This is a genomic window from Paenibacillus sp. 1011MAR3C5, assembly GCF_003591485.1.
In the GTDB taxonomy this organism is placed as follows: Bacteria; Bacillota; Bacilli; order Paenibacillales; family Paenibacillaceae; genus Pristimantibacillus.
In genome coordinates this window covers 230686-288356 of sequence record NZ_QZCF01000004.1, presented here as the reverse complement: position 1 = coordinate 288356, position 57671 = coordinate 230686, and the positions used below count along the sequence as shown (strand labels likewise).

Below are 57671 nucleotides of genomic sequence, written 5' to 3'. Positions count from 1 at the left end.
TTCCTGCGGAACGCTGCGCACGAAGGTAGACGTCGTATCCTCATATAACACATAACGCAAGGAATCTACGTCATACGTATCCGCTTTGTCGCCGAGCAAGCTCGTTAAGGCTGTCTCCTGATCGACATCCTTCGATGCCGGCAAGCGGCCGCCTGCAGCCATCGGTGCCATGCCTCCGTCAGCGTACCACTTCAGAAACGCCCAAGCTGCATCCTGATTTTTCGACTTGGCATTGATCGAGATGAAGTCGCCGAGACCGCCGCGAGTGACGAAGTCTGCCGCCGCATCGGACAGACGCGGCACCGGTGCGAAAGCGATCTTGAAGTCACGCGGAAAGTCTGTTGTATTGTTCGAGCTGCGGATGAGCCATTCACCAATATTCAGCATCGCCGCTTCGCCGCCGAGGAATACATTCTCCACCGGCATCTTCGACGTCAGCTGCTCGCCAAGAAGCGGAGTCGACTTGTCTTCGCGCATCATGCCGTTCATCGTCTCCAGCCATTGCTTCACAGCTGGATGCTCCAGATTGGAGCTGCCGTCTTCCTTCGTATATCTGGCCTTTACCAACGCGGAATCGACCGGATCGATCAGCGGCTCAGTATGCTGGACAAGCCCGTAATTAAAGTCCGCCTTCAGCGTCTTCGCATATGCTCGCATCTCGTTCCAGGTCCAATCCTTCGGCACCGGAAGTCCCGCCTTATCGAGCGCATCCTTGTTCAGCGCAACGAAAAACACGTTTTTCTTCGTCGGGATGCCGTAGTACTTGTCATTCACCTTCCAGGCTGCGGCATCGGCCCCCATCTTCTCATCAATGTTGTAGTCGCTGAATCCGCTAAGATCAAGCGCGACATTGGATGCGATTCGCTTCTCCACCTGAGTTAGCGAATAGTTGACGTACAAATCGACATCCTGGCCTGTCAAAAGCGCCGTGTCCAGCTTCAGATTGCCGTCATCGTCATTTACGAACCGCACGTATTCCACCTGGATGTTCGGATTGTCCTTATTCCACGCATCCACCACAGCCTGCGGGCCAGACTCCGGCGGCACGCCTCCCCACATCTTCAGCTTGACAGGCTTGGCGTCGCCGCCTGCAGGCGCGCTCTCCTGCGGCGTGCTTCCTTCATTAGCCGGTGCTGTGTTGCCCCCTTTATTGCCCGCACAGCCTGCCAATAGGCTGAGCACGACCACTAGCATGACCGATACTGTAAGCCACTTCCTATTCTTCATTCGGTTAGCCCCCTTGCAAGTAATAGCAGTGTCCTGCATGAACAGAATAGCAAGCCGCGGGCCATCGTCATAAGTAACAATTCTGTTTTCTTCATGGAACATAATCACTGAATTAAGCGCTTTCTTTTTATCGCATAGCGTTTTTTTGTTCTATTGCGCCGCTTCGGCATGACGATACTGGCTTGGGGTCACGCCCGTGTCCCGCTTGAAAATTTTAATAAAGTAATTATCGTTCGCAAACCCAACCCGAAGCCCGATCTCATGAACAGGCAGCTCCGTCTCCTTGAGCAGCCGCTTCGCGTGCCCAATTCGCACCTCGTGGACATAATGAATAAGGTTACGTCCCGTCTTTTTCTTGAACAGGGCGCTTACGTAATTTTCACCCATCATGACATACTGTGATAATGACTTGACAGTAATATCCTGTGCATAGTTTTGTTCGATATAACCGAGTATTTTGTTCACCTCAGGGTGCGCGGTCTGCGGCAGCGACCTGTTATCCGGCTGCATCGACGAAGCAGCGGTTATACCCTTCAGTTGCTCCCTCGAAGACATCAGCTCCTTGTTCATCTTCGTGAGCGTATCCCGCAAATCATTGACGCTCATCGACAGCTTAAGTATATAATTGGATGCCCCATATTCCATCGCCTGCCGGATATATTCAAACTCCCCCATGCATGTCAGCATAATGAACTTGCTGCGCATTCCCGCTTCCTTCGCTTCCTTCAACAGTTGGATCCCATCCATCCGCGGCATGACAATATCGGTCAGCACCAGGTCTGGCGCATCCGCCTTCATCTTCTCCAAAGCCTCGATCCCGTCCCCCGCTTCCCCGCTCAGCGTAAAACCAAGCTCTTCCCAGCGGATCAGCTCCTTCACCGATTCCCGCACAAAAAACTCATCCTCTACCAGCAGCACCTTCCACATATGCGGCCCTCCTTCTGCTAGGCTTTAAGATTGTTGGCTTCAACCTGCAACAACGAATCATCACCAACCTTGAACGGCTTGGAGAGAAGATAAGGAATGGTCATGCGGATCAGCGTCCCCTGCTCCAGCTCCACCGTCTCCAGCGCGCCCTCATCCTTGTAGAGCAAGCGCAGCCTCTCCCTGACATTGGTCAATCCGATACCGGGCCTGGTCCGGTGGCGCTTGCTGCTCAGCGACTGCTGAATGCCGATGCCGTTGTCCTCCACTTCCAGTTCCAGCGCATGCCGATCAGGCAGCATCCGAATCCGTATCCAGATTCGTCCGCCCTCCGGCAGCGCTGATACGCCATGCTGTATCGCATTTTCCACGAGGGGCTGCAAGCTGAGCTTGGGTACCAGCGCATAATGCAGGCTCTCGTCGTATTCGTAACGGACATCGAATCGATAATTATGGCGTACCTGCTGGATATAGACAAAAGCTTCAATCAGCTCAAGCTCGTTTTTCAAATGAATCAAGTCCACTTCCGCATTCAAGCTCGTCTCCAGCAGCTTGCCGAGTGAAACACACATATCGGCGATATCCTCTTGCTCATGGCGAAGCGCAATCCACTTCATCGTATTCAGCGTATTCAGCAGGAAGTGCGGATTCATCTGCGCAAGCAGCATCTGGAACCGGACGGCGTCCTTCTGCCTTTGCTCTGATCTCAGCTCCCCGATCATCCGGTCCATATCGCCAAGCATCCCGTTGAAGGTACGCGTCAGATCAAGCACCTCGCCGGCATATTTCCGTTCCGGCAGGCGGATCTTGAAGTTTTTGGCGACAGCATCCTTCATCTTATGCTGGAGATGGGTTAGCGGACGGACGAAAGCATGGGTAATGAGAAAGGTCATCGCGATAAAGGCGGCCGTCAGCAGAAAAAACGTCATAAAATATTTATTCTTCAACGCGTCTAGCTCACCGAACAGCAACGATAACGGTATTCGGTTAATCATGTACCAGTCCACCGATTCCATATAGCTGTAGTTGATCAGGCTGTCCGTATCCGCATCGATGAAGTAACCGTCATCCCGCTGTCCCGTAATACGTTCCATAACCGAATCAGGGAGCATCGCATCACGGACGGAACGGGCTACTGTCTCGCCTTCTTGTGTCAGAATGAAATAGTCCTGATCCATGCCTGATCCCGACACGGTGGATTGGAACCAATAGGAGTAGTCGATGCTCACCCGAGCTTTGCCGTAGGGCATCCCATCCCTTTCACGCAGAATCGCATACAGCGACAGCAGATAGGGACTAGTCGAAACATCGCGAAACACATAGTTTTCTTCATTTGGCACCCAGCGGTACGGCACCGCATCCTGCTCCGCTTGTTCGAACCAGGGATTGTTGTCTAATTCCTCATAATCCAGTGCTTTCTTGGGCTGATACGACGTATAGACATGTCCGTGAAGATCCAGCAGCGAGAAGTAGACGGACGGATTATAGAGGAAAAAGCTGTTATTCAAATTTTTGAACTTCTCTTCTACCAAATCTTTATTGTCCAGGACATCCCTGGATTCGGGACGCTTCAGTACATCCTTAACCGTAGAGTCCTGCTCCAGGAAGATCAGGGTCTTGAATGCTATGCTCATCTGGTCCAGAAGCTGGCTATGCAGGTTCTCAAGCTGATCGTGGCTCTGGTCACTAATCTTCTCCTGCACCAAATCCTCAATGCGATGGTAATTGTAAAAGTTCAGCAAGCCGAAAGGCAGCAAAATGAGCAGCACAAACGTGACGAAGATTCGATGCTTCAGCTTGGTAGGCAGCAGCCATCTTCCCCAACCTCTCATGTTCGAAAGCCCCTTTGAGTCGTATTCGTAATTGGCTCCTTCATTATAGCACCCTCCGGGCCAAGTTCGGCTGCCTCCCGATAAATGCATCAATTTGTTGCCTGCCAGCCTCATTCCGATCATCTGATGTGTAGATTTGTTCTATGGCCGTTGGACCCGCAGAGCGGATTTCCCCTAAGATACCGACGTTTACCGCTGCTTCGAACATGAGCCTGCGCCTGGGCCTACCGCTGTTTATGGTTTATTTGCAGCTTTAAAGGTCTGGCAAAGCCATATCGGGAACATACTCCCACATATCCGAAAAGCTTGCAGAAAAACAAAAACCTCCAGTTCCCTCTTCTTCGAGAGTCTGGAGGTTTTCCGTTAACCTGGAATCGTGATAAAGTTCGCTGGATCAGCATTAATATCTTCTATTAGCGATTGAATGGCATCCCACGCTTGCTCAAAAGGGATGCTTCTATTTCTCACAGATGTAAATTGTTTGTCTACTTCTTGGGCAAAAAGAGATGCTTTCATGGGATCAAGAATTTCACCGCCCCTATTTGCCGGCGCTTCCGGCATTGTTGCCGATACATCCGGCATTATTGCTGAAGCATCCGGCATTAACACATCCAATGAGATATTGCCGAGCTCCACCTTGCTCAGATGCGTAGGGAATCCAACAAACTCTTGCCAATAAAAACTTTTCGTCGGACTAATATTGGTTAGATCAGGAACTGCTTTTTCACTAAGTAAGTATTCGATTAGTTCCCATGCCTGCTCTTTCTTGTCGCTGTTTTCGCTTAGCGCAATATTAGTGGTTCTAATATAAGGGTTGTAGAATGAAGGTTGAAGCGAGTGTGGAATGGACGCCAATACCCAACTCGAAGCAGTTGCAGGGTCAGCCAACAAAGTATGAATATTAGAGGCCTTACCTATGAAGAAAGCAAGCTGGCTCCAGTTTCTAGCGCTCGAATCACCTTGACGTAATATGCCGTTTGACACATCGTCAACCATCTCTTTCGCTATGGTTTTCAACTCCGGACTCCAACTGATACGGCCTTTTTCACCCCGAGTGCTTATGCCATTCAATTCAGCTATTTCCGTCAGCAATTTGTTCCAATTTGTGGTTCCTTCTATTTCATAGCCTGTCAGGGTGGAATCAGCCGTTTTCAGTTGTTGCGTCAACTCCCTCAATTCTTCCCAAGTCAAATTCCAATCATCAAGTTGAATTTGACTTTCTTCCAACAATTTTTTATTAATTAAAAGCACTATGCGGTCAAAAGTAGGAGAAATATAATACACAGGATGATTTGGCGATATCATCTCGCTTTGAATCTCATTCAACTGAAGCTCATTTTTTTTGAATATATGTATTTAGGTTAGCAAGCTGAATTTCTTTCCAATACAATTCGGGATTAAAATTAAAGTACAGATCCGCATCATGCTCCTGCATTAGCTCTGTAATACGCGCATTATAATCCTTTACGGTGTTTCCCTCTTTATTCATCAGCTCAATAATGCCTACAGTCTCATAGCTGATATGCGGAAACTCCGTTTTTAATATCGTTTCAAATTTTTCAAATTCATTTTTATATGGAGTTAACACTTTGATGGTGACTGGTTCCTCATCTTTCTTTTTTTCTGCGATTGAGCATCCGCTGATCAGACTAGTAACAAGAAGCATAATAAAAATACAACACCATATCCTCTTCATTAATCCACCCCGCTTAATCCATTATGACTCATAGATAAATAAGCAAAAATTGATATATTATATTAAATAATACTAATCATCGCTTTGTCTTATGTCAATGAGTCACGACGGTGAGACAGTGCTATTATCGACGCCAACGGAGCCGATAATAGTACATTAGCAGAACCTAAAAGCATGAAAAGAAATGTTCCTGCAGTCTTTCAGATTATGATTCTGGTAATTGATAAAGGGTATGATCGCAGAAGAAGGACCTCATGAGGAATTACTCCAATCAAACGGAATATACTCGGAAATGTTCAAGCTGCAAGGTGGGCGTACATCAGTTAACTAAATAAGTGAGACATTTCAAATGGCATATGCCACAAAATGTCTCACTCACCTGCAAGTTATTCTATTCTACATTAGTTCAGAACCGGACTCTTCGGCTGATAAAACGTACATGTCCAACGAAGATTCAGCAGTGAGAAATAGACGGACGGATTGTAGCGGATAACGCTGCTATTAAGAAATGCATCGGTTTTCTTTAAGCTCCCTCGTCAGTCGCCAAATCCGTTCCCTCCGCAGGTGTATCCGGTTGCGTCGACCCTTCAGCCGGCATATCCGTCTCTGTCGCTTGTTCAGTCGGCTTGCTTCCGTCAGCGGAAGCCTCCGTCTTGGCCAGAAGGGCCTCGCCTTTCGCTTGTAGTGCTGACAATGCTTCCTCTACGCTTTTGCTCCCATCCTGAACAGCTTGGAACTCTTCCTGCTTGGCCCAATAAAACTCATTGTGGAAGGAATCGGGCAGCCTGTTCTCCACTGCTCCTTTTCTATTGAACGATGGTTTTAGCTTATAGAAGGCCTCGAAGTGATGCCCCGCATCATCGCGGATATATTTGGTATGAATCGGAAGCCCTCTGGTATAGCCCAGCTTGGATTTCAACCTAGTATGCTCTTCATCAGCCACAAAAGAAATCAGCTTCCACGCCGCCTCCGCGTTCGTGGAATCTTTCATAATCGCAAATATTTCCGATAAAAAAACGCCAGTCGTACTGTCCCGATTTTGCTCGCCAACCGGCACGGTAACCATATTCCAATCCTTGATCAAATCATCGCTATCCCCCCCAAGCTTGCTCACTTCCTCCAATTCCCGGAGCAAATGGCTTTGATCAATGAGCATGGCAACACGGTTGGACAAAAACGGATTTTGCTTCAAGTAACTTTGGTAGGTCATAGACATTGGTTCGCGCTGCTGATCCTGATGATAGAACGCTTCCGAACTAGTCAACTTCTTCGCCAACTCCACGGCCTCTTGCCAGGCAGGAGTGTTGACCGTGATCTGTCTCGTGGCTTCATTGACGTACTTCAAGCCTTCACTGCCCTCAATCATATCCGAGATTTCATTTAACTGACCGGAGTAACCCAGCTTAATTCCGTATATTCGATCCATTGGCTCTCCGTCAGCAGGGAAACGCTCTGCCAACTGGATAACCTCGCTCCATGTCATTTGATCAGTCGGATAAGGAATGTTATGAGCATCGAATAGTCCTTTGTTATAATAGAGCACCCGCCCACTAAATGACGACGGCATACCATATAGCTGGCCTTCTCCCATCTCCTTCATCATATCGATAATGCCAGGCACCATTTCATCCGTATTGATCTTATCCTGGGCTATGTACGTATCCAAGCTTAGAAGCTCGCCTTTCTCCGTTAATGTCTCCAGGTCATACAGATCGATCAACAGCAAATCTGGCTTTTCTTTTTCAATAAGCTCTTGCTTGGCTTTAACCGGATCCGCTTCGTTGCCGTTGTATATCCGCTGCAGTGAAACTACCTCGAACTCGATCTCTGGATATAACGTGCTGAACAGCATCCCGTAGTTCCGATAGAATTCTTCTTCGGAGTAGTATACAACCTTCAATGTGACGGGATCATTCGTCTCCTGCTCCTTGCCTCCTAAGCTGCATCCGGCAAACATAACGCAAGTAACTAGCAATAAGGATAACTTCCCAAACCAATATTTCACTTTATTAACCCCTCTCTTCAAACCAATTATCTAAATTCTCTAATTAACCAATTATTATTTTACTTATATCAAATAGTTGATATATTTTTTACCATATTTATCTCAAAAAAATGAGACATTCCTCATGACTTTTTGCCATTGAAACGTCTCATTCGTTAGTTAGTTAGCAGTCTATTCTACAATAACAGTATCTACAGAACCGGACTCTCCGGCTGCTTCTTGCATTTGCTTCATTTGTTCCGCGTTGCGCTCTTCCCATAGCTTGTTGACTTCTTCATCCGTCATCGACTCCTGGGCAAGCAGTTCTTCACCCTTCGTCTGCAAGGAAGCGAGCGCGTCATCTACGGACTTGTTGCCATCCTGGATCGCTTTGAATTCCTCTTCCATATAAGAGTAGTACATCATGCTAAATTGCTTAGGAAGCTTCTCGAATTCTTTGTAGTCCATAGTCGGCTTCGAAGGCTTCAACTTGTAGAACGCCGCAAAGTTATGTCCTTCATCATCCTTGATATACTTCGTGTGGATGGAGAAGCCGTTATTATAAGTCAGCTTCGACTTCACGCGAGCATGCTCTTCACTGGAGATGTACGAGATAAACTTCCATGCTGCATCCGCATTTGGCGAATCCTTGGAAATCGCAAAGATGTTGTTATACCATGTGCTTGTGCTATGATCAGGCATTTGCGAGCTGACCGGGATCGTCACGATATCCCAATCCTTCACGATTTTGCCTTCTTCCTTGCTGTAATACTCAGCAGCTTCCTTCAAATCGCGGATATAATAACTTCCATCGATTGTCATCGCTACGCGATTGCTTGTGAACGGATTGCGCAGCAAGTAATCGTTGTAGCTGCCCGAGAAGCCCATATTATCTTGCGCTTCAAAGTATAGCGCTTCGGATTTAATAGCGTCATAAGCTGTTTGTACCGCATTTTTCCAACCAGCCGTATTAATCGTCATTGTCTTCGTTGCCGGGTTGACATAATTTAGACCTTCGGATTGAGCCATCGTTTGCGCCAGCTCGCTCAGGTTGCCGCTGTAGCCGGCCTTCAGGCCATAGATGCGGTCCTCTTTCTCTCCATCGGTCGGGAACTGTCTAGCCAATTGAATGACTTCGTTCCACGTCATATTGTCTGTCGGATATGGAATATTGAATTTGTCGAACAAACCTTTATTATAGAACAGCACTTGGCTGCTGAAGCCGGAAGGCAGACCGTACAGCTGGCCGCCGCCCAGTTCCTTCATATAGTCGATCATGCCGGGCACAAGGCCGGCTGTGTCGAACTTATCCTTCGTGATAAAAGCTTCCAGGTCGGTGAACTTGCCGTCCTGTGACATCTTCTCGTACTCTGCAATATCGAGCATTAGAATATCTGGTTTTTCCTTATCAATGAGTTCCTGTCTAGCCTTCTCGTAGTCGACCTCTTCGCCATTCTCACCCGAATTGCCGCGATAGATGCTCTGTGTCGTTACTACAGAAATCTCAATTTCCGGATATAACGTGCTGAACAGCATGCCGTACTCCTGGAAGAAGCTACCCTCATCGTAATACATCACCTTGAGCGCTTGCGGCGTATTCGAGCTCTCCTCTTTGCCGCCAAAGCTGCAGCCTGCCAGAAGCGTCGTTACTAGCAAGACGGAAGCTGCTTTTTTGAACCAATTTTTCATTTCCTTTTCCTCTCCCCGCTTTTTTTCTACTCCCTCGAAATCCAATATGTACCATAGACTATACGTTTTTACGAACAGAAAAGTTGCATGTAACATCGTTTTTCCATACTTTTTTTGATAAAAAACCGATCTTCCTTGCCCTTCTAGCCTACAGGTCCCCGTCTCCTCTTAACTATAATCGGAATTCCTGTTTTAGTTGTAAACATCTTGTAAATATGTTGTGAATATTTTCTTAAACTTTCTTAAGAAGTGCCCCCCCGCCGCATAAAAAAAAGAGCCGGTTACTTGAACCAGCCCTTCTCCTTGAATCTCGTAATCGCTTCGATCCGATTGCTCACGCCCAGCTTATCCAGAATGACAGAGATGTAATTGCGTACCGTCCCTGTCGTCAGGAAAAGCTCATTTGCGATTTCCCTCGTGTTTTTGCCGTCGGCCACCAGCTCGAGCACTTCCTTCTCCCGCTCCGTAAGCGGATTATCGGAGCCGCCGCCATAAGCTTCGTCCATCAGCTCGGAGGCGTATACCTTCCGGCCGGACATAACGCTTCGAATGGAGCTGGCCAGCTCCTCGCTGGGACTGTCCTTGAGCAGATAGCCGCTGACGCCGGCCTTGATCGCTCGCTCGAAATAACCCGCCCGGGCGAAGGTTGTCAAAATGATAACCTTGCACGCGCCTCGCATCTCTTCCGCCGCTTCCAATCCGCTCTTAAGCGGCATCTCGATATCCATGATGCAGATATCCGGCTTATGCTGCTTGACCAAAGCGATCGCTTCTTCGCCATTCGATGCCCGGCCTACCACCTTCATGTCGTCTTCCAGATCCAGAAGCGAGGCCAGCGCGCCGAGCAGCATGCGTTGATCCTCCGCTATGACGATTGTAATCATTCGCTAGTCTCCTCCTTCGTGGGGCGCTTCACGACATGCGGCACCGTAATATTCAGCTCGGTTCCTCTGTCAGATCTGATGCTCAGACTCCCGTTCACGAACTCCAGTCTCTCCTTCATCCCGCGAAGCCCGTTGCCTCGATAATACCCGGGCCTTACGGACATGCCTACGCCGTCATCCGATACGGTGATCGAGAAGTCAGTCGGGGTTGAGGTGAAGGTGACCGTGCAATGCTTGGCTTTGCTATGCTTTACGACATTCGTGACCGCTTCCTTCAGAGACATGCAAAGCACGTTTTCGGTCAACAGGTTCGTATCGTTCAGCCGATAGTCTCCTACGACGTGAAGCTCGATATCTGCGGCTCCTAATATTTGCGTAACGCGATGCAGCTCCTCGTCCAGTCTGGCCCCCCTCATCTGGGTGACCATCTCACGCACTTCCTTGAGGGCAGTGCGGGCGGTTTGCTGCACGTCGCGTATCTCGGCTTGGGCGCGAAGCGGATTTTTATGAATCAGCTTGCCCGCCAGATCGCTTTTCAGTCCGATGAGGGACAGCTTCTGACCAAGCGTGTCATGCAGGTCTCTCGCGATGCGTTGGCGCTCCTCTTGCTTCACAAGCTCCGCTATCCGCTTGTTGGCGTCTTCCAGTTGGCCTTCCAGCTGCCCTTGCTTCTTCTGGTTATACGTATTGAACGGAAGCAGAATAACGACAATCAGACTGATTAGAATAAAGGGAAACTGCGTGAAGAATAGCTGGTTCTGCGTCGCAAAGCCGTAGTTCACCGTAATGAAGGTACTTGCCAAATGGATGGCGTATAAGGTGAAGAACCCTGCCCGGTTTTGAATATTGCCGATAAAAAAAGCAAGAAAAATTGAGAAATACACATAGCTGAACAGTAGCGTCATCGCAATCGATATGAGAATCTGCACACTCGTCCAGAAATAGACAAGCCATCCTTTGGAGACAAAGGACAGCCGGTAGCATACAAAGAACAAAATGATCATGACAATGCCGGAGATGACCTCCGGCGTTGACGACGAACGGAATATAAAGTAAAACGGCAAGATGCAGAAGACGACCCAAACGTACGGGCTCAGCCCTGTATTGCGGTGAAAAATTTGATACCACTTGTTCATCAGCAACCATCCTCTGCCTTACGACTCATGCCGCCTGTGTTTGCGTTTATTGTAGCATACTCCGCATCAGCTTGCCTTGCGGGGATTGCCCGAGGCCGTTATGCGGCTGGCAGATGACGGACGACGCAGACGATCCTTAACCGCACGGAAGCTGACGAACCGCTTGCCCTCTTCATCCCACAGTCTGAAATTGAGCGACTCCAGGCTTTGGCGGATCGTAATCGTAGTTGCCTTATGCAGCGGCGGCACCGCATCATGTGCGGTCTCCAGATAGTAGTTAGGTACCTTCGGGCTTAGATGATGAACATGATGGAAGCCGATATTGCCAGTCAGCCATTGGAACAGCTTCGGAAGCTTGTAGTACGAGCTTCCATCTACAGCCGCCTTCACATAGCTCCATTCTTCCTCATGCTCGAAGTACGAATCCTCGAACTGATGCTGCACGTAGAACAGCCATACGCCAAGCACACCAGACAGATAGAAGATAGGCCCTTGCACCAGCAGGAATGCCTGCCAGCCAATCGCCCAGCACATAAGCGCATACACGGCAACGATGAGCACGTTCATCAGATACGTATTCATCCGTTCCTTGCGGCGGGCACCCTTGCGGTTAAAGCGGTATTGAAACAAGAATACATAGATAGGTCCGATACCAAACATAATGATCGGATTTCGGTAAATCCGGTAAGCGAGCTTCTGCTTCCAAGATGATGCAGCATACTCCTCTACCGTTAAGATCCACAAGTCACCTACACCGCGCTTGTCGAGATTGCTGCTTGTCGCGTGGTGAATGGCGTGTGAGTTTTTCCACTGCTGGTAAGGGACCAGCGTCAGTATTCCGGTTATGATTCCCATAATATCGTTAGCACGCTTGCTCTTGAAGAACGAGCCGTGACAGCAGTCATGAAATATAATAAAAGCTCTAATAACGAAAAAGGATGTGGCTATGCCAAATGCCAGCGTCAGCCAATAGGATATCGACAAGCTCCAGTAAGCGGCATACCATAGGACAACGAGCGGGAGCAGCGTATTGAACAATTGCCTTATGCTTACGTTAAGTTCGGAACGTTCGTAAGGGGCTACGCTTTTTTTCAATTGCATTTGTTTGGGATCAGACATGCTGACGTCCTCCTCGAATTTCCATAGAGCGGGAGGTACTACCCTTCTCCGGCTCTTGCTTACTCCATTGTAGAGTAAAGACCGTACCTGCTCCTAGTCATAAACGTCAAGTCGCCTATATGACAAATGTCATATAGGCGATCTCCGCATCATGTATGGATACAATAGAATGAGGCCAGCTATGTACAAAAATACCGCAACGAATGCAGGAAGCAGATGCATAAAATCCATATAGCCAATGCCGTAATGAACGGATAGTCCGGCATAAAATCCCGGCGCTCCTCCAATCAATAGCGTCCACCATATCCAGCGTTTGCCTTCGCCGATCCCCCAGAGGGCAATAATAAGAATCGCAATGGCATCGCATAGCAGCGCTCCCCCGAAGCCTGCCCGGTCATGAGCGATCAGGGAGACCAGCTTCGGATTGACGGCATTCAATTGGTCTGGCGTAGTGCCGAGAAAGGCCAGATCCGCCTTCACGAATACATCCGTTACGCCAACACCGGCAATCGCAAGGCCGCCAGCCGCAAGCGCAAAACCTAATGCAACAAAACACAGCTGCCCCCACATGGCCAGCCTCCACGCCCGGTCATTGCGCAGATTGACTGGTTTGCGGCTTGGCCTGTCGGCATGGCCTCTGAGGGAAAAGATGAACATGGGCAGGAGAACGGCAGCCGCGAGCGCATGGAGCGGATCGAAGTAACCGTAGCCCAGATAAAGAAAGAAGCTGGAGAAGCCGACTGCACAGGACGATACGATCGCCGTTCGCGCCCAGTGCTGTCCGTATCGCAAGCCGTATCTGGCAAGCTGATAATACAAAATGCCAATCGAGATCATCGTACCGGCTAGTGTAATCCGGTCATGCGACATGAAGTGAAGCAAATGATGGTTCACATGGTGGATCTCTTGGGTGGACATTCCAAGGAACCCGGTATCGTAGGAGAGCAGCACATCCGTCGCCCCGATCCACCAAGCCAATAGTCCGCCTATGATCATGCCGATGCCAAGCAGGCACATCCATCCCCAATTGCGCCAGAAGGGAATCGGCTCGGGCGGCGGCTCCTTGCGAACCGTCTCATAGATGATCGCCTCGTTAATCCGCTTGGGCAAGCCGGGGCCGGAATGGATAAGCCCGCTATGCAGCATGATGAGATCAGCTCCCGCTTCAAGCAGCCGCAGCGCGTCAAGCGGCTCATGGACGCCTCCGCCCGCCTTAATGATGAAGTCTTCTCCCATTCGCTCGCGAAGCATCGCCGCCTTGCCAAGCGATGCATCCAACCCTGCCTTGCCCACGACAGCCTGCCTGATCGGCATGCCGTTCTGCATTCCTTCGACAGCTGGTTGGCCAATCTCTGACTGGTTGTCCTCAACCATGAGGATATGCTCCAGCCAAGCCTCGCCAATGACAGCGCCATGCCAGCGGGCTTCCTTCGTGCAATCCAATAATTCCAGCAGCCGTTCATCGGGCAGCGATAGAGGCACATACAGAAACCATGGAAGGCCAGTAACGGCACACCGAAGCCTGGACAGGCTCTCTCCGATGTTCATCACTTGATCCCATGACTGATTCCCCGAAGCCACATCCATATAAAACCCGGCCGCTCCCGCCTCGGCTAGCGCTTCCATCATCCTGCCTAGCTGCATCAGCGCTTCATCGGGCGAGGCGTCAGGCATCGGCGCCAGCCGCACGAACTGAGGCAGCTTATGGTCTCTCCGACTCACTCTCTCGGCAAAGGCAGCAAGCCCGTCATTCTCGAAGTAGTCGGGATAACAAATCGTCTCGCTCACAAGATCGTTCCGTATCGGCTCGTCACCCCGTATTGCGCTAACCGTCACAGGACCCAGCTCTATGAAGCCCGGCCCGAACTGAGCAAGCGCCTTATGGGCGGCACCCGAGGGATCGACGCCGCCGGATATCCCGATAGGCGAAAGAAGCGCCAAGCCTGCTGCTTGGCGCTCTAGTATCGGGGATAGCTCCATATGTCCAAGCGTGCGGATGACGAAGGAACCGCCCGGCAGGCGGCTAATCGCACCCATCGCGCCCAGTGTGAACGACCGGCTGACGCGTGACGGCAGCCGGGACAAAAACGGTCGGAATATGGTTTGATAGGACCAATCCGGCATAGCGTTCAGGTCTCCCCTTCCCTAAGCTTTACACCGCAATCATCGCTGGCATGTTAGATAGCCCAAGCACCCTTGCGGAAGACAGGCACGACTGTGCCGTCGGCTGTGATGCCGTCGATATCCATCTCGGCAGAGCCAATCATGAAGTCGTTATGCGTAATGCTGGAGTTGACGCCATGAGCCTCAAGCTCATCCGGCGACATCGTCTTGCCGCCTTCCACGTTGAACGCATAACCGCTGCCGATCGCCAGGTGATTGGATGCATTCTCATCAAAGAGCGTATTGTAGAACAGAATGCCGGATTGAGAAATTGGCGACTCATGCGGCACAAGCGCAACTTCGCCCAAGTACTTCGCCCCTTCGTCCACATCAACCAGCTTCTTCAGAATTTCTTCGCCTTCCTCGGCTTCTACTTTCACTACTTGGCCGTGCTCGAATGTGAGCTTGAAGCGATCGATAATGTTGCCGCCATAGCTAAGCGGCTTCGTGCTGGACACATAGCCGTTAGTACCCGTCTTCAGCGGCACTGTGAATACTTCCTCGGTTGGCATATTCGCCATGAAGGAGAAGCCCTTCTCGTTCGTGCTGCCCGCGGCTACCCAGATATGCTTCTCGTGCAATTCTACCGTCAGGTCTGTGCCCGGCGCTGTATAATGCAGCTTCTGGAAGCGATGTGAATTCAGCGTCTCCGCCTTCTCGTGCAGCGTTTCATTGTGCTTCACCCAAGCTTGCACCGGATCGGCGTCATGCAGGCGTACGGAATCGAATATCGCCTTCCACAGCAAGTTCACCGCTTCGCTTTCGGATACATCCGGGAATACTTTTTTCGCCCACTCCGAGCCTGCAGCCGCAACGACCGTCCAGCTCACCTTATCCGATTGAATCGCTCTTCGGAACTCGCGCAGACCTTGGCCGGATGCCTTCTGGAAGGCAGAGATGCGCTCCGACGGAATGCCCTTCAGCAGATCGGGGCTGGATGCCGTGATCGAGATGAATGCAGCGCCGCGATTCACGAAGTCATTGCGCTTGGCGGTCTCCCATTCCGGGAAATGGCTGAACACGCTGTCTGCCGCCTTCTCGTATTTCAGACGGGACAGCTGGTCATCCGCCCACTCTACATGGACATTGGAAGCCCCCGCATCATAAGCTTTGGCAGCCACAAGGCGCACCAGCGGCGCGATCTCGATGGAAGCTCCGTTAATATATACCTCTTGGCCCTGCTGAATGTTAACGCCGGTACGAACGATCAGCTCGGCATATTTCTCAAAGTACTGCTCCATGTTTGTGCTCATATGTACATCTCCTCTATCTTCAAATGATGGATCAGGCATGCGCCTATCCGTAATTTATGCACGATTCCAGTATAACACTCGGAGCGCCTCGATTTCATCCATGACCATCTTCCTTAAGGCAGCAGGCTCCAGCGCCTCCATGCCCGCTCCATAGCTCAACATAATCTGGCATGCGGACTGCAGTGTTTCGAATTCCACACGGGCTGTCGTCCAGCCATCCGTGCCTTCTGCCCCCTCTTGCCGCACAGAAAGGACATACCGCTCCGACTCCAGCTGGCGAAGAAGCCTCGTCTTCATCCTGACGACAGCCGGGTAACGCGGCAGCTGCACCTTGAATTCCGCCAAGGAACGCTCCCAGTATTCCGCGAGACTGAAGCCATCCGGCGGTCGAAATCCGCCCGGAAGCAGCTCTGCCGATCTGAACCTCGATATGCGGAAGGTGCGCATCTCATCCTCTTCAGTCAAGGCTGCAACGTACCAGACATGACGTTTCGCGACAAGGCCAAGCGGTTTTATGCTTCGCTCTGTAACTACCCCGCCGCGCTCATAGGCAACGTTAAGCTCCCTCTCCTCCCACACAGCCTCCTGCACAATCGGCAATAGCGGCTGCTGCTCCTTGCCATACTTCTCCGAATGCCAGCCGGCTCCGTCGATATGAATTTTGCTGCGGACCAGCTCAGCGTTTCTCCGTGCCGCATCCGTTGTCGCCGCCAGCAGCTTCCGAAGCCCCGCTTCCAGCGACTGCCGCTGCCCCAAATCGCCGAGCGCATCGCCCTGGCTCGATAGAAGCAAAGCGGTAAGCTCATCGGCGTGAAGCCCCGTCAGGCTAGATCGATATCCTTCCGTCAGCAGCCAGCCGCCTTGCGGGCCGCGCTCCGCGTACACGGGAACTCCCGCACTGCTTAGCTCCTCCATGTCTCGCAGAACCGTGCGCTCTGTAACCTCCAAGCGCTCTGCAAGCTGCCGCGATGTCAGCTTCCCCTCGGATTGCAGCAGCAATACGATGGACATCAGCCTTCCTGCACGCACAGTCATCACCTCTACCCCAAATTGTTCATTTGCTTCCATCTTATCATGTTTATATGACAGTGGATGTCGTATATGAGCCAATTTGCATTGGCTGCCGATCCGGATTACGCTTCGAGAGCGGCTCCGCGAAGGCGAGCTGGGACTTGTCGGACTTGTACGGCATCAAGGACATAGACGGCAGCTCCCCGCATTGCGGATGCTATGCGAAGGAACATGGCTTCTATAATAGAGACATGGAACAGGAGAGGCCGGGCACCGGCCTCTCCTGTTTTCACTTAGAATGCATTGTCTTACCCGTTCACGATTTCTCCGCCGTTAATATGAAGAATCTGGCCCGTCATATAACTGGAATCGTCGCTGGCTAGATAGACGTAAGCCGCCGCCAGTTCATGCGGCTGGCCAGGCCTGCCCATCGGCGTGTCCGAACCGAAGGTGGAAACCGCCTGCGGATCGAACGACGCCGGAATAAGCGGTGTCCAGATGGGACCGGGAGCCACACCATTGACGCGAATGCCTTGTCCTGCTACATTGGCCGCCAGCGCCCTCGTGAACGACACCACTGCTCCCTTCGTGGAGGAATAGTCGATCAGCGTCGGATTGCCTTTGTAGGCTGTAATCGAGGCGGTATTAATAATCGCGGCTCCTTGCTTCAGATGAGGCATAGCCGCAATCGTGACATGGAACATGCCGAATACGTTCGTGCGGAACGTAGCCTCCAGCTGCCTCGGCGTAATATCCTCCAGCTTCTGGCGCACATGCTGCTCCGCCGCATTGTTCACCAGAATGTCCAGCTTGCCGTGTGCTTCGATTGCTGCGCGGATGAGCCCTTGCCCGAATGTCTCCGACCCGATATCGCCCGCAACCAGCTTGCATTTTGCGCCATGCTGCTCCACGATCTCCTTGGTCCGATTAGCATCATCATGCTCGTCCTTGTAGGCGATGACAAGCGATGCGCCTTCCTTCGCGAAGGCGACGGCGACTGCCCTGCCTATGCCGCTGTCACCGCCTGTAATGACCGCCACTTTCTCCTTCAGCTTGCCTGCCGCCTTATATTGATCCGTCTCGAAGATCGGCAACGGATTCATATCCGATTCTATGCCAGGCTGCCTCTCCTGATTTTGCGGAGGGAAAATCTGTTGCTTCTTATCCGAATTCGCCATTGTCATCTTCTCCTTTACTTCGTAATGTGATAAAAGATTTCGTCCATCTCGCGCCTGAGCAGCCGTTCGATCTCCGCCTGTTCGCCATCGCTTAGCGAATCCCTCGTATATCCGAACAGGTAATTGTTCAGATCGAATTGCTTCAGCCTGCATTTGGTATGGAATGTATTTTCCTGATAGATGTTCACATCAATCATGTCATAGAGCCTGCTCTGCTCCTCCGGGATATAATTCTGGATGGAGTTGATCTCATGGTCGATGAACAGCTTGTTGCCATCGATATCCCGGGTAAAGCCACGCACTCTGTAGTCGATCATCATGATGTCCGTGTCAAAGGAATGGATCAGGAAGCGCAGCGCCTTCAGAGGTGAGATCTCGCCGCAGGTCGATACATCGATATCCGCACGGAACGTGCTGATTCCTTCGCTCGGATGGTACTCGGGGTACGTATGCACCGTAATATGGCTCTTGTCCAGCGCCATGACAACGGCGGAGGGGAGCGGTCCCGGCGTCTCCTCGAAGGTGTCTACCGGCACTTCCACAACTGGCCCCTCCGACACGAGCAGAGTCACGCTTGCCCCCTGCGGCACGTAATCCTGCTTGGCCGTATTCAGCACATGGGCGCCTATGATATCCGCTACATGATTCAGAATAGATGTCAGCCGGTCCGAATTGTATTGCTCGTCAATGTAAGCAATGTACGCCTCCCGCTCCTCCTTCGTCTTCGTGTAGCAAATGTCATACATATTGAAGCTCAGCGATTTTGTCAGATTGTTAAAGCCATGCAGCTGTATCCGCTGCTCCGGCGTTAGATTCACTTGGGAGCACCTCTTTTCCATACCTACTATTTCCTTTTACCCGCCAGCTGATTCCATGAATCGGCGAATTCCCTATTAACGCTGCCATGCAAAAAAGGTATCCGCCTCGCTGCCTGCACAGGGAACAAGGGGATGCCTTTAAATTAGCTTTATTCGTTTTCTTTGACATCGACAACGATGCTCCCAATCAGCTTGCCGTTCATATAGGGCAGCAGACGCCATTTTCCCGGCTCCGGCAGCTTCATGGACGACGGCAGCTTCATGGACGGCGGCAGCCTGTAATAATCGCCTGCAGACCCGTACTGGAAAATAGACAACAGCTTATCGCTGCCTTTCTGTACGGCTTTCACTTCAAAGTTGCCTTCTTGAGCCATGGTTCTATCCAGGAAAAACCACATATATTTATTGTACCGGTTTGCGATAAACCCCGAATCAATGAAGCCAATGACATCCGGTATTCCTCTTAGCTTATACGTCTCCCCGGAGAAGGTAGGCGTAAGCGACCAGTCCGGCTCCGCTACATCCAGCACCACATCGGCATAATACTCGCCATCAAGGCTGATCTCATAACGCCACATGCCACCCAGCGGCAGCGCGAAGCTTGCGGTCCATCTATCTAGTCCCGCATAACCGGAACTAGGCTCCTCCACAATCGCCGGTTCTACTACAGTCAAGCTCTGGCCAGAAGGCAGATGCGCTGCCTCAATTGAAAGCTCCTTCCCCAACAGATCGCTGAAAGGTGCCGCAAAGTGAAAGATATATCCGAACGGCGCTCCAGCTTTAAGCCCGGGGTCAGGAAACACCTCCACAATCAACTTCCCGTTATCATAATACGCATGACGGGCCTGGGGAACCTCCCCTTCTGTCTGCCAGAGCGATAAGTGATCCGCGATAAAAAATAACGCCATTCCCATGATCGCGATGGAGGCTAACATAGCAGCCGGGAATGTCCGTTTACGTCTATTGGTTTCTCCCCTCACTCCTTGCCTCACCTTGCTCTTCAGATCATTCGTGAAATGAGTATGATAGAAAGGTGATTCCTTCAGTCCAGCCTCCCAGTTCCCATTGCGACTATCCATCATATTCGCCCCCTTCCTGTTCCTCTTTCAGCAATTCGGACATTTTCTTCTTCGCCCGGAACAGTCTGGACTTGACCGTTCCCTCCGACAAATCCAGCGTCGCTGCAATCTCATCCATCTTCATTTGATAGTGGTACGCAAGCAGCAGAACTTCCCTGTGCTTCCTTGGCAGCTTCATCACGGTCTCCCATACTGCCCGGGAAGACATCCGCTCGAATACAACTTGTTCAGCAGAAGCCGTCGAGCCTTCTCTTCTATAAGCCCCCATCAGCACGGTCCTTCGTATAAACGCATTTCTCAAGTAATTCAACGATTTGTTGCGGGCAATGCTCAGCAGCCAGCTCTTCACGCTTGCCTCTCCTCGGAACGTGTACATTCGGTTATACGCGATCAGAAACACATCTTGGGCGATATCATCCGCAGCGTCACGCCGGCGAGTAAGAAAATAAGCGAAGTTCCAAATATCCTCGCCGAATTCCGTCATCATATCCTCCAGCACGGCAGCGCGGTCGAAGCCCGGCGCCAGATGATGCAAGTAATGCTTCTCCACACTGTTCACCTCTATGAATAAGACCCCTCAGGCATCCCAATAGTTCCATTCTTCCATATTTTTTTCGTTTCATATATGAGATTCAGGTGTACTTACCTTTAAAAAAATCATAAGCAATCATTCGCTTGTCGCATGAAAGGGGATAGCCGCATGTCTTGGAAAGAAAAAAAAGGCTTCAAATGGCTCGTAATGGCTATTCTCGTGCTGCTTCTCTTTTATTTGCTTAGCCTGAATCGCAGCTGGTTTCAGCCTATCGGCGTTGTTTTAAACGCGGTTTTTTTTCCGTTTGCCGTAACCGGCGTACTTTATTATTTATTCCGTCCGCTTGTGGAATGGCTGGAACGCAGAAAAACACCGCGAAGCATCGCGGTGATACTCGTTTTTCTCGTCATCGGCCTGTCTCTTGCCGGAATTATAATGACAGCAGGCCCTTTCTTCCAAAAGCAATTTGCCAGCTTCGTCGCTCAAGTTCCGGAAATGGTGGAATTTGTGGCGGATGGCATTGAATCGCTTCGCAACGGACAGGAGGCTCTGGCCCCTCCTATACGAGATGCCATTCCGAATTTGAACCATGAAATCGGCTCAGAGTGGAATCGATACGCAGGTTCGATCGCAGGCAGTATGCTGCGTGTATTCAACTGGATGAGCAATGCTCTTTTCGTATTGGGGCTTGTGCCGTTCATCCTCTTTTACGCGCTCAAGGATGGGGACAAGCTTATTCCGAAGCTGATCGACCTTGCGCCAACCTCCTACCGGGAGCATGTGCCTCCCTTACTGAAGGATCTGGATGATACCCTCTCCTCCTTCATTAGAGGCAAGGCCGTTATTAGTCTTGTCGTAGGCATACTGCTCCTCGCGGGCTATTCTATTATCGGACTGGAATACGCGCTTGTACTTGCCGTTATCGGCATGCTGGCGAATATTGTCCCCTTCTTCGGCCCCGTTATCGGCGCTGCGCCTGCTGTGCTCGTCGCCCTAATCCAGGATCCTGTAAAAGCATTGTATGTCATACTGGTCACCATCATCATCCAGCAAATCGAAGGCAATTTCATCTCGCCGCAGATTATGGGGAAAACGATGGACATTCATCCGGTGACCGTTATCGTGCTTATTATTGCTGCCGGCAGCCTGTCTGGACTGATTGGCATTCTGATCGTTGTTCCGGTTTACGCCGTTGTGAAGGTATTAATCAAGCATGGGCGACGCATCTTTTATGCCCATAAGCACCACCATATCCATCCCCAATAAGGGATTATGCTAAACGCGTGAGCATAGACAAAGGCTGCCTCAGAAGTCGGCTATGACCTCTGGGCAGCCCTTTTTTCAGACCGTTTTTATAGAAATACAATCATGGAGAGGACGAACATAAAGATGACCCCGGCAATCATAGGTACAGACGTCCTTTTGACAATAGCGATCGGATCTGCTTTAACGGTTCCGGCCACGATCAGAATAACTGCGGCTACCGGCGAGACGGCACGGAAGAGATTGCCTGACAGGCCAAGCGGAACAGAAATCGCAATCGGGCTAATGCCCGCCGCAACCGCCAATGGCACAATCAAAGGCACCATCGCAAAGATCAGGGCTGTGCCGCTTCCGCTCAAGATAACGATAAGAGCAGTCAACGCTACCAAGATAAGAGGCAGAATAAAGTCCAGCCCATTACCCTGAATGTGCTGCATCGAGGCTTGAAGCTCGTCCACCAAACCAATCGATTTCAGACCCGTTACGAATACGGACGCAGCTACGAGCAGCGCCACGATTGGTATAGCTCCGCCCATGCCTTTGAAGAAGGCTTCCGTCTTTTCCAAGACGCTCTTATTTCCTTTATGCCTGATCAATTCACACACAATGGCAAGAATCAGGGATACTAATGTCGCTACCTCAACACTAATACTGATTGATTCGCCTGTTGTCATCTGAACCGCATACACACCTAACAACAAGATAATAGGGAAAATCGGAAGAATGGCATATACGGTTTTGAACAGCTTGCCTCCGCTGACTTCAGCGACGGCTGGCGCATCAAGGTTATCGGCTTCATTGGCTTTTGCATTCAGCTTTTCTTTCTTATCCATTCGCTTCTGCCAGAAGTAATGGACAATCGCAATAAAGATCAACGTCGGAATGGAAACGATGGCATGATAGTTAAATACATAGTTCGTTACGTTCATGCCCTCGAACATGGCATGCTTGGCCAATTCCTCGGCAATCGCCACGTTGTCGCTTCCAAGCGGAGTCGGTACAATCGTTGCTGACGTAGCAATTACCGCACCTGCCGTTAGGGCTGTCATGCCCGCTTTTCTCAAGATCGGATACAGAGTGGCAAGCAAGATGATCGCCAGATTGGATGCACTAGGAATAACCAGCGACAATACATTGCCTAACAGGAATACAATTGGAACCAAGAAATAGACGGATTTGATTTTGGCGATAGGTTTCGTTAACGCATTTACCGTGACTTCATTGGCACCGATGGATGACATGTAAGCCGTATATCCGCCCAAGATCAGGACGATAAAGCCCGCCGCTCCAAAGGTTTGCTTGAACTGCGCGACGATGACTTCAAGCGGATCAAGCCAAAACGATCCCGTTGACTCAAATCCTTTAATCGCAATTTCTTTTCCCATACCCATACTAATGAGGATGAGAATAATGCCCATCAAGAAGAGTGTGATTTTAATATCCATTTTCTTGATTAGCATATAAATAACAATCGATACGGCTATAATAGCCGAGGCATACATGATGATGTTAGAATCCATGATGTTATTCCTTCCCTAATTGGAATGGTTGTTTAATTGCATTTTTTCAAACTTTCCATGAACCATTGCTTGAACATGTCCGGATCCAGATCGACGCATACTTTGGCATTGCTAGGCTGCTTCAAGTATCCCTTCAAATCCACTACCGTACATCCCGCAGTTAATGACCCGTTCAGTTCCACATCCACAAAAGTATCCACGACTTGGAACATTTCCGGCTGCAGCAGGTAGGCAATAGCGCAGCTGTCGTACATTTTCAAGCCCGTTTTCATGCTGCCGCCTCTGTACTTTTGGAATAATTGATAAATCATGTTCCCCGTCTCATTCATCTCTTTCAGTTGAGCGCTGTCTTCCGGGTACACCAGAGCTTTCAAGCCAACGTCGAGTCCCACCATGACAACAGGCAGACCGGCTGAGAAGACGATCTTCGCCGCTTCCGGATCGGCAAAAATATTAAATTCGGACATGACGCCCATATTCCCGCGTGTTGTAGATCCGCCCATCAATACGATTTCAGCAATCTTCTCTTTCACTTCCGGGTACATCTTAAGCAAAAGCGCAATATTGGTCAGCGGACCGATAGGCACCAAGGTCATAGGCTCTTCGCTTGCCATAATGACGCGGTGCATGGCATTCACGGCATTCTCTTTCAACACCAGATCTTCTGTCGGCTCTTCAAAGTCAAAGCCGTCCATCCCTGTTGATCCGTGAATGTCGCTTGCGTCAATAGGGTCTTTGATAAGAGGCCTGTCCGCACCCAATGCGACGGGAACATTCTTGCCAAAGAACTTCAGCAAGCGCAAAGCATTAGTCGTGACCTTCTGAAGGCTGACATTGCCCGCAATCGTCGTAATTAAGCGTACATCCAGCTTTTCACTATAGAGAGCTATGGCAAGCGCTACCGCGTCATCAATTCCCGGGTCTGTGTCAATAATGATTGGTCTTGGTTTTGTAGTCATCGTAAATTCCTCCTAAAATGAAAATATGAAGTAAGCGATTCCAATGCATATATAAAGCAGCCGCCGGGTGATTACGCCCGGCTCCTCATAAACTCTTCCACTTCTGCTGCAGTAGGCATGCCAGTCTGTGCGCCAAGCTTCGTTGTGGACATCGCTGCAACCGCGTTTCCGTAGTAGCAAGCATCTCTGAGCGGGAAGCCTTTCGCAAGTGCAAGGGCCAGTCCTCCATTAAACGAATCCCCGGCACCAGTCGTATCCACTACATCGATCTTGAAAGCAGGAATGCGGATATCCTTGCCATCCTCACGAATCGAGACTCCTTGACTCCCCATCGTGACGATTAGCTTTCCGTCCAGCTCTTCTTCACTTCTCCCTTGTCTGAGCAACGTTTGTTCATGCTCGTTCGGGGTCAAATAATCGATATCGCGTATGAGCTCGGACGGCAGCTCTTGAATAGGAGCCGGATTAAGAATGACGGTTACTCCGTTCTCCTTGGCAATCTCAACTGCCTTCTGTACGCCTTCCAGCGGAATCTCCAATTGAACAATAAGAATATCGCTTGCTGCAATCACGTCCCGCTTGGATTCAACGAATGCAGCCGTTACATAATTATTAGCCGCTGGAACAACAATAATACTATTGTCCCCGTCAGCCACAACAATGGTTGCTGTCGCAGTCGAATGTGTAACCGGTTCCACATCGGTTACATGGACACCTTCGTTTTGCAGATGTTTCAGAATATGTTGGCCAAAATCATCACTGCCAATGCAACCGATTAATTGAACATGAGCTCCAAGCCTAGCGGCAGCTACTGCCTGATTAGCTCCTTTGCCTCCAGGATTCATTTGAAAACGATTGCCGAAGAGCGTCTCGCCTACCTTCGGCACCTGGGAAGTAATCGTCACTAAATCCATATTAATGCTGCCTACAACGGTAATTTTGGGTTTCTGCTCCACACCGGTAACTCCTTAAGTTGAATTTCTCTCTATCAGCTCTACATCCAATTTATAGTATGTGTTTTCTATAGGTTGTTGTTCCATTAGATTAATCAGCATTTCGGCAGATACTTCTCCCAATTTATATATGGGCTGTACAATGGTCGTTAGCTCCGGCGTCATGACTGTAGACAGCTTGATTCCGTCAAATCCAATAACGGCAAGCTCCTCGGGCACTTTCTTCCCAAGCTGGTGTGCGACTTTTAGCGCCCCAATCGCCATAATATCATTGGCGGCAAAAATCCCGTCTATCTCCGGATGCAGACGCAGCAGCTCTGCTGTCGCTGCAATGGATGACTGCATATCGTAGTTTCCATTCACGACATAGCTTTCTTTGAACCACGGCTCGCTTGCAACGACTTCTTTATAGCCTTCATAACGCTCTTCCGCATTGACAACGCCATAGGAGCCCCTGATGTGGCCGATGTTTTTGCACCCTTTGCTCTGCAAATAACGCGTAGCCATCATGGCGCCCTTCTTGTTCTCTACTACAATGGTCGGAAGTCCCTTGCTGATCTCTCGGTCAATGCTTACGACAGGAATGTTGAGCTCCTCAACCTGCTGAGCAGTCAGCGTATTGGAAGAAACAATAATACCGTTTACATATTGTTGCTTCAGTACATCCAAGTAGGCCTGCTCTTTATCTCTATTCCCATCGGAGTTGCACAGGATAACATTATAGCCAAGCTTAGTGGCCATATCTTCAACAGCCCGGGCCAGCTCTGTAAAGAAAGGGTTCATGATATCAGGAACAATTAAACCAATCGTACTCGACCGCTTCTTGAACAAGCTTCTCGCCACTTCATTAGGCTTGTAGCTCGTCTCTTTGATGGCCTTTTCAACCTTTTCTCTCGTGCGCTGACCTACATAGCCTTTGTCGTTCAGCACTCTGGATACTGTCGCAACAGATACGCCCGCAATCCTTGCAACATCTTTAATTGAAGTCATGTTCTCACTCCACCCTGATAGGTAACCGGTTACACAACTAATATACACCTGATTAATTCGTTAGTCAATATCTCAGATTTTGTCGGAACGGTGTCTGCCGAGGTGCATTGAAACGCCAAAAGACCAGTCCGGCAAGCGGCTGGCCTTCTAGTTGAAATTAAGATCATCTTATGAGCTTGCAAACAAAGCCGTATTTATCCCAGTTAAGGGTTAAAACGAAGTTTAGGATATTGGCCGGGTTGCATGTCCCAAATCCCGATAATCGGCAGCGACATCCACCCATTATACGTACTGGGAATTTGCATCATCAGGGTTAGCATTCCAGCTCCTTTTCCAATATCGGATTGCAGGCTCTTCTCCATGTCGTAGTAGCAAGCTACAATAATTCCACTATTCATGCCGACCAGTCCGCCCCTGTTCTGAGCGGCGCTATACACGGGGCCAATCGAATAAGAGTGGGTTATGGAGCCTTCGGTATAATTTTCGCCAACCAAGCCCCCGACATTGTTGGAGCCTCCCTCAACGGTGGCACTTGACCAGCTATTGGTGATTGTACCCAGATTAATACCTGCTAACCCTCCTAAGCCCCAACCATTATTGGAAACTTTGCCGGTTGCATAGGATTCCGAAATATGACCCGAATTAGCCCCTACTAATCCGCCAATATTTTGCAAACCTTCAATATCGACATGAGCAGATGAGCGGAACAAAGTAGCCCTTGGCTCCATTCGGCCAATTAATCCTCCGGCATTCAAAGTACCTCCGATTGGATCTCTGCGGATCGTCGTGGTCGCATGTACATTTGTAATTGTCACGTCGCCTTCTACGTATCCGGCCAAGGCTCCGATATTGAATGCTCCCTGGATATGGACATTCTCCATTCGCAAATTCCGGATATCAGCTTGTTCCCTTATGGTGCCGAATAATCCGAGACCCGTGTGACTCGAGTTATCTGTAATGGTCATATTGCTCACCTTGTAACCATGTCCATCCATCCTTCCGGTAAACGGGCGCTCACTCGTTCCAATCGGCCTCCAGCCGTTACCTGCAACGTAACCGCTCAGGTCGATATCTGCACCAAGCGCAAAGCTGGAAGTCAGGAAGTCCCGCATCATATCCAATTGCGAAGGCGTCATTACGATAAAAGGATTATCCCGTGTGCCTTGCCCTTCATGGAAAGGAGACTCAACCGTAATCGAATCGCTCTCTGCTGAATGGAGACCCGTTGACGCGAAACCAATTCGGACGCCCGAGCCCAGACCCTGAATACTCAAATCCGAGAAATTCACTAGTCCATTAGCCGCTTGAACGGATACTGTGCCGCCAAGCAGGTAGCCTGCGTCTGTCAGCGTCGCGGTTACAGCAGCCGTTGATGATGTACGGTTGCCATGCGAATCAACAATTTCAATGGCAGGCTGGACTGACATAATTTCCTTGTATTTCACGACCAAGCTTGGCTGCTTCGCTATATATAGTCGAGCTGGAGCCGAAGCTTCGATCGTCATATTTTCAGTAGTCACCGGATGGACTAATCGCCCAATTGCAAAGGATAAGGTCTGCTCCCCAGCGTGGTTGAGCCTTATATTCAGGCTTGCTTCGCCATGCCAGAACTCGGCTCCCACAAGCATGGAGGCTTTAGTTATCTCCAGATTCTCCACACTTCCGATCGTTCCATCAGGCGCTTGGCTAAATCCTGACAGAAGTACCTCTTCCATACCTGTGAAGCTTTCATCAACGCTTCCGTCATCCTTCAACACAGTCAACTTCACTTTAACAAGCTCACCGGCGACAAGCTCACTTGTGATAACTTGCGTCACTACCCGATATGCACCTTGGACTGGTGTCGGCGTTGCCGTCGGTGTTGGTGTTGGTGTTGGTGTCGGCGTTGGTGTTGGCGTCGGTGTCGGTGTTGGCGTTGGCGTTGGCGTCGGCGTTGGTGTTGGCGTCGGCGTTGGTGTCGGCGTTGGCGTCGGCGTCGGCGTCGGCGTTGGCGTCGGCGTTGGCGTCGGCGTCGGTGCCGATGTTGCTATTGGTCCTGGCCAAGATGCTCCTTCGTATTCGATTTGCTCCACTACACCCAGCCCGAAGAAGCGGGCAAGCCCTTTAATGACAGCTTTGGCGATACGAGTCCCTTTCTCCAAATCGACTATCAAATCCGATCCCTGGTTGACGGTCAGTCGAATAATCTCTCCGCTTCTCAGCTCAATGGTAATCGAATCGGCCTCGGATACGACTTCGACGAAAGAACCAAAGAGTTGAATCAACGACTGTGCCGCTATTTCCTTCGTCAGGCGCAACGTCTCGAAGCCTTGCCCTGCCAGCTTCATCTCTTCCAATACAGCTCCCGACAGAAGCGTTGTATTGGCTATGGACGTAGTGCCGGAGACAACAATTCGCACATTGCCGTCATGCTTGTTTACCGTCATGGAGCGAATATCGCTGTCCTCCACATAGATGCTATGGAGACCTCCGCCCCGAACATACAGCTCGCCTTTGACAGTCACATTCCGCAGATAGACTTCTCCTGCACCGACAGATTCGTCGATGGTCAGATCGCCGTCAATGATGACGTTGCTGAGCGTTACGCCAGGCGCTGTAATGCTCGCATGACCGGACAGCTCAAGATTACCTTCATCCGGCCCATATGATCCCGCGGCACGATACATGTACGCAGCTTCGCGAATGGCCTCGTACGCTCTGTTCAATACGACGACCGCTTGCGCACGCGTTAACGAATTGCCCCCACCGAACGAGCCGTCCGGGTAGCCCTTTATCCATCCTGCTTCGATCACTGCCTTCACAGAGGCTCGGCTCCAGTCCGGCAATTCCTCCGAAAACAACGGCTCCTCCTGCCTCTTCAGACTGCCCAGTCTGCTCAGCATCACAGCTACTTCGGACCTTGTCACTGCTTTCTCCGGCAGCAGCTTGCCATCTTCATTGCCGCTGATATACCCTTGAGCGACAGCTGCTGCCGCATCCTTAGCATACCAGTCCGATTGCGCAATATCAGAGTAGACGGCATTGCCGAGAGATCCCTTGAATCCAAAGAGGCGATTGACAAGACTCATCCATTCTACCCGCGTAACCGAAGCATCAGGCCGGAATGTCCCGTCTGGATAGCCGGTCATTAATCCTCTTGCTAGCCAATTCTCGAGCTCGGCTGCGGCCCAGTGGCCCCTCAGATCGGACGGTTCGCCCCCAATGCCCGCTTGGTTAGTCGCCTTTGCACCCGCCTGCTCGGCCGCCAGCGGCAGTCCGGATGCGAGGATCGCCACCGAGAGCCCAATAGCGGCTGCCTTCCGCATTAGCGTTTTCATTTTGACTGAACTCACTCCCTTGCTGTCTATCACTCTAGTATTATAATTGGTGAGGTCTTTCAAGAAATCTACCCGAGGTTATAGGCGAGGTTATAGGCCCTCCAATTCCTTACCGCGCCGCAGCGCTTCGACTCGGCTGCCGGCTTGCAGCTTCCCGTAAATATGATTAATATGCGATTTCAACGTGCCCATCCCGATACCAAGCTCGGCCGCAATCTCTTTATTGTTCAGACCTTCTGCCATCCTGGCATAAATCAGATACTCCTTCTCTGTTAATAGAGCTTCGAGCGACACTTCACCTGACGACGGGACCGAGATAGACGGATCCCCGAATCCAAGCAGCACGCGTCTTACGAATGCCAATGCAGGCAAGCTCCGGTCGCCCATATGGCCTCTTTTGCGATACTTCACATATTCATTCAGCAAGCTTGCAACATCCAATCCCTTGTCCAAAAAGACGCGAATGTAGCCGTCTGGCTCCGCATAACCAAGCGCCTCCTCCAGCGTCAGCAGCGCATGCTCCGTCTTGCCCGTCTTACGGTGCATCATCGCCTGCAGAATCTGGACTTCAAGGGCGTCCATCGGGCGATGCCCCTTCTCCGACACCTTCAGCAGTTTAAGCGAGAGCCGATAAGCCTCATCGTAGTTCTCCTCCGCAATAAGTACGCGCAGCAGAAGAATATACGGGAACAACAGATAGACGGACACAGGGTCCTCTGAAGTCAGCCCGTATTTCTCCCGCCATTCCACCGCTGCCTGCAGCCTTCCATGCTCCATCTCGATGACCGCATGCTCCGCGTCCAGATACAGCCATATATCATCTGACGCTTTTCTCGCTACAGCCTCAGCAGCCGCTTCTTCCAGCCATCGAAGCGCCTCCTCCGGGTCCTGTCTAGCCCGATAAAGTCTGGAAAGGAACAAATAGACCGGCAAATAGATCTTTTCCGGCTGGAAGGGGTTGCCGATATTCTCGGTCAAGGTCAGGCGCAGCTCCATCTCCGACTCTTCCAACTCGTCGCGCTCGTACAAATATTCGGCGTAGCATATTCGCGCCTGCGCTTGAATATTCATAGGCGTAAAAAACTCGATCATTCCCCGAAATAAAGGCTCAGCCACTTCCCTCGGCAAATGCTTGCCGCGTTTGCCGTTGTAATTGCGGAAGGCGGTTGGAGCCAGCTGAGGCTGCGGCGAGGCATACAACAGCTCGCTTCCCTCGGGGATATAGCGCATGGAATGCATAATATGTCCGAGACCGTCCACAACGTCCATCTCATATTTGGTTGCCTTGATGCTTCGCAAGAAATGGAGGTTGCCAAGCAGGCTTTCCTTCTCTCCTTCCTTCCACACGGACAACGGATCGCTTAGGCGCTCGTCGGCTTGCCGCAGCAGCATGTTCGCCTGATCAGGCTTATTATCCATTAACAAAGCAAGTATGTAGGACAAATAGAGCGACCGGTTCTCCCATAGCAAAGCTTCCGGAATGACGGACAGCCAACCTCGCAATGTCGAGAATTCACGTCTAATCATGAATGTATTCATCTTCGCCAGCAATCGGACCGCCTCTTCGTAGCACGACCCTGCCAAATAATAATCTACCGCCTCCTCCTCCAGCCCCTGGCTCTCGCACCATGTCGCGGCGGCTCTTCTCAGCTCGCTAACACGTCCCTGCCGCTCCTTCTCCAGTCTGGCCCGCAGGAAATCTCCGAAGAGATGATGAAGCCTCCACCACTCCCGTCCGTGATCCAGCGGAATAAGAAACAAATTGGCATACTCTAATGACTCAATGCATCGTCCCGCGTCTTCCCTTCCTGTAACGGCTCGGCATAACGGCTCGCTAAAGCGATTTAATGAAGAGCATTCCATCAGAAAGGACTTTAGTTCAGCAGACAGTGACTGAAAAACTTCCTCGAACAAATACTGCTCCATCAATTTCCCGTTCGCCGGGAGAGCGTTTATCTTGGCAGGGTCAAACGACTGGCCTTCTCCTCCTTGGGATAGCAAAAGCAGCTTCAACCCCGTAATCCAGCCTTCCGTCATCCGCAGCATTTGTTCCTTCTGGGCGCCAGTCAAGCCGCGAACTCCGCTGCGATGAAGAAACTCCTCCGTATCTCCCAGATTGAATCGAAGCTGCGTTTCATCCAGCCGCATAGCCCAGCCTCTGCTAAAAAATCTGGCTTTTGATAGCGCAGCTCCGGTTCGTGCGGCCGCAATCAGATGAACATCTGCAGGCAAATAATCGATCAAATAAAAGAAAGCTTCCATAACTGAAGGTTCACGGATTAAATGAAAGTCGTCTAGTATGAGGCATAAGCCCCCCTTATCGCCTCTAAGCTCGTTCATAAATCGAATAAGAAAAGGCTCGAACCCCTCTGACGGCATGGAAGCGAGAGCCGCCCTAACTCGTCCGGCAAATCCAGGACGGCAGCAGTCAACTGCCGCAGTGACATATTCCCAGAATCGGACAGGATCATTGTCTCCTTCGTCAAGGGAAAGCCAACCGATTGCCTTCCCTTGCTGCTGCTTCGCCCAAGCGCTAATAAGCGTCGATTTTCCGTAGCCTGCCGGAGCGATCACGTAGGTGATTTTATGTTGAACTCCTTCGTCCAGCAACGCCAGCAGTCGAGGGCGAGTGACATATTCCTTTGACGGTGTAGGCATGTACAGCTTGGAAGTCAATAGATGCGCATCAAATCCAGTCATCCTGCTTCTTCCTCTCTTCGCATCATCTTTGTTGTCATTATACCTCACATTTTGTCAGAATGGTCTCAACACCAAAGCACAATACAACGAAAAAAAGCCAGTCCGATAAGGGACTGGCCTCTACTTGATGAAAACGTCATTCCAGTTGCCTGAGTGCTTTCCATACGAGCGCAAGCAGCTCAGGCAGCTTGTATACCTTCGTTGCCGTTCTTCCTAAAGCAACAATTCCATCCATTGTTCCTTCGTAATGGCGCCAAAGTAGTACGGCAAATCCAGGCTGTCTGTCAGTTCACGGAGCGAAGCCGCATCATAACGGGTTCCCGCCAGGCGTTCCGCAACCTCGGCGCTGTCGCCCCGGCCGAAGTAATCGCCGAAGATCGCCGCTTCCGCAATAACGCCCTCTTCCACTTGCAGGCGGACATCGAATGTGCCGACGCCTTCAATCCGCTTGCGCTGCTGCACGTTGAACGAAGGCGAGCGGCCGTAGTTCCATTCCCAGCTGCGGTAGCGCTCGTCCGCCAGCTTGCGGACCTTGTCCCAATCCTGCTCCGTTAGCTCGTACACCGGAATCTCTTCGGAGCCTTCGAACAGCGATTGGAGCAGCTTCTGCCGGAACTCCTCCGTTGTCATCGGTTCTTTCAAGAACTCTGAAATGTTCGCCACACGGCTGCGAATCGACTTGGTCGACTTAGAGACATATTTCTCAGCGTTCACCCTAAGGGCGGACACCACATTTTCGATCTCGGAATCGAACAGCAGTGTGCCGTGGCTGAACATTTTGCCCTTTGTATGGAACTGAGCGTTGCCTGAGATCTTTCGTTCGCCGACCTGCAGATCATTGCGTCCGGTCAGCTCAGCTTCTACGCCCAGCTTGCGCAGCGCGCGGACGACAGGCTCCGTGAACTTCTTGAAGTTATGGAACGAACCGCCGTCGTCTTTCATGATAAAGCTGAAATTGAGATTGCCGAGATCATGGTAGACCGCTCCGCCCCCCGACAGCCTCCGCACGACATGCAGGTTGTTCTCCTTCACATAGTCGGCGTTGATTTCTTCTACGGTATTCTGGTTTTTGCCGATGATGATGGACGGCTCGTTAATATAGAACAGCAGATAATCGTCTTCGCCCGGCAAGGAACGAAGAATGTATTCCTCAAGCGCCAGATTAAGCGCCGGATCGGTAATGCCGTTATTGCTGACGAATCGCATGAGTCATCCTCCTTCACGTTGTCGAAGCCATGCTTGCTTCATGGGTATAGCGTCAATTAGGCATGGCCTTAGGGAGATTATACCTGTGAGCGGCGCTCCGGTTCAACCGGGATGGATTTTGGCGTGGACGAGGAGTAGAATGGGTAAAAACGAAGAGGAGCTGATTGGATATGGAATACCGTCGTTTGGGAGATAGCGGGCTTAAGGTGTCCGCACTGGGGCTTGGCACGAATGCGTTCGGCAAGCGGTCCGATGAGCGCGCTTCAATCGACATCATTCATGAGGCGCTGGACAGCGGCATTACGTTCATCGATACCGCCAATATTTATGCCGGAACGGAATCAGAGAGAATTATCGGATTAGCGCTGGAGGGAAGACGGCATGAAGCTGTGCTGACGACAAAAGCGGGCTTGCCTCGCGGCACAGGCGCTTATGAACGGGGCTCTTCCCGCCGTCATCTGATGAGCGAGCTGGAGGGCAGTCTGCGGAGATTGAACACCGACTACGTCGATTTGTACCAGATCCATACCTTCGATCCCGAGACGCCGCTGGAAGAGACGCTGCGAACGCTTGACGATATGGTGCGCTCCGGCAAAGTCCGGTACTTCGGCGCATCCAACTACCATGCCTGGGAGCTCATGAAAGCACTCGGCATCAGCGACAAGCTGGGATTGAACGCGTACGTGTCCATGCAGACAAGCTATTCGCTTGCAGACCGGACGCCAGAGCGCGAGCTTATCCCGCTCTGCCTCGATCAAGGGCTTGGCATTATTCCATACTTTCCTCTGGCAGGCGGTATACTTACCGGCAAATATGGCTCGGCGCAGGACGCCCCGGAGGGCTCGCGCGCAGACACCGATCCCGGCTTCAAGCGGTTCATGGAGGATAAGAATCTGACACTGGCGCGCCAGGTGAACGAGCTGGCGGCGGAGCTGGGCATGGCGGCAAGCACGCTGTCGCTCGCTTGGCTGATGGCCCGCCCTGCCGTCTCGACAGTCATCGTCGGAGCGACGCGCGTCAGCCAGCTCCGCGACAATCTCGCCAGCGTAGACCTTAAGCTGAGCGCAGAGACGCTGGCTCGGCTGGACGAAATCAGCGAACCGTTCAGACAAGGCGAGCCGTTCGCCGTATACCGGTTGTCTTAATCCGGATTATCGCTTAGTCCGACTGCCCGTTGCTGGAGCTTAAGTCAACTGCCGGCTCCGTTGCGACCGTCACGCGGCTTGCCCGGATGAGGAGTTCATTCATGTCCTGCAAGCCGCTGCCTGCGTCTAGCAAAGCGCGCAGCTCGAAGCCGCTGCCGCTTACATCCAGCTCCTCATAAAGCCAGTGGTTATCGAGCAACGAGCTAAGCGATTCATAATGGGTCACCTCTTCGAACTGAAGATATAGATGATCATGACCAAGCATCGAGCCGCTGCCATCCAGCAGCAGTTCGATGCTTTTTCCATCCTCACTAATCCTTTCAGCGATGATCTTGGCATCATGAAGCCGATGAATCATGCTGCGCTCTTCTGGCAGCTCCGATTCGATCGACTTGTAGCGCGCCCAGTATGCATCACGCGCCTCGTCCCACTCTCGCTGAAGCTTTTGCTTCCATGCCTCGGCTTTTCTACGGAATTCAGGGGACGGCATGCCCATTCTCTTCAAGTCGCCTTCGCCGCGCTGAATCGCTTCTTGTAGCTCCTGCGGCATATGGCGGGTAATGACAGGCTCCATGTAGGTATAGAAGGCAAGCGATTCCGCCTCGTAATCCCTGTCATTCTCCACATACCACTGCTTGTCGGCTGCATAATCCTCTTCGCCTTCATGAAAGACAAGGAACCCTCGAATTTGCATCTTCCGATACTGTTCCGCCGTGAAGTACTTCATCTTATCCCCCCACTTCATATGAACGTCAAGCATGTCAAAAAAAGGCCGGATACGAGCTACCCTCACTCGCTCCAGCCTATATCCGGACATTCTCTATACGTTATCCGCCGGATATACAATACCGAGCTGCCTTCTGGCCTCATCCATAATCTCCATTGTAATGAGAGACGCCTCATGCGTGTTCACCGCCGACTCTCTCTTGCCTTCTTTTAGCAAGCGAATAAACTCATCCAGCTCGTAGTACATCGTATGTTCCACCGTCGGTCTGGTCAGATCCTCCACCCGGCCGTCGCGTGTTTGCAGCTCGATCCGTATCGGCTCGCTGATTTTATTAATGATCAGATTGCCATCCTCGCCATGAATCTCATTCGGCAGCGTCGAGCTGGTAATCTTGGAATGCATCATCACCGCATCCATCGAATCATAGCCCAGAATAATGCTGCCCTCTCCGTCTACGCCTGTAGTCAGCTTATACCCATCCGCCTTGACGGTACGGGGTCTGCCGAACAATGCAACTGCGGGATAGATGCAATAGATGCCGATATCCATCAAGGAACCGTTCGACAGCTCCGGCTTGAACGCATTCAGCACTTCGCCGGACTTGTAGGCATCATAGCGGGAGGAGTATTGGCAGAAGCTCGCAAAATAACGACGCACCGGCCCGATTCGCTCCAGATTGTCGCGTATCGCGCCAAAGCCCGGCATAAGCGTAGACTTCACCGCTTCCATCAGCAGCGTACCCGTACGGTTCGCTGTATCGATCATCTCTCTTAGCTCCCGGGCGTTGGACGCCGCTGGCTTCTCGCACAGGACATGAACGCCATGATTCATCGCCGTCATTGCATGCGGCGCGTGAAAGCTGTTAGGGCTGGCTATATAGACAGCATCGATCTCCCCGCTGGCGAACATGGCGTCCAGATTGGTGAAGCGATGCGGAATTTGGTGCTTGTCTGCAAATGCTGCGGCTGTCTCTTCCGTGCGGGAATAGACCGCCGTCAGGCTGAATTGCTCATGCAGCTTGGCCGCTGCGAGGAATCTTTCGGTAATCCAGTTTGTTCCGATAAGGCCGAATCGTATCATATTGAACAGCTCCTTCTCATTTTGACAAAAACATATGTTCTATATTATATTGGGCGAGAGCATCAGAGATATCCTAACGGGAGGTAAAGTATTGGACACATTAATATTGCTTATTCCGGGTCTGATCGTATATATTACCGTTCTGCTTGTATACGGGACGCAGGCCAAGCCGAAGAATGGCATTCTATTCGGCCTTAAGCTGCCTGAAGCCGCGCTTCAGGACTCGCGAATCGCCGCGCTCCAGATGCAGTTTCGGCAGTCCTACCGATGGTACGCCGTCGCCGTACTGCTCGGTTTGGCACCTTTGCTATGGCTCGGCTCCTATTTTGCGCTATCCTTTATCTACTTTATCTTGTGGGTTGCAGGCGTCATGTACACTTCCACCGTACCATTTAAAACCATCCATCACAAGGCTGTCGCGCTGAAACGGGATGAACAATGGTTCGTAGGCAAGAAGCGTTACATATCGGTCGAAAAGGACATTACCCGTCTGGCCGCCAAGAACCCTTGGTCGCCCTATTGGTTCGCATTGCCCGCCGTGCTAAGCATTCCGCTGATCGCCTTGTCGATCTCGCATGACAATCCGCTGCTGCGCTTGACCGGCTTCGCCTCTTTGGCAATGACCGCCGTCTTGCTGCTGCTGTCGCTAAGCTTCACGCACGGCAAGCCGAGGGCCTACAGCCGAAATCCGATAGCGAATAACGCTATTCATCATGCCGCGAGACGCTACTGGTCGATCTTTTGGCTTATTCTGGCGGTATTCGAGGTCGCTAACGCATTTATCGCCTACAACGTGCTGTCCGAGGGCACGATGATCCATATCAATCTCTGGATGGGCGGCATCGCGATGGTCTCGCTCGCCCCTCTGATTGGCATCTATTACGTGCATAATCGCGTCAAGGAGCTGGAATACCGCTTCGGCAGCACTGACGGCAAAGGCTATTATGCAGAGGACGACGACCTGCACTGGCGGCATGGCTTGTCCTACTATAATCCACAGGATAAGTCCCTGATGGTACAGAAGCGCGTCGGTACCGGCACAACTGTCAATCTGGCTACCAAAGGCGGCAAGCGGATTTATTACGGAAGCTTGGTATTAGTGGCTCTTGTCATTCTGCCTGTGACATTCATGATGATCCGAGCGGATTCCTCTCCGCCTGAATTGCGGATCACTGATCAAGGAATAGTATCGATCAAAAACACCGACTACGACTATAGCTTTGCCATCGACGATATCAAAGAGCTGACGCTTGAGGATGCTGTGCCGACCGGCTTCCGCTCGAACGGCATCGCAACATCCACCTTTGCAAGGGGCAACTTCAAGCTCTCCGAGCTAGGCCCGGCCAAGCTGTATGTATTCAAGAAAACGCCGCCGTACATTGTGATGAAGCTCGAGGATCTGGTTGTCATCTACAATGATGAAGAGCCGGCCAAGACGAGAGCGCTCTATCAGGAGCTGAAGAAAGCGTCGGGCCTTTAAAACGGATTGCTGCTACTATTTGCTATGATGCGAGAAATCACCTTTAGCAACATGATCGCCATCAATCTCCACTCATCCGCTGGAATCATAGTCTCTTTTAATAACTTCAACATCCTGGCTGGCCCTTCGGGGCCAGTTTTTTCATTCCACTGGCTGCGGCAGTTGTATTCTATTATCGATCCATGGTTGCTTGCACCCGGCGTCCTCGTCGATCCTCATGATGAGGCCGGGCATAACTGCACTCCAAGTACATGCCTCACACAGCCGTCAGTCGAATTCCTCTTCCAGCAAATCCTTCAGCATGCGGTCCCGATTGTTCAGAAATTGCTTCGTAATGATATAATGCTCTGTCTCTTCCCAAGTCGTCGTTCCAATCCCATCCGCTGACAATTCATAGATAACGGAATCCGGATAGGCCATCACAATTGGCGAATGGGTCGCGATAATAAACTGGGAGTTATCCTGAATCAGATCATGCATGCGAGCGAGCAGCGCCATCTGTCTGGATGGAGACAACGCCGCTTCGGGCTCATCGAGAATATATAGACCATTCCCGCCGAACCGATGCAGAAAGGTCGAGAAAAACGACTCTCCGTGCGATTGCTGATGAAGCGACTTGCCGCCATATGAAGATATGATAGAGGGGCCGCGTCCCTCCTTGTCCATCTCATCAATGTTCGTTGCCAAATTATAATAGCTCTCTGCCCGGAAGAAAAAACCGTCCTTCGGTCGCCTTGCTCCCCGCACCGGCTTCAAGTAATGATGCAGCTCCGAATGCGTCGCTTCGGTTTGAAAGGTGAAATTGACCGTACCGCCCTCCGCATTAAAGCCGAGCGCCACTGCGAGCGCCTCCATCAGCGTCGATTTCCCTGAACCGTTTTCTCCCACCAGATAGGTGACCTTTGGGTGAAATTCCAGCTCACTCAACTCTCGCACCGCGTTCAGGTTGAACGGATATTGGCGGAAGGAAGGGACGTTTTCCCGCAGCAAGGCAATTTTGCGCAGGAATCCGCTTCTTTCGTGAATGGACATGCATCATCCCTCCTTTGGCATTATGCGCTTGTTATCTTATTTCCCCTGCCACTTCTCGCCTTGAAGCTGTTTCCATACCGTCTTGTTGCTGTATCGCTTCTGAGAGCTGATATCCTCGCCGAACCATTCCGGTGCCTGGAATGCATTCGCTTCCTCCAACGAAGGGAACTCTACTTCGAGCACGGACAGCTGAATCTGATCATAGGTATCAATCTCGACTGTACGTCCGTTCCACTCAGCAGTGATCCGGTTTTTTGTCAGCGGTGTAAAGCCGAAGGCTTCTGTTACCTGGGCGTAGATGCTGCCCGAAATGCTGTATTCCACTTCTTCTCTCACTAATCCGTTGCCGCTCTTGAACGTATGCGTGTGTGACACCTGTCCTGTCGCCAGATCGGTCAGCCTGCGAACCCTCAGCTCTTCATTTTCATCCATAGCCAGGTAAGTCTGTTCGATTCGTTGTTCCGATCGCAGCACCAGCTCTCCCGCTTCGATCTGCGCCTCCGGGTATTGCGGCAATAAAAACTTGCGTTCTATCTCCAATGACATACAAATTCACTTCTCCTCTATAATTGCTTATTCTCCAAACTACCAAATTCGCCTAACCGAAGCAACAGCACTTCCCCTACCTTTATAAAAAATACATTTCGATGGGAGCTGTGCGCTGATACAATAATAGCTAATCTATATGTGAGGAAAGGATATGCCACTATGCAACCTTCAACCGTCATTCACAAGGCATTAACGATAGCCGGATCGGACAGCGGCGGCGGAGCCGGCATCCAGGCGGATTTGAAAACCTTCCAGGAGCTTGGCGTATACGGCATGTCTGCCATTACCGCCATCACCGCGCAAAACACGCTTGGCGTACAAGCCGTCTATCCTATGGAGGCCGGCGCCGTTGCCGAGCAGCTTCGCTCGTTAGGCGATGATCTGCCGCCCGATGCCGTCAAGACGGGCATGCTTGCCCATGCATCAATCATCACAGCCGTTGCGGAGCAAATGGCCCATTATCGTTTTCCCCATCTAGTCATCGATCCCGTCATGATTGCGAAAGGCGGAACATCGCTGCTGCAACGCGAAGCTTTATCAGCGTTGGTTAAGGAGCTGATCCCGCTCTCTTTCATGATCACGCCGAATGTGCCGGAAGCCGAGGAACTGACGGGAATGAGCATCACGAGCTTAAGCGACCGGGAGGAAGCGGCCCTCCGCTTGCATCAGATGGGCAGCGACTATGTCATGCTGAAGGGCGGACATGACCCCTCCACCCGGGATTTGGTCGTGGACATGCTGTATGACGGCACTACGTTCCGCTATTGGGAGCACCGTCGCATCGATACCCGCCATACGCATGGGACGGGCTGCACCTTCTCGGCGGCCATTACCGCCGGACTGGCTCAGGGCATGACCGCTTATGAAGCGGTTGATCTTGCGAAAGCTTTCATCCACGCGGCGATCGAGCATTCCTTTGAGATCGGGGCAGGACAAGGTCCTACGAATCATTTTGCCTATCGCCTGTATCATGCAGATTGATAGCCATACTCTCATTTGCTGCAACCTTTCACGGCATGATACCGTCTAGTTGTTCGACTTCATGAGAATAAGGAGAGAACAGCATGATCAACAACAAGAAGTTATTCAAGACGGCGGCAGCTTTGGCGATTGCCATATCGTTACTGGCTGGCTGCAGCAATGGGAGCGACAAGGAAGCTGGCAACGCAGATGCCAGCCCTAATGTGACCGCATCGGCATCACCTGATGCTACGGACGATGCGGGCAACGAAGGCGCATCTTCTTCACCAGAACCGTCTGAGGAGACAGAGCTGCAAGTATCCGAGGCCCCTTCTGTTGAAGACGCTGCACAGGAGAGCGCCGCACCATCTGCTACAACGAAGCCTTCTGCCGAAACAACCGCAACGGCGAAGCCGACACCGAAGCCTACCGTAAAACCTACTGAGAAACCAGCTGTGAAGCCCTCTGCCAAACCAACGGAGAAACCGGCGACCACGGCGCCAAGCCAGAAGCCATCGCCTAAGCCGACTGTGAAGCCTTCCCAAAAGCCAAGCCCGACTCCGAAACCGGAGGTTTCCGATAAGGTGAAGACATCCGATATCGTCGACAAAATTCTAGAGGATATCGAGCTGCCAGTGCTTATGTCCGTTTCAGGTGAACAGGTGAAGGACTCGTATTATTTTGATCCGAGCGAGTTGGTTGCAGAGGGTTCCTACAATCAAGCAATGATGAATACAAAAGCTACCGAGCTGGTGGTTGTGAAGCTGAAGTCGGACAAGCATTACGATGCTGTAAAGGAAGGTCTGACCAAGCGCGCCGAGGATATCATCAAGACGTTCTCGCAATATTTGCCGGACCAGCATGAGGATGCGAAGAACTACCAAATTGTACGCCAAGGCAACTACGTGTTGCTATCAATCTCCCATGATCAAGCGGGGATTAAAAAGGCGTTCGAAAGCTTCTTCCAATAAACCAGTCTATGCATAGGCTGCAAGATACATAAACAGGCTGTCCCGCAGGTCACGGTTGACCTTACGGGACAGCCTATTTCGCTCATTCAGCACATTTAGTGGTGTCACACAACGCTATTCCGCACCATTCTCCGATTCAGCACATTTAGTGGTGTCACACAACACTATTCCGCTCCATTCTCCGATTCAGCACATTTAGTGGTGCCACACAACGCTATTCCGCTCATTTCGCCGATTCAGCACATTTAGTGGTGTCACACAACGCTATTCCACTCAACTCTGTCCGACGGTGGGCTTGCAGGTCGATTTCATCGACCTAATTCGTTCATATCACCCGACGGCAAGCCTTTAAGTCGGCCTCGCCGACTTATTCCCACTAACTCGCCCGATGGCGTGCTTTTAAGTCGGTCTCACCGACTTAATCCCCATCTCGTCCATCAGCACACTCTTACTCCGCTTTCATCCGACTCCGTAGAGACTCGTTCCCTTAACCACAGACACCGACAAACGTCCAACTTAGCGCTCCAGAGCATCTGGAATGATCAGTCCGTTGTACCCTTTCATGCCCAGGTTATCGTCAAGCTCCTTGTAGCCTTCCTGATACTCGGTTTCCAGCATGCCGAAGTCATGGAATGTCCATTCATATTCGTCCAACTTCAAGATCGCCTCCAAATGGGCGGCCCACCCTACCGCATAAAATAAATTGAACGTAAACGTAACTCGAATGTTGCCGTGCTCGTCATACCGCGCGTTAATCGGCTGCCAAGCAAAAGCGCGGGACGGAGTTCCTGCTTTCTCCAGCTTGGCAAAGTCAGTCTTGAGCCGCTGAAAGCCAGGGTTGTTCCAAGCCTTCTCCGTGAAAAGCGAACGAAGCTTCACCTTATCCATTTTGCCTTCCGGCAACGCAATATCGGTCAAACCAAGCGCCTGCTCCAGACGATTGGCATACCGTTCCACAATCGTCCGGATGCTGTCATATTCCTTAGTCCGATCCTTCAGTCCAGTCAACGTAAGTGTCTTCGTCTTCACGTCTGCCGTCCAGACCAACTCAACACGCTTTTCCCCCATGTAGGACTGGAGTGTCGCTGATTGCACTGAGGACCCTGTTCCGGTTTCTGTATCAACCATACCGACGATGGAATCCGCCAACTGAATGCCCCCAGGACTTGCATAACGAAAGGTAAGCGGCATCGCTCTACCGTCCTCAGTGGCTGCGTATGCGTACACATTAGTGAACTCTCCGTCATAGCTTTTGCCGAACCATCGTTGATGCGTCACAAATAAAATCAGATCAAAACCATCAAAAGATAATACTTTCATCTCGCCAACGGGTCGCCCTAGCTCAAGCGCCACTTTTTCCAAGGAAGGAAGACTGATTTTTTTGCTTGCGTTATTGGTAAATTCTACTTCGTATCGACCGTAATACTGCCGTGCTCCTTTATAATGCTCAAGTTCCCCTTCTGAAGAACGTATTCGCAGCGTTCCATAACGGCTCTTTACCTGCGCGCGAATTTCATTCCCAGGGAGACTAATTATAGTGTCTCTGTTTTCGTTCCACCACTCATTGCCGCTAAGACGAGCAAGTTCACCTGAGAAAACGGGCAATCCCTCCTCATTGAGCTCCGGCTTTGGCTTCGTATTCAGATAAAGAAACGAGCTTTCCCCACGTTCCTCCAGCATGAGCCAGTCGCCGAGTGCCTGGCGCAGCTGTTGTTCGGACGAGCTTGTGCTATATACCAGACGAAGTGACTTAGCCTCATCATCCCATTCAAAAATGTACTGTTGCATGTCGGCATCGGAGACGTCGATATAGAGCTGCCCGCCGCTCTGATGCGTCCGCCCTTTCACATCCGGTGTCCATATCTTCTTGTTCTTATGGTCGACATACACGAATGCCTTGGAATCATAGGTCCCACCAGCCGTCCTAAGCGTCACCGTCTCGCCATTTGCCAGCTTGCCTGCGTCCTGCTCCTTGCGGTAGGCCGTTAGCTTCCCTGTACGCACATCGTATTCTTTGTAGACGATATCTCCCTTGCTCCAGCCTCCGCTCGCCCTCTGAACCGGGCGGTAGCTCTCCACCAGCAAGCGATGCTCATCCAGCCAGTTGTAGACGCTGAGCCGCTCTCCTTTGGCGGCATGAAGCACGCGTGTCCGCTCCCCGTTCGAATCATAAAAGGCGATTTGCTGCGCAAAAACAACCGGACCGCTGTCATAGCCGACCCCCATCTCCTCGCCTTTCTTCGCATATTCCAGAAAAAAACGGCTGCTTTCCTTATTCCATACCAGTCCCGAATCAGACAACTGCATCGAATCGTCGATACTGAACAGCTTGATTACCTTGCCGCTTTTTGAATCCGCGACCAAGAAGTGATTGCTGATATAGATGGGATCTTTCTCTGTAAAAGAATAGGCGAATCTTTCCAAATCAGGTGTCGGATACATCAATGGTCTAGGCGGACCGCCGCTGCCAGCGTCTCCCGTTGCAGGATAGGTTTGTCCTCTGTGTCCAATCAACTTGAAGGACTCCATATCCATTTGCCATCGCTTGCCTTCATAGCTCGTGAGCATAACCTCGGAGATATGTCCCTCTTCATTAGACTCGTAATGGGTGCTTAGCAGAAAGTCGCGTTCATCCTCGTTATCGGAATGAATCCTCCAAAAAGAGGGCATCGTGCGGATCCTGCCATTACCCAAATGAACGACGGCAAGCTGATACTCTATCGCATCTCCTTCTTTCGAGCGACTAATGAACATCGCTTCCTGTTCATTCAAGAGCTTGACAATAGGATAAAAGCTGTGGTCAATTGCTTTTTCCGTGTACAGAGTATATGTATCGATCTGAGCGGAATCTGGTCTCACAGCCACCAGGTTGTACTGCTTTACCCAGCCCAATTCGGCGCTCCCCGAATCCACCTCGCGTTCCACTAAATGAACGGACAAGCCTCCCATGGCATCCTCAGCCACACTGTTCACGTATGGGCTCTCTTCTTCGTCCAGCACCAGACGCATTCCGCCTGTCGCTGGCTCCAAGTAAGCATTTAAAGGCGGGATTTGGTCCATCTTATCTATTTCACCTGTGGTTAGTATCTTACTAGTCGGTTCAGTCTCAACTTCTACTGCAGCCGCAACCTCCGCTCCTTCGTTTGCAGGCTGCTGCTCGTCCTTCGGCCTCTCCAGAGCCGGAATGATCAGAAGCAAAATAATAACCGAAGATACTAGCGCCATCAAGATCATTTGTCGATTCATCCATCTTCTCCTTATGCTCTTAGTGATGCTTGCAGCTTAGTAGACGGTAGAAAACTTGAAATTGTTACACTTTTTTACAAAACCATTAAACCCAGTCCAATTTCTTCTACATGGATAGCCCGTCCTGGTATATAATAGGATCGTCCCTTTTCGGACGTCTCCATACGAGAATGACAGATACGAAGGAGAATGAACGTGGATATCATCGAACTTCCGATTGCACTAATTGATGAAGACAAAGACCAGCCCAGATACCAATTCGACGAGGAAGCCTTGCAAGAGCTCATGCGCAGCATTGAAGAGCTGGGCTTGCTGTCCCCGATCAAAGTAAGAACGACCGCTGACGGGCGCTACAAAATCATATATGGCAACAGACGCTACAAAGCGACCGAGCGCCTTGGACGCGCCACTATCCCTTGCATCGTATCCAATACGACCGATGAAATGGAAATCTATCTGGAGCAGATTGCGGAGAATCTGACCCGGGAAGGCTTCTCGCCGATTGAAGAAGCGGAAGCCTTCGATAAACTCATGAACGATTCCAGATTCCGCAGCTCGCTGAAGTTTTTAGCCGCCAAGCTTGGAAAGCCGGAAAGCTATATAAAAAATAAATGCGAGCTGCTGAAATTCAGCAATGCCGTGAAAAAGCTGATTGTCAGCGGTATTGAGATCCGCAAGGACAAGCTGACAGAAGACCAGCTCATGCCGCTAAAGGATCTTCCTATGGAGCATCGCGATCCGCTGGCGCTAATCGCCGCCCGGGACGAGCTTCCTGTCAGCGACGTGAAGAAGATTGCAAAGCTGTTCAAGGATAAGACCATCTCGGACAGCACCAAAGAAAAGCTGCTGCTCAAGTCAGGCCCGGGTCTTATCGAGACTTGGTCCGTCTATGAGCAGAACCGGAAGGAGCGCGCACGCCAGCAAGAGGAGCCTAAGCCTCAGAAGCCTGCCAGCACAGGAGCAAAGGGACAATCTACTATTAGCGGTACCACATCACAGCCGGCGGCAAATCATGCCTCTGCAGCTGCCGAGGTTACTGACCATACGGCTGTCGTAGTCGATTCCCACTCGCCAGCAAGCCCGCTGCTTCCTTCGGGCTCCGCTTCATCCGCAAGAACAACGGATAATACGAAGCCACAGCAAGCATCTGATTTGCTGGAGCAAATGCAGCTTTTACTAAGCCGTCAAGCGGAAATAACAAGTGCGCTTTCCTCTCCAGGCAGCAGTGCCCTCTTCCCGCATGAAATTGACAGCATCATTGAACAAATCGAACACCAGCTTGCCCGCTGGAAAACGCTGCGCTAGATGCAAAACAGCTGTCACATGAGGCTTATTCCGCCTCATGTGACAGCTGTTTTATCATCTGCTATTCCGTCTTCATCACATATTCTGCGATGTTTTTGCTGTGATCTCCTATCCTCTCCAAATTGCTTAATATATCGAGGTAGATCGCACCTGAATTGCCCGTGCATAGCCCCTGGTTCAAGCGATGAATATGGGCCTTGCGGTATTCCCGCTCCATCCGGTCAAGCTCCGCTTCGCCCTTCAACACTTCACCCGCAGCTTCCATATCTCCGTTCTCCAGAGCATAAACAGCACGCTCAACCGTGTGATCGGCCATCTCCAGCATGGTCTTCAAATCGCGTACCGCATCGGCTGAATACTCCACCTTGTTCGTTACGCTCAATTCCGTCAGTTCGACGATATTTTCGGCATGGTCCCCAATCCGCTCGATATCGTTAATCGTATGCATTAGACCCGAGGCTTTCTCCGATTCGCTTTCCGTCAGACCGTTTTGATGGATTTTCACCATGTAATCCGTAATTTTGCGCTCCAGTTCATTGACGAGCTGTTCCTTTTGCAGCGCTTTGGAAGCCGCTTTTGTCTCTCTCTTAAAGAAGAAGGCCGTCGCATCATTCAACATGTCACGAGCAACATTGCCCATACGGATAATTTCGAACTGCGCTTGTCCAAGCGCAACAGCAGGCGTCGCCAGCAAACGGGCATCCAGATATTTGACTTGAAACTCCAACTCCTGCTCCTTCTGCGGAATAAGCTTGGTCACAATCCACGCAAGCACACCTACGAACGGTAAGAAGATGAGTGTATTTGTAACGTTGAAGAAGCCATGGGCATATGCGATTTGCATACGGATGTTCACGTCTCCACCGATGAACATGACGACATTGTAGACCAGTCCTAAAGCAAGTGTGAAGATAATCGTACCCAATACATTAAAGATGACGTGCACCAAAGCAGCGCGTTTAGCCGCCACGGTCGCGCCGATAGATGCCAGCACCGCGGTAATTGTTGTCCCGATATTATCACCGAACAGTACAGGCAAAGCTCCTCTTAAGCCAATCATCCCTTCATCCGCTATGGTTTGCAGGATGCCAATCGTGGCACTGGAGCTCTGTACGATCATCGTAAAGATAGTGCCCACTAAGACACCTAGGAAAGGATTATCGGATACGTTAATAATAAAATCAGTGAACTCAGGCAAGGCACGCAGCGGCTTGAGCCCGCCACCCATAGTAGACAAGCCAAGGAACAATGTGCCGAAGCCGAATATGATCTGTCCGATGTACTGAACTTTTTTGTTACTTATAAAAAATAAGAGCACTGCTCCAATGCCGATAATAGGAAGGGCATATTCCTCAATCTTAATGCCGACAATGAAAGCAGTCATCGTCGTGCCGATATTGGCACCCAGTATGACGCCGATTCCTTGGCGCAGCGTCATAAGTCCCGCATTGATAAGACCGATTGCCATTACGGTTGTTCCCGTAGACGTCTGTATCAATATCGTTACGACGATCCCGACCAGCACCCCAAGAATCGGATTCGACGTGTATTTGGCGAGCAAACCTCTCATCTTATCGCCCGCTGTTTTTTGCAGCCCATCCGACATATACTTGATACCGAACAAGAATATGCCTAAACCCCCAACAAACTTAAAAATAATATCCTGCCAATCCACTAAGCAACCTCCCGTTATAAATAGAGTTAGCGCGTGTCCTATCCAATTATAGTTGAAAATTAAGGACAGGTAATTCATGATTATGTGAATAATTTGCGACACTCATATACACCTTATTTTGGAGAAAGGGCTGATTCTATCTTCCACCAGGAGGTTTGAGAATATGCATTTTGTCAAAGATTCACTGCTCGTGATCGGCCGCATCTATACGATCTATCCGTTGCTCTTAGCCATCACCCTGTTTATGGGCAGGCGTTCGATCGGACAGCTCCCCGTCTTCGACTTCTTGATCTTCTTGTCGCTCGGCTCTGTTGTGGGTGCCGATATTGCCGACCCGAAGGTCCAGCATATCCATACCGCCGTTGCCATCGTAGCCATTGCCATTATGCAGAAGCTGTTCTCCTATTTCTTGATCAAAAGCGGCAAGTTTGGAAAATGGATGACCTTCGAGCCTGTTGTCGTATTGAAGGACGGCCAGTTCCTTCGCTCCAATCTACGGAAGCTTCAATATAGCGTGGACGATATTTTGCGCATGCTAAGGGAGCAGGGCATATTCGATGCTGCTCTGGTCGAGGCGGCGATTTTGGAGGGGAATGGCCAGCTAAGCGTACTGAAGAAAGCGGTCCATCAGGAGACGACGCCTTCTATGCTTGGTGTTCCGAACGGCTCGCTCGGTCTCTCCTATGCGATTATTAAAGAAGGAAAACCTCAGTTGCTCACGCTAGGCGCTCTTCAGCTTACCGAGGACTGGCTGGAGCATAAGCTCAAAAAAATGAACCTGACGATAGGAGATGTATTCTTCGCCTCCTTGAACGAAGACAAGGAATTAACCGTTACATCCTATCATCAGGAACCGACAATAAAAGCCTTCTTCCGCTAAAGCTCTCCTGAATGGCTCCGTAGCACACGAGAGAATCGAAGCCAAATCGCGATTAGTGACCCATGATCGCCGGGTCCGGATTGTCCACGTCAGCGACCCTTTCTTCTGTCTGCGGCTTTGGCCTGCGCAGAAGGAGCGACAGTGCGACAGCTGCGGTCACGAGGCACGCGGACAGGAAGAACGTATCCCCATAGCCCGCGACGACGGCGCTTAGCGGATTCGCATCCGCTCCCTCGCTTGCGGCATGGGCAGCAATCTGTGATGTCAAATAACCCGTCAAGCCCGCGACCGCAAAGGAGACAACCACTTGCTGAGCTGCTGTTGTCAGCGGTGTAACGCGGCTCACCAGACGACGAGGCGCAGCGTTCAGGACATGCGTGTTGAGAGGCATCATAGAGAAGCCCATACCAAGACCCATGGTGCAGATGCATAGGATAATAACCCATAGCTGGGTATCCACCGAAATGCCGGACAACACGTACAAGGCGACGGATACCACGGTAAAACCGGCAAAGGCAAGCGGGCGAGCGCCGATCTTGTCGAACAGCCGGCCGCTTATTGGCATGCCTAGTGCCGCGCAAAGCGCATAAGGCATCAAAATCAAGCCCGCTTCAAGCGCAGTGTAGTGCATGACGCCTTGTAAATACAACGGTACAATCAGCATAGCCCCGAACAGCGCAAGCTGAACGACCCACGTCAAGATGATGCTGCGTGTAAAGTCAGACGACTTGAACACTTTCAGCTCCAGCAGCGGCTGCTTCTGCCGCAGCTCCACGAAGATAAAGAGGATGAGCGCAATGCCGCCGACAGTCAAGCCCGTAATCGTCGATGCGCTGGACCAGCTCGTGCCGCCTTCGCTTACGCCATATGCCAGCATCGAGAAGGCGACCGGCGCGAGGCACATGCCAACGATGTCCAGATGAGGCGCCGCGTGGCGGTCGGATTTCGGTAAATATTTGTACCCGAGAATAAAAGCGATAATGCCGATCGGCAGATTAATGAAGAAAATCCAGTGCCAGCTGACCGAATCGACCAGCCAGCCGGACAGCACAGGACCGAACGCCGGCGCCACCAGCAATGGAATGCCGAGTAAGCCCATGATGGATCCGCGACGCTCTGGAGGCGCGAGCTTGAATACCATCGCCATCCCGATCGGGCCTACCATACCGCCGCCCAAGCCTTGAATAATACGGTATATAATCAGCTGTTCCGGCGTTTGCGCAATGCCGCATAATACGGAGCCGATCGTGAATAGGGCTATCGTAGTCATAAAAATTTGCTTGGAGCCAAATTTATCGGTCATCCAGCCTGCAAGCGGGATAACGGCAGATAAAGCCAGCGTATAGCCGGTGACGGTCCATTGGATCGTCTTTAGATCAGTGTCGAAGTAATCTACAAGCTTCGGAATGGCATTATTGACGATGGTGCTGTCGAGTATCACCATGATCATACCGACAATTATCGCCATAAGCGGAGGCAGAATGGCTTTCAATGAGAAGCCGTCCCCGCCGGCTGTCTCCGGTTCTGTTTGCATAGGAGTGGACATAGATACCTGCTTTCTGCTCAACGAGCTTTAGATGGATAAAAATAATGATCAATTTGTTGCTTGCTCATACAGATTCGCAGGCAATGCCTGCACGAACGGCGACCAATCGCCCGTCGTGTACAGATGAAGCCGGTGCATGGCCCGCGTACATGCCGTATACAGAAGCTTCCGCTCGTTATCTCGGCCATAAGCTTCAGGAGAAGCATCACAAACCAAGACGGCATCGAACTCGACGCCCTTCGCGAGATACACGGGAATGACCATCACGCCTTTCTCAAAGTCCGGCGTCTCCTTCGTAATGAACTGCAGAGCTTCGACGCCTTGAATCCGCAGCGATTCATAGATCTCCCGGCTTTCGGCTGCGGTTTTCGTAATAACGGCGATGGAGTCGTAACCTTCTACCTTGAGCGAAGCGATGTCTGCCGCGATTTGCGCATCACGCTTCTCTCTGCCGTCCATTTTGACTAGTAGCGGCTTTCGGCCTCTCCGGTCAAACGGTACGATTTCTTCCCCTCCGGGAAGCATCGATTTCGTAAATTCAACTATTTCTCTCGTCGAACGATAGCTGCGCAGCAAGCGAACCAGGCTTGTTTCTTCTTGGCCGAAAAGACGAACGAGTGGCGAATCGGGTGCGTCCAGGCTTGTAGCCTGCATGAAGATCGCTTGCCCGAAATCGCCAAGCACCGTCATCCGGGCACGGGGAAACAGCTTTCTCAAATATTCATATTGGAACGGCGAATAGTCCTGCCCCTCATCGACAAAGACATGCCGAATCTCCGTGTTCGTTCGAACGCCTTCGATCAGTTCTTTCAAGTACAAATAGGGAGTCGCATCCTCATAAAATAAGGCTTGCTGGTCCAGCCTGTCTTTGGTTTGTTTGCAGATTTCAGGCCACAGAACAGGAGGCTCTGCCCGATTGGTCCTCTCCCGATAAGCGGCTTCACCCTTGAACAATTGGCTGTATATGCCTTTGACATCTACAAACGAGAACCTCTTCACCGCTTTCCTAAGCGGCTTGAAGCTTTCCTTCGCTACCCTGCGGCGAAGCAGATCCTCCTCTTTCGAGGCGAAATCAAAGTCGCCTTCATCTTCCCGGCGCTTGTTGCTCAGCTTCTCGCGAACGGAGGTGAAATGCTCCGTAAGATCGAATAATTCCTTCTCCTTATGCAGCATTCTGAATGCTTCCGCATACTGATCGGCGTCGAGATAATTTAATTCTTCCTCTACCCAAGACGCTTCCCGTTCCCTGCGCTCCAGCGAGGCCAGTTCATTCAGCAGCCATTCCTGCAAAAGAGCGACTCGATTGAACAACGGCAGGGAACGATCATACTCATAAAATTTCGCCCGCATTTGCTCTGCCGTAATCAAATTGCGATTCCGAAAGCGAATGCCGTTGAAGCGCATGCCTTTCTGCCCCAACCAATTCCCATAGCTCTGCAGGTCTTGCAGGAAAGCTTCGGACGACTTGTATTTCATCCCTTGAAGACGAGCTTCATACGCTGACTCTCCTTGTGCAGTCAGTACATATTCCATCTGATCAAAGGGATCCTCCGGCAGCAGCGAAGAACCTAGCCAATAGTCGAGATATTCTTGAAACGTCGTCTGCTGCATATTCTCTTCGCCAAGCTCCGGAAGTACGGTGGAAATATAGCTGGCAAACATCGTATTCGGTGAAAAAAGTACGATCTGATCGGCCTTTATCGTTTGGCGATGTTTGTACAGCAGATAAGCTACCCGCTGCAAGGCCGCAGAAGTTTTGCCGCTGCCGGCCGCTCCTTGTACGATAAGCATCCGGCTTTTATCGTTCCGAATGATAGCGTTTTGCTCCTTCTGGATCGTGGCTACAATACTCTTCATCTGTGAGTTTGCACCCTTGCCGAGCACTTGCTGCAGCAATTCATCCCCGATCGTTTCGCTCGCGTCAAACATATTGCGGATTTGCCCGTATTGAATCTGATACTGCCGTTTGAGATCCATCGTCCCTTCGATTTCTCCGGATGGCGTCACATAAGACGCCGGACCGGGAGAGCAATCGTAGTACAGGCTCGCAATTGGCGTACGCCAGTCATAGATCAGAAAGCTCAATCCATCTTCGTCAACGAAGGAAGAAACGCCGATATAGATCTGCTCGCTGGAGCCAAGGCCATTCTCCTGAAAGTCGATGCGTCCAAAATACGGAGACGGGAGTAGACGGTTCATGGTTTTCCATTGCTGCATCAACAGCTTGTGACCGCGCTCCCGTTCGGCCAATATCGCGGACTGCTGATTAATCGAGTAAAAGCTTTCTTCGAAATCTTCGTATGTGCTTGTGTTAATCGTCACTTCTTCCCAAAACCTCTTGCGGATATCCGTAGCCTGATCACTCAGTCCGGCAACCTCCGGCTCCAGTTCAGCTATTCTCGCTTGCAGTTTGTTCCTGACCCTCTCCAGCCGCTCCTGTTCCTGCCGCCAATCCTTCGCTTCCATCTATCTGAACACGCTCCTTTTTCCTTTTTATGGTTTTAAAAAAAGAGCATTGACAAATCAAAATCCAAGATGTACAATTAAAGTGGGAATAAAATTGAATACATACTTATTTTAATTCGTCAATGACGCTATCGATTATATCATAGCGATATTTTGTGTTCAATTAATTTTTATTGTTATTTTCTTGCACGCTGAACGTTGATCTGGATTACAGACATTTTATATATCACCACAGCATTAACCAACAAAAGAAGATGACCCTCGAGTAGATCGAGGGTCATCTTTTTTATCCGCTGGCTTTGAATTGTAATTGGTGATGTTGCCGTTCGGGGGATATAGCTTTATTTTCTTTACCCAAAAGAACGGCAAGTGGAAGACTCGCCCAACATTTGTAACGAAACTGAAATATTACGTTCATCCTCCGTTAATGAAAGGGGCATATAATAGAACTCGACCCCCTTTTTTATAATATAAACTTTTTGGCCCGCTGCCCGTTGCAGCGGGTCCCTTTTTGTTTTTGGATAGTGTTGCGTTTGCACGGCGAGCGCGTGACCTGCGCAACTCGCGTCTCCGTCTCGAAACGCTCGCCGTGCTTTCTCCCAGATTTTCTTCATCTGCTTCTTCGGGTGTCTCCGTCTCTACCGTATTGGTGCTGGGTGCGTACTGCCGTATATTCCCGAATATTATCGTACCTTCATTCCTGAAGATCTGCACATTTCCGAGGCAACAGGGCATAAGATCATCCGCCTTCTCTATTCATCTATTGCGCCATATACGATAGCGTATGCGGATGATAGAACAGACGAATTGGCGATTCCTACAGGTCATTCGCCTCTTTTCCCGGCAATTGTTCCCGTCGCTCTCTACTCAACCGCTTGCGGCTTCAGCTCCAACAGCACAATCTCGGGCTGATTGAATAAACGAAGCGGGAAGCGGCTGTTGCCCAGGCCGCGATTGACGATCATCGCACTGTCACCAATCTCGTGCATGCCCTCTGTCCAAACAGGCCACATGCCTTGTCCTGGTGCGAACACGCCGCCCTTGAACGGTACACGAATCTGGCCGCCATGGGCATGTCCCGTCAAGCTCAGATCGATTCCATTCTCCGCATAGACCGGGAATAGCTCTGTGCGATGGGACAGAAGCACCGTGAAGAGATCGGAGCCGTCCGCATCCGCCAGCGCTTCGGCCAGATGGGCATTCATCTTGTCTGCATCGCCGTCGCCCTTGTTGTTATACGTAGGATCATCTACGCCAATCAACCGGAATGCGCCATCTCCAAGCGGAATATCCTCATGAGCGTTTTTCATAATGTGAACGCCTAGCGCAAGCAGGCGCTCCTCCAATTCCCGGTATTCCCTGGAGGCTTGCTCATGATTGCCCCTCGCAAAGTAAATCGGTGCAATCTTCGCCATGCCCTCCATCAATCTGAAGCTGGCCTCTCCGTCATAATGATTCCGGTCAACAAGGTCGCCTGTCACCACGATGATATCGGGATTCAGCTTCTTAACCTTACGGATCAGCGGTCGCTGCTCCTTGCCGAACTCCTTGCTCTGAAGATCGGACAGCTGCACGATACGATAAGAATCGAAGCCGTCCGGCAGCTTGTCGCTTGCAACCTTATAGGTCGTAACGACGATTGAATTGTTTTGCGCGTACAGAAAATAAATACACAGTACAATCGCAGCAGGCAAATAGATAAGCAACCATCTCTTTGTTCTGCTCATCTCTCCACCTCCTCTTTCACTCCTCTATCACGGTAATTGACGATAATACGACAGGTTCCACGATTGCCAATGCTTCCGCTCGAGCGCTTCCCCCTCATATCGCTTCAGAAAATCCTCCAATTGCGTATATTCAGGATACTTCTCCCATAGCTTCGCAAGCGCTGGACCGGCGTCTGCCGACAACGTCCCAAGATAATACATATCGATTTTCCCTGTCTCCTCGAACCGTGCAATGTTATTGACGGCAATACGGGCTTCAATGTTCGCGAAATTCATTATTACGTACGAAGTTATGGCTAAAGCAATATATATTTTCGCTAATGAGAACCTTGTATACCAGATCCGTATGAATGCCACCGCCATAAGCACCCCAAGGAAAATCATAAATCCGTGCACCAACAGGCGCAGCTCGGTATAGCCATAGATCTCTTCATACAACGATAACCGGCTGTAGGCCGAGATCAGCATCACGAGCGTACAGCCCATCAAGATGCTGAGCATCACTTGGCGCAAGCGCTCGAACAGCGTGCTGCCTTTGCCGATGAAATGCAGGCCTACCAGCAGAATGCCGATATTGATCAGCGCGACGATGACCAGCTCCGAGAACCCTCTTCGTGCATATTCGGCGTATGCCGTACCATCCGGCAGCAAACCTTCGGCCGCTCCGAACAAATACGTAAACTGGATAGCGGCGAATAAGACATATACCACATTGATACACACGAGCACCGTAGCCGCCGTTATCGGATCGAACTTCTCACGCTCCACGCCGGGACGCAGCTTTGGTTCACCGTCTGGAGTCAGCTCCACAGCGCTCATATCCGCAGCCTTTCGTTTTTGGAACAGCAGTCCCCACAAATAGCAAAAAACATAAATCGACAAGCAGCATGTAAAGATGATCCTGCTCACGACACTGTCGATGGAGTCGCCGGCGAACAGAGTGCCAAGCTTGTTCACCCAGGACATAAAGATGCCGTCAGCCGATGCAAGCAGCAAAATGACCACAAATAGGAGCGGAGCCGCCAGCATAAGGCCGAAGCCGACTTTGCCTGCTATCGATCTCGCCTTGTTCGTATCCCTTCTGCTGTTCACCCAGTCCGCCATCGTATTGAACGGAGCCGTCAGGTGGGCGAAAGGCGTAACCAGCCACTGCTTAATATGATCCAGGACGAATCTGGGACGATGCCACGGCTGCGAACCGCCGCGCGCCAGAATCATGGTCTGGGCTACAATCAATATAAACATCACGATTGGATTAAGAAACCGAAAGAGTTCATTCGCGTATAGAACAAACGTCATGGAGAGCAGAGCAATCGGCGCGAACAGGAACCACCCCATTCTCGATTGTCCTCTCCAGCGGTCGAAGCCACCCATTCTTCCTTTCATCGCATAGAAAAACAAGACGTAGAACAACGCGACGAATATCGGTACGGACACGCCGGCCGGGCGTCCTACGAACAAATATTGTCCGAGCACGCCGAGAAGGATCGATAATATCCACATGTTATTGTATCGCTTCTGCCATGGCGCGGGATCTCTCATCGCCCATAACCTCCCTTTGTAATGAACTCCCTTTTATTGTAACCTATAAAATAAGAACAAAAAGTGCAACTTTCTATTGCAGAATTTCATATTTTGCGAATAGCGGAGGTTCAAGTGAAAATTCGAAGACATTATTTCATATTAAGAGAAGCTTACCCGCAAGCGACCGACGGGGTTCCTCTCCAAGTGACGACAGCCGAGCTTGCCGAGAAGCTGGATTGTACTCATCGTAACATGGTGCTTCTGCTGAAGCGAATGGTGCAGGAAGAATGGATCGAATGGACCGCCAGGCGCGGCAGAGGGAATCGCTCCCTGCTCACCTTCGCGAAGCCGCTCGATTCCCTCATGCTGGAGGAAGCGGAAGAGCTTGCGATGAGGGGCGATCTGCAATCTGCGCTCGAGCTTCTCCAGCCTCGGGGCGCGGCCTTGGTTGGCCGGTTCCAGCAATGGCTGTCGGGACAATTTGGCTTCCAGACCATTGTGGAGGGCGAGCGGCGCACCGATACGCTTCGCTTCCCGATGCCTAGCACGATCGACAGCCTAGACCCCGCCCGCATCCATTATGTCGGAGAATCCCATCTGGTGAACCAGCTTTTCGACGGACTGGTACGGATGGATGTGCGAGGCGATACCGTACTCCCGCATCTCGCCCACGCGTGGGAGACCAATGAAGCGCGCACAGAATGGACCTTTTTCCTCCGCAAAGGCATCTTCTTCCATCATGGCCGCGAGATGACTTCCTCGGATGTGAAATATACGCTGCGCCGCCTGCACCGGCTTGCGCCAAACGGACTGTACAGCTGGGTATACAACGGAATCGAACAGATGGATACGCCCGATGACCTGACGATCCGGTTCCGGCTTAAGACGCGCAATGAAGCGTTCCTGTCGTTTCTCTCCACGAACCGGGCTTCGATCGTGCCGGAAGATCTATGCGAGCAGGCAGGAGATTCATTCGGGCAGGCAAGCGGCGCTGTTGTAGGGACCGGTCCGTTCAGGCTAGCCGGCAGCAGTCATGGCATATGGATATTGGAGGCCTTCCCCTCCTACTTCCAGGAGCGCCCGTTCCTTGATCGGGTAGAAGTATGGACGATGCCCCCCGGTGCGGATCGCAAGGAAGAGGATATGGAAGAGCTGCGCCAATTCCAGGTCATGCACAATGTCCGGATAGAAGGCATGGCCGGCGGCGAGTGGGAGCAGGTCCGACAATCCGGCACGACGTGCAAATTCCTGACGATCAACGAGCTGAAGAACGGGCCGCTTGCGAACGCGGCATTCCGTTCAGCGCTAGATTATGCCATCCATCGGACAGAGCTGCTTAGGCGGCTGTCCGGCGATGTCATCGAGCCGGCAGCCAGCTTCTGGTCCCGGCCGGCAGCAGAAGGCACACAAGGCGACATAGAAGATGCCGGCTTCCGGCATAGCTGCAGCGACATGCTGCGTGAATGCGGCTATACCGGCGAGCCACTGACACTGACAACGATTCCGCAATATGAGCATGACGCCGCCTTGATCCAGGAGATGCTGGGCAAAGCAGGCATCAACCTGCATATCCATCTTATCGCCGCGGAGCAGTTCAAGGGCAAGGAGCGGATGACCGCCGACCTGCTCCTGTTCGCGATTATGCTCGATGAGCATCGCGAGCTGCGTCTGATCGACTTGTACAAAAGCATGATGCAACATATGGACCAGCGCACAAGCGACGTTCTTGGCGATGCGCTGCAACTCATACTCGGCGAACCGGACGCCTCCGCCAGAATGAGCCTATTCATGAAGATTGAAGACGAGCTGATCAAGCGGCATTCCTTGCTGTTTCTGTATCGCAAGCACTTGAAGACCGCCTTTCATCCTTCCGTCCAAGGCATCTCGCTGGAATCGCTCGGCTGGGTCAGGTTCCGGGATCTTTG

43 protein-coding genes (2 of these 43 only partly in view) are annotated in these 57671 nt (G+C 51.2%); 8 read left to right on the top strand and 35 right to left on the bottom strand.

The genetic code is table 11. From position 1 onward, the window contains the following. The 18 genes from D3P07_RS14975 to D3P07_RS14895 all read right to left on the bottom strand — a co-directional run. Nucleotides 1–1227, bottom strand: the 5' portion of a protein-coding gene (locus D3P07_RS14975) for an ABC transporter substrate-binding protein (protein WP_119801033.1). The gene continues 117 nt to the left of window position 1, outside the view; only the first 1227 of its 1344 coding nucleotides appear in the window; its start codon is at nucleotides 1225–1227; its stop codon lies beyond the left edge, outside the window. A gap of 150 nt (nucleotides 1228–1377) precedes the next feature. Continuing rightward, nucleotides 1378–2154, bottom strand: a complete 777-nt coding sequence (locus D3P07_RS14970) for a response regulator (RefSeq protein ID WP_119801032.1) — start codon at nucleotides 2152–2154, stop codon at nucleotides 1378–1380. 17 nt (nucleotides 2155–2171) lie between these two features. Then, nucleotides 2172–3983 (bottom strand): cache domain-containing sensor histidine kinase, encoded by a 1812-nt coding sequence (locus D3P07_RS14965; RefSeq protein ID WP_119801031.1) that lies wholly within the window; start codon nucleotides 3981–3983, stop codon nucleotides 2172–2174. Between the two features lie 363 nt (nucleotides 3984–4346). Then, on the bottom strand, nucleotides 4347–5309 hold the full coding sequence (locus D3P07_RS14960) for an ABC transporter substrate-binding protein (RefSeq protein WP_147384525.1): 963 nt from the start codon (nucleotides 5307–5309) through the stop codon (nucleotides 4347–4349). A gap of 7 nt (nucleotides 5310–5316) precedes the next feature. Continuing rightward, on the bottom strand, nucleotides 5317–5679 hold the full coding sequence (locus tag D3P07_RS14955) for a hypothetical protein (protein WP_147384524.1): 363 nt from the start codon (nucleotides 5677–5679) through the stop codon (nucleotides 5317–5319). A 523-nt stretch (nucleotides 5680–6202) separates the two neighbouring features. Then, entirely contained in the window at nucleotides 6203–7684 is a 1482-nt protein-coding gene (locus D3P07_RS14950; RefSeq protein WP_147384523.1) for an ABC transporter substrate-binding protein, read from the bottom strand. A gap of 171 nt (nucleotides 7685–7855) precedes the next feature. Continuing rightward, nucleotides 7856–9352: an ABC transporter substrate-binding protein gene (locus D3P07_RS14945; RefSeq protein ID WP_182914337.1), complete on the bottom strand. Its 1497-nt coding sequence runs from the start codon at nucleotides 9350–9352 to the stop codon at nucleotides 7856–7858. A 281-nt stretch (nucleotides 9353–9633) separates the two neighbouring features. Then, nucleotides 9634–10236, bottom strand: a complete 603-nt coding sequence (locus tag D3P07_RS14940) for a response regulator transcription factor (protein WP_119801026.1) — start codon at nucleotides 10234–10236, stop codon at nucleotides 9634–9636. After that, nucleotides 10233–11372 (bottom strand): sensor histidine kinase, encoded by a 1140-nt coding sequence (locus tag D3P07_RS14935; RefSeq protein ID WP_119801025.1) that lies wholly within the window; start codon nucleotides 11370–11372, stop codon nucleotides 10233–10235. The genes D3P07_RS14940 and D3P07_RS14935 overlap by 4 nt, the downstream gene beginning before the upstream one ends. A gap of 66 nt (nucleotides 11373–11438) precedes the next feature. Beyond that, the gene (desA, locus tag D3P07_RS14930) at nucleotides 11439–12491 is read right to left on the bottom strand and encodes a Delta(5) desaturase DesA (RefSeq protein WP_119801024.1); all 1053 of its coding nucleotides are present in this window, start codon (nucleotides 12489–12491) and stop codon (nucleotides 11439–11441) included. Nucleotides 12492–12620: 129 nt separating this feature from the next. After that, complete coding sequence (locus tag D3P07_RS14925) at nucleotides 12621–14615, bottom strand: dihydroorotate dehydrogenase (RefSeq protein ID WP_119801023.1); 1995 nt, start codon at nucleotides 14613–14615, stop codon at nucleotides 12621–12623. A gap of 53 nt (nucleotides 14616–14668) precedes the next feature. Beyond that, nucleotides 14669–15907, bottom strand: coding sequence for an aminopeptidase (locus D3P07_RS14920; protein ID WP_119801022.1), 1239 nt, complete (start codon nucleotides 15905–15907; stop codon nucleotides 14669–14671). A gap of 54 nt (nucleotides 15908–15961) precedes the next feature. Beyond that, nucleotides 15962–16942, bottom strand: a complete 981-nt coding sequence (locus tag D3P07_RS14915; protein ID WP_310732556.1) for a helix-turn-helix transcriptional regulator — start codon at nucleotides 16940–16942, stop codon at nucleotides 15962–15964. A gap of 43 nt (nucleotides 16943–16985) precedes the next feature. Beyond that, entirely contained in the window at nucleotides 16986–17108 is a 123-nt protein-coding gene (locus tag D3P07_RS27590) for a hypothetical protein (protein ID WP_259391514.1), read from the bottom strand. A 118-nt stretch (nucleotides 17109–17226) separates the two neighbouring features. Then, nucleotides 17227–18096, bottom strand: coding sequence for an SDR family oxidoreductase (locus D3P07_RS14910; protein ID WP_119801020.1), 870 nt, complete (start codon nucleotides 18094–18096; stop codon nucleotides 17227–17229). Between the two features lie 14 nt (nucleotides 18097–18110). Next, nucleotides 18111–18914, bottom strand: a complete 804-nt coding sequence (gene speD, locus D3P07_RS14905) for an adenosylmethionine decarboxylase (RefSeq protein ID WP_119801019.1) — start codon at nucleotides 18912–18914, stop codon at nucleotides 18111–18113. Nucleotides 18915–19063: 149 nt separating this feature from the next. Next, nucleotides 19064–19996, bottom strand: coding sequence for a DUF4871 domain-containing protein (locus D3P07_RS14900; protein ID WP_119801018.1), 933 nt, complete (start codon nucleotides 19994–19996; stop codon nucleotides 19064–19066). Further along, nucleotides 19986–20552 (bottom strand): RNA polymerase sigma factor, encoded by a 567-nt coding sequence (locus D3P07_RS14895; protein WP_259391513.1) that lies wholly within the window; start codon nucleotides 20550–20552, stop codon nucleotides 19986–19988. The genes D3P07_RS14900 and D3P07_RS14895 overlap by 11 nt, the downstream gene beginning before the upstream one ends. A 141-nt stretch (nucleotides 20553–20693) precedes the next feature. Here D3P07_RS14895 and D3P07_RS14890 point away from each other — a divergent pair, with 141 nt between their 5' ends. Then, complete coding sequence (locus D3P07_RS14890; protein ID WP_182914336.1) at nucleotides 20694–21791, top strand: AI-2E family transporter; 1098 nt, start codon at nucleotides 20694–20696, stop codon at nucleotides 21789–21791. A gap of 86 nt (nucleotides 21792–21877) precedes the next feature. Here the strand turns inward: D3P07_RS14890 and dcuC are convergent, their stop codons facing one another. The 7 genes from dcuC to lplA all read right to left on the bottom strand — a co-directional run bounded on the left by dcuC (nucleotide 21878) and on the right by lplA (nucleotide 33433). Further along, entirely contained in the window at nucleotides 21878–23308 is a 1431-nt protein-coding gene (gene dcuC / locus D3P07_RS14885; protein WP_119801016.1) for a C4-dicarboxylate transporter DcuC, read from the bottom strand. A gap of 32 nt (nucleotides 23309–23340) precedes the next feature. Then, nucleotides 23341–24267 (bottom strand): ribonucleoside hydrolase RihC, encoded by a 927-nt coding sequence (rihC, locus tag D3P07_RS14880; protein ID WP_119801015.1) that lies wholly within the window; start codon nucleotides 24265–24267, stop codon nucleotides 23341–23343. A gap of 71 nt (nucleotides 24268–24338) precedes the next feature. Next, a complete protein-coding gene (rbsK, locus tag D3P07_RS14875) occupies nucleotides 24339–25223 on the bottom strand; it encodes a ribokinase (RefSeq protein ID WP_119801014.1) in 885 nt (294 codons plus the stop codon). A 12-nt stretch (nucleotides 25224–25235) separates the two neighbouring features. Further along, nucleotides 25236–26210, bottom strand: coding sequence for a LacI family DNA-binding transcriptional regulator (locus tag D3P07_RS14870; RefSeq protein WP_119801013.1), 975 nt, complete (start codon nucleotides 26208–26210; stop codon nucleotides 25236–25238). 203 nt (nucleotides 26211–26413) lie between these two features. After that, entirely contained in the window at nucleotides 26414–29527 is a 3114-nt protein-coding gene (locus D3P07_RS14865; RefSeq protein WP_119801012.1) for an S-layer homology domain-containing protein, read from the bottom strand. Nucleotides 29528–29617: 90 nt separating this feature from the next. After that, a complete protein-coding gene (locus tag D3P07_RS14860) occupies nucleotides 29618–32227 on the bottom strand; it encodes a winged helix-turn-helix domain-containing protein (protein WP_119801011.1) in 2610 nt (869 codons plus the stop codon). Nucleotides 32228–32440: 213 nt separating this feature from the next. After that, the gene (lplA, locus tag D3P07_RS14855; protein ID WP_119801010.1) at nucleotides 32441–33433 is read right to left on the bottom strand and encodes a lipoate--protein ligase; all 993 of its coding nucleotides are present in this window, start codon (nucleotides 33431–33433) and stop codon (nucleotides 32441–32443) included. 170 nt (nucleotides 33434–33603) lie between these two features. Between lplA and D3P07_RS14850 the strand changes: the two genes are divergently transcribed. Continuing rightward, complete coding sequence (locus D3P07_RS14850; RefSeq protein WP_119801009.1) at nucleotides 33604–34578, top strand: aldo/keto reductase; 975 nt, start codon at nucleotides 33604–33606, stop codon at nucleotides 34576–34578. Nucleotides 34579–34591: 13 nt separating this feature from the next. Here the strand turns inward: D3P07_RS14850 and D3P07_RS14845 are convergent, their stop codons facing one another. Both D3P07_RS14845 and D3P07_RS14840 read right to left on the bottom strand, forming a co-directional pair. After that, the gene (locus D3P07_RS14845; RefSeq protein WP_182914335.1) at nucleotides 34592–35305 is read right to left on the bottom strand and encodes a DUF4085 family protein; all 714 of its coding nucleotides are present in this window, start codon (nucleotides 35303–35305) and stop codon (nucleotides 34592–34594) included. A 93-nt stretch (nucleotides 35306–35398) separates the two neighbouring features. Continuing rightward, the gene (locus D3P07_RS14840; protein ID WP_119801007.1) at nucleotides 35399–36385 is read right to left on the bottom strand and encodes a Gfo/Idh/MocA family protein; all 987 of its coding nucleotides are present in this window, start codon (nucleotides 36383–36385) and stop codon (nucleotides 35399–35401) included. A gap of 91 nt (nucleotides 36386–36476) precedes the next feature. Between D3P07_RS14840 and D3P07_RS14835 the strand changes: the two genes are divergently transcribed. Then, nucleotides 36477–37865 (top strand): DUF5808 domain-containing protein, encoded by a 1389-nt coding sequence (locus D3P07_RS14835; protein WP_119801006.1) that lies wholly within the window; start codon nucleotides 36477–36479, stop codon nucleotides 37863–37865. A 267-nt stretch (nucleotides 37866–38132) separates the two neighbouring features. On the opposite strand, the gene D3P07_RS14830 is transcribed toward D3P07_RS14835, so the two are convergent. Both D3P07_RS14830 and D3P07_RS14825 read right to left on the bottom strand, forming a co-directional pair. Continuing rightward, complete coding sequence (locus D3P07_RS14830; protein WP_119801005.1) at nucleotides 38133–38897, bottom strand: AAA family ATPase; 765 nt, start codon at nucleotides 38895–38897, stop codon at nucleotides 38133–38135. A gap of 36 nt (nucleotides 38898–38933) precedes the next feature. Then, nucleotides 38934–39443, bottom strand: a complete 510-nt coding sequence (locus tag D3P07_RS14825) for a CYTH domain-containing protein (RefSeq protein ID WP_119801004.1) — start codon at nucleotides 39441–39443, stop codon at nucleotides 38934–38936. A gap of 162 nt (nucleotides 39444–39605) precedes the next feature. On the opposite strand from D3P07_RS14825, the gene thiD reads away from it, so the two are divergent. Together thiD and D3P07_RS26740 are read left to right on the top strand one after the other, a co-directional pair. Then, nucleotides 39606–40427 (top strand): bifunctional hydroxymethylpyrimidine kinase/phosphomethylpyrimidine kinase, encoded by an 822-nt coding sequence (gene thiD, locus D3P07_RS14820; protein WP_119801003.1) that lies wholly within the window; start codon nucleotides 39606–39608, stop codon nucleotides 40425–40427. 83 nt (nucleotides 40428–40510) lie between these two features. After that, nucleotides 40511–41377: a DUF4358 domain-containing protein gene (locus D3P07_RS26740; protein ID WP_147384522.1), complete on the top strand. Its 867-nt coding sequence runs from the start codon at nucleotides 40511–40513 to the stop codon at nucleotides 41375–41377. 516 nt (nucleotides 41378–41893) lie between these two features. On the opposite strand, the gene D3P07_RS14805 is transcribed toward D3P07_RS26740, so the two are convergent. Beyond that, complete coding sequence (locus D3P07_RS14805; RefSeq protein WP_119801001.1) at nucleotides 41894–44623, bottom strand: hypothetical protein; 2730 nt, start codon at nucleotides 44621–44623, stop codon at nucleotides 41894–41896. 189 nt (nucleotides 44624–44812) lie between these two features. On the opposite strand from D3P07_RS14805, the gene D3P07_RS14800 reads away from it, so the two are divergent. Continuing rightward, nucleotides 44813–45928 (top strand): ParB/RepB/Spo0J family partition protein, encoded by a 1116-nt coding sequence (locus D3P07_RS14800; protein ID WP_259391512.1) that lies wholly within the window; start codon nucleotides 44813–44815, stop codon nucleotides 45926–45928. Nucleotides 45929–45989: 61 nt separating this feature from the next. Here D3P07_RS14800 and D3P07_RS14795 read toward each other — a convergent pair whose 3' ends face one another. Beyond that, nucleotides 45990–47603, bottom strand: coding sequence for a Na/Pi cotransporter family protein (locus D3P07_RS14795; protein ID WP_119800999.1), 1614 nt, complete (start codon nucleotides 47601–47603; stop codon nucleotides 45990–45992). A gap of 163 nt (nucleotides 47604–47766) precedes the next feature. Here D3P07_RS14795 and D3P07_RS14790 point away from each other — a divergent pair, with 163 nt between their 5' ends. After that, nucleotides 47767–48483, top strand: coding sequence for a DUF421 domain-containing protein (locus tag D3P07_RS14790; RefSeq protein WP_119800998.1), 717 nt, complete (start codon nucleotides 47767–47769; stop codon nucleotides 48481–48483). A gap of 52 nt (nucleotides 48484–48535) precedes the next feature. Here D3P07_RS14790 and D3P07_RS14785 read toward each other — a convergent pair whose 3' ends face one another. The 4 genes from D3P07_RS14785 to D3P07_RS14765 form a co-directional block, all read right to left on the bottom strand. After that, on the bottom strand, nucleotides 48536–50029 hold the full coding sequence (locus tag D3P07_RS14785) for an MDR family MFS transporter (protein WP_259391511.1): 1494 nt from the start codon (nucleotides 50027–50029) through the stop codon (nucleotides 48536–48538). 48 nt (nucleotides 50030–50077) lie between these two features. Beyond that, nucleotides 50078–52495 carry an RNA polymerase recycling motor HelD gene (helD, locus tag D3P07_RS14780; protein ID WP_119800997.1) on the bottom strand — a complete coding sequence of 806 codons (2418 nt, stop codon included), beginning with the start codon at nucleotides 52493–52495 and terminating at the stop codon, nucleotides 50078–50080. Nucleotides 52496–53358: 863 nt separating this feature from the next. Next, the gene (locus D3P07_RS14770; RefSeq protein WP_119800995.1) at nucleotides 53359–54222 is read right to left on the bottom strand and encodes a metallophosphoesterase; all 864 of its coding nucleotides are present in this window, start codon (nucleotides 54220–54222) and stop codon (nucleotides 53359–53361) included. A gap of 27 nt (nucleotides 54223–54249) precedes the next feature. Beyond that, complete coding sequence (locus D3P07_RS14765) at nucleotides 54250–55764, bottom strand: DUF4153 domain-containing protein (RefSeq protein WP_119800994.1); 1515 nt, start codon at nucleotides 55762–55764, stop codon at nucleotides 54250–54252. 114 nt (nucleotides 55765–55878) lie between these two features. Between D3P07_RS14765 and D3P07_RS14760 the strand changes: the two genes are divergently transcribed. After that, nucleotides 55879–57671: the 5' portion of an ABC transporter substrate-binding protein gene (locus D3P07_RS14760; RefSeq protein ID WP_182914334.1), read on the top strand. 10 nt of this gene lie beyond the right edge of the window; 1793 of the gene's 1803 nt are visible here — the first part of the coding sequence; the start codon lies at nucleotides 55879–55881; its stop codon lies off the right edge, out of view.

Bases quoted from the DNA above. Each gene is read 5' to 3' on its own strand.
- D3P07_RS14790 (WP_119800998.1), top strand. From the start codon at position 47,767: ATGCATTTTGTCAAAGATTCACTGCTCGTGATCGGCCGCATCTATACG.
- D3P07_RS14955 (WP_147384524.1), bottom strand. From the start codon at position 5,679: ATGAAGAGGATATGGTGTTGTATTTTTATTATGCTTCTTGTTACTAGT.
- thiD (WP_119801003.1), top strand. From the start codon at position 39,606: ATGCAACCTTCAACCGTCATTCACAAGGCATTAACGATAGCCGGATCG.
- D3P07_RS14890 (WP_182914336.1), top strand. From the start codon at position 20,694: ATGTCTTGGAAAGAAAAAAAAGGCTTCAAATGGCTCGTAATGGCTATT.
- dcuC (WP_119801016.1), bottom strand. From the start codon at position 23,308: ATGGATTCTAACATCATCATGTATGCCTCGGCTATTATAGCCGTATCG.
- D3P07_RS14915 (WP_310732556.1), bottom strand. From the start codon at position 16,942: ATGACTGTGCGTGCAGGAAGGCTGATGTCCATCGTATTGCTGCTGCAA.
- D3P07_RS14805 (WP_119801001.1), bottom strand. From the start codon at position 44,623: ATGAATCGACAAATGATCTTGATGGCGCTAGTATCTTCGGTTATTATT.
- D3P07_RS26740 (WP_147384522.1), top strand. From the start codon at position 40,511: ATGATCAACAACAAGAAGTTATTCAAGACGGCGGCAGCTTTGGCGATT.
- D3P07_RS14770 (WP_119800995.1), bottom strand. From the start codon at position 54,222: ATGAGCAGAACAAAGAGATGGTTGCTTATCTATTTGCCTGCTGCGATT.
- D3P07_RS14925 (WP_119801023.1), bottom strand. From the start codon at position 14,615: ATGCCGGATTGGTCCTATCAAACCATATTCCGACCGTTTTTGTCCCGG.
- D3P07_RS14965 (WP_119801031.1), bottom strand. From the start codon at position 3,983: ATGAGAGGTTGGGGAAGATGGCTGCTGCCTACCAAGCTGAAGCATCGA.
- D3P07_RS14970 (WP_119801032.1), bottom strand. From the start codon at position 2,154: ATGTGGAAGGTGCTGCTGGTAGAGGATGAGTTTTTTGTGCGGGAATCG.
- D3P07_RS14840 (WP_119801007.1), bottom strand. From the start codon at position 36,385: ATGATACGATTCGGCCTTATCGGAACAAACTGGATTACCGAAAGATTC.
- D3P07_RS14800 (WP_259391512.1), top strand. From the start codon at position 44,813: ATGAACGTGGATATCATCGAACTTCCGATTGCACTAATTGATGAAGAC.
- desA (WP_119801024.1), bottom strand. From the start codon at position 12,491: ATGTCTGATCCCAAACAAATGCAATTGAAAAAAAGCGTAGCCCCTTAC.
- D3P07_RS14920 (WP_119801022.1), bottom strand. From the start codon at position 15,907: ATGAGCACAAACATGGAGCAGTACTTTGAGAAATATGCCGAGCTGATC.
- D3P07_RS14935 (WP_119801025.1), bottom strand. From the start codon at position 11,372: ATGAACAAGTGGTATCAAATTTTTCACCGCAATACAGGGCTGAGCCCG.
- lplA (WP_119801010.1), bottom strand. From the start codon at position 33,433: ATGCGATTCGTCAGCAATAACGGCATTACCGATCCGGCGCTTAATCTG.
- D3P07_RS14860 (WP_119801011.1), bottom strand. From the start codon at position 32,227: ATGACTGGATTTGATGCGCATCTATTGACTTCCAAGCTGTACATGCCT.
- D3P07_RS14900 (WP_119801018.1), bottom strand. From the start codon at position 19,996: ATGATGGATAGTCGCAATGGGAACTGGGAGGCTGGACTGAAGGAATCA.
- D3P07_RS14870 (WP_119801013.1), bottom strand. From the start codon at position 26,210: ATGACTTCAATTAAAGATGTTGCAAGGATTGCGGGCGTATCTGTTGCG.
- D3P07_RS14865 (WP_119801012.1), bottom strand. From the start codon at position 29,527: ATGAAAACGCTAATGCGGAAGGCAGCCGCTATTGGGCTCTCGGTGGCG.
- D3P07_RS14845 (WP_182914335.1), bottom strand. From the start codon at position 35,305: ATGAAGTACTTCACGGCGGAACAGTATCGGAAGATGCAAATTCGAGGG.
- D3P07_RS14850 (WP_119801009.1), top strand. From the start codon at position 33,604: ATGGAATACCGTCGTTTGGGAGATAGCGGGCTTAAGGTGTCCGCACTG.
- D3P07_RS14945 (WP_182914337.1), bottom strand. From the start codon at position 9,352: ATGAAAAATTGGTTCAAAAAAGCAGCTTCCGTCTTGCTAGTAACGACG.
- D3P07_RS14830 (WP_119801005.1), bottom strand. From the start codon at position 38,897: ATGTCCATTCACGAAAGAAGCGGATTCCTGCGCAAAATTGCCTTGCTG.
- D3P07_RS14940 (WP_119801026.1), bottom strand. From the start codon at position 10,236: ATGATTACAATCGTCATAGCGGAGGATCAACGCATGCTGCTCGGCGCG.
- D3P07_RS14825 (WP_119801004.1), bottom strand. From the start codon at position 39,443: ATGTCATTGGAGATAGAACGCAAGTTTTTATTGCCGCAATACCCGGAG.
- helD (WP_119800997.1), bottom strand. From the start codon at position 52,495: ATGGAAGCGAAGGATTGGCGGCAGGAACAGGAGCGGCTGGAGAGGGTC.
- D3P07_RS14910 (WP_119801020.1), bottom strand. From the start codon at position 18,096: ATGGCGAATTCGGATAAGAAGCAACAGATTTTCCCTCCGCAAAATCAG.
- D3P07_RS14785 (WP_259391511.1), bottom strand. From the start codon at position 50,029: ATGTCCACTCCTATGCAAACAGAACCGGAGACAGCCGGCGGGGACGGC.
- D3P07_RS14765 (WP_119800994.1), bottom strand. From the start codon at position 55,764: ATGAGAGATCCCGCGCCATGGCAGAAGCGATACAATAACATGTGGATA.
- rihC (WP_119801015.1), bottom strand. From the start codon at position 24,267: ATGACTACAAAACCAAGACCAATCATTATTGACACAGACCCGGGAATT.
- D3P07_RS27590 (WP_259391514.1), bottom strand. From the start codon at position 17,108: ATGTCCTTGATGCCGTACAAGTCCGACAAGTCCCAGCTCGCCTTCGCG.